The 56,322-nt window shown below is 72.8% G+C and carries 51 protein-coding genes and 1 other annotated feature (2 of these 52 running past the window's edge); of the genes, 21 read left to right on the top strand and 30 right to left on the bottom strand.

Annotated elements, in window-relative coordinates; genetic code table 11:
* The 6 genes from SH587_RS08510 to SH587_RS08485 form a co-directional block, all read left to right on the top strand.
* Positions 1–258, top strand: the 3' portion of a protein-coding gene (locus SH587_RS08510; RefSeq protein ID WP_375341742.1) for an MlaD family protein. It extends 999 nt beyond the left edge of the window; the window shows 258 of its 1,257 coding nt (coding positions 1,000–1,257); its start codon lies off the left edge, out of view; its stop codon occupies positions 256–258.
* 14 nt (positions 259–272) lie between these two features.
* Positions 273–1,637 carry an MlaD family protein gene (locus SH587_RS08505; protein WP_320670162.1) on the top strand — a complete coding sequence of 455 codons (1,365 nt, stop codon included), beginning with the start codon at positions 273–275 and terminating at the stop codon, positions 1,635–1,637.
* Positions 1,638–3,363: 1,726 nt separating this feature from the next.
* Positions 3,364–4,632: an MlaD family protein gene (locus tag SH587_RS08500; RefSeq protein ID WP_320670161.1), complete on the top strand. Its 1,269-nt coding sequence runs from the start codon at positions 3,364–3,366 to the stop codon at positions 4,630–4,632.
* A complete protein-coding gene (locus SH587_RS08495) occupies positions 4,629–6,086 on the top strand; it encodes an MlaD family protein (protein WP_320670160.1) in 1,458 nt (485 codons plus the stop codon). The genes SH587_RS08500 and SH587_RS08495 overlap by 4 nt, the downstream gene beginning before the upstream one ends.
* 48 nt (positions 6,087–6,134) lie before the next feature.
* Positions 6,135–6,566: a MaoC family dehydratase N-terminal domain-containing protein gene (locus SH587_RS08490; protein WP_320670159.1), complete on the top strand. Its 432-nt coding sequence runs from the start codon at positions 6,135–6,137 to the stop codon at positions 6,564–6,566.
* Positions 6,563–6,988 (top strand): MaoC/PaaZ C-terminal domain-containing protein, encoded by a 426-nt coding sequence (locus SH587_RS08485; protein ID WP_320670158.1) that lies wholly within the window; start codon positions 6,563–6,565, stop codon positions 6,986–6,988. The genes SH587_RS08490 and SH587_RS08485 overlap by 4 nt, the downstream gene beginning before the upstream one ends.
* Before the next feature lie 122 nt (positions 6,989–7,110).
* Here the strand turns inward: SH587_RS08485 and SH587_RS08480 are convergent, their stop codons facing one another.
* Positions 7,111–8,049, bottom strand: a complete 939-nt coding sequence (locus tag SH587_RS08480) for an MBL fold metallo-hydrolase (protein WP_320670157.1) — start codon at positions 8,047–8,049, stop codon at positions 7,111–7,113.
* Between the two features lie 24 nt (positions 8,050–8,073).
* Complete coding sequence (locus SH587_RS08475) at positions 8,074–9,234, bottom strand: thiolase family protein (protein WP_320670156.1); 1,161 nt, start codon at positions 9,232–9,234, stop codon at positions 8,074–8,076.
* Positions 9,235–9,295: 61 nt separating this feature from the next.
* Here SH587_RS08475 and SH587_RS08470 point away from each other — a divergent pair, with 61 nt between their 5' ends.
* Complete coding sequence (locus SH587_RS08470; protein ID WP_320670155.1) at positions 9,296–9,718, top strand: Zn-ribbon domain-containing OB-fold protein; 423 nt, start codon at positions 9,296–9,298, stop codon at positions 9,716–9,718.
* Positions 9,719–9,828: 110 nt separating this feature from the next.
* Here the strand turns inward: SH587_RS08470 and SH587_RS08465 are convergent, their stop codons facing one another.
* From SH587_RS08465 to SH587_RS08440, 6 genes are all read right to left on the bottom strand, one after another.
* On the bottom strand, positions 9,829–10,377 hold the full coding sequence (locus tag SH587_RS08465) for a TetR/AcrR family transcriptional regulator (protein ID WP_320670154.1): 549 nt from the start codon (positions 10,375–10,377) through the stop codon (positions 9,829–9,831).
* Between the two features lie 45 nt (positions 10,378–10,422).
* Positions 10,423–12,201, bottom strand: coding sequence for an AMP-dependent synthetase/ligase (locus SH587_RS08460; RefSeq protein ID WP_320670153.1), 1,779 nt, complete (start codon positions 12,199–12,201; stop codon positions 10,423–10,425).
* A complete protein-coding gene (locus tag SH587_RS08455; protein ID WP_320670152.1) occupies positions 12,198–13,361 on the bottom strand; it encodes an acyl-CoA dehydrogenase family protein in 1,164 nt (387 codons plus the stop codon). The genes SH587_RS08460 and SH587_RS08455 overlap by 4 nt, the downstream gene beginning before the upstream one ends.
* Positions 13,358–14,575 (bottom strand): acyl-CoA dehydrogenase family protein, encoded by a 1,218-nt coding sequence (locus SH587_RS08450; protein ID WP_320670151.1) that lies wholly within the window; start codon positions 14,573–14,575, stop codon positions 13,358–13,360. The genes SH587_RS08455 and SH587_RS08450 overlap by 4 nt, the downstream gene beginning before the upstream one ends.
* A 574-nt stretch (positions 14,576–15,149) precedes the next feature.
* Positions 15,150–15,632, bottom strand: a complete 483-nt coding sequence (locus SH587_RS08445) for a PaaI family thioesterase (protein ID WP_320670150.1) — start codon at positions 15,630–15,632, stop codon at positions 15,150–15,152.
* A 396-nt stretch (positions 15,633–16,028) separates the two neighbouring features.
* Positions 16,029–16,646 carry a TetR/AcrR family transcriptional regulator gene (locus SH587_RS08440; RefSeq protein ID WP_320670149.1) on the bottom strand — a complete coding sequence of 206 codons (618 nt, stop codon included), beginning with the start codon at positions 16,644–16,646 and terminating at the stop codon, positions 16,029–16,031.
* A gap of 311 nt (positions 16,647–16,957) precedes the next feature.
* On the opposite strand from SH587_RS08440, the gene SH587_RS08435 reads away from it, so the two are divergent.
* Genes SH587_RS08435 through SH587_RS08415 form a run of 5 tightly spaced genes read left to right on the top strand, consistent with a single transcriptional unit; the run spans position 16,958 to position 21,603 of the window.
* Positions 16,958–17,278, top strand: a complete 321-nt coding sequence (locus SH587_RS08435; RefSeq protein WP_320670278.1) for a 2Fe-2S iron-sulfur cluster-binding protein — start codon at positions 16,958–16,960, stop codon at positions 17,276–17,278.
* A 44-nt stretch (positions 17,279–17,322) separates the two neighbouring features.
* Positions 17,323–18,768: a cytochrome P450 gene (locus tag SH587_RS08430; RefSeq protein WP_320670148.1), complete on the top strand. Its 1,446-nt coding sequence runs from the start codon at positions 17,323–17,325 to the stop codon at positions 18,766–18,768.
* 33 nt (positions 18,769–18,801) lie between these two features.
* Complete coding sequence (locus tag SH587_RS08425) at positions 18,802–20,043, top strand: NAD(P)/FAD-dependent oxidoreductase (protein WP_320670147.1); 1,242 nt, start codon at positions 18,802–18,804, stop codon at positions 20,041–20,043.
* A 22-nt stretch (positions 20,044–20,065) separates the two neighbouring features.
* Positions 20,066–21,085, top strand: a complete 1,020-nt coding sequence (locus SH587_RS08420; RefSeq protein ID WP_320670146.1) for a BtrH N-terminal domain-containing protein — start codon at positions 20,066–20,068, stop codon at positions 21,083–21,085.
* A complete protein-coding gene (locus SH587_RS08415; protein ID WP_320670145.1) occupies positions 21,082–21,603 on the top strand; it encodes a PaaI family thioesterase in 522 nt (173 codons plus the stop codon). The genes SH587_RS08420 and SH587_RS08415 overlap by 4 nt, the downstream gene beginning before the upstream one ends.
* Positions 21,604–21,821: 218 nt before the next feature.
* Here SH587_RS08415 and istB read toward each other — a convergent pair whose 3' ends face one another.
* From istB to SH587_RS08375, 8 genes are all read right to left on the bottom strand, one after another.
* Positions 21,822–22,589: an IS21-like element helper ATPase IstB gene (gene istB / locus SH587_RS08410; protein WP_320670144.1), complete on the bottom strand. Its 768-nt coding sequence runs from the start codon at positions 22,587–22,589 to the stop codon at positions 21,822–21,824.
* Complete coding sequence (locus tag SH587_RS08405; protein ID WP_320670143.1) at positions 22,586–22,933, bottom strand: Mu transposase domain-containing protein; 348 nt, start codon at positions 22,931–22,933, stop codon at positions 22,586–22,588. The genes istB and SH587_RS08405 overlap by 4 nt, the downstream gene beginning before the upstream one ends.
* 139 nt (positions 22,934–23,072) lie before the next feature.
* Entirely contained in the window at positions 23,073–23,999 is a 927-nt protein-coding gene (locus SH587_RS08400) for an IS3 family transposase (protein ID WP_320670142.1), read from the bottom strand.
* Positions 23,921–24,038, bottom strand: a sequence feature (AL1L pseudoknot). It overlaps the preceding gene by 79 nt.
* Complete coding sequence (locus SH587_RS08395) at positions 23,996–24,301, bottom strand: transposase (protein WP_320670141.1); 306 nt, start codon at positions 24,299–24,301, stop codon at positions 23,996–23,998. Its footprint overlaps the feature before it by 43 nt. Before SH587_RS08395 ends, SH587_RS08400 begins: the two co-directional genes overlap by 4 nt.
* Before the next feature lie 658 nt (positions 24,302–24,959).
* On the bottom strand, positions 24,960–26,063 hold the full coding sequence (locus SH587_RS08390) for a PDDEXK nuclease domain-containing protein (protein WP_320670140.1): 1,104 nt from the start codon (positions 26,061–26,063) through the stop codon (positions 24,960–24,962).
* A 112-nt stretch (positions 26,064–26,175) separates the two neighbouring features.
* A complete protein-coding gene (locus SH587_RS08385; protein ID WP_320670139.1) occupies positions 26,176–26,937 on the bottom strand; it encodes a cytochrome c oxidase assembly protein in 762 nt (253 codons plus the stop codon).
* A gap of 260 nt (positions 26,938–27,197) precedes the next feature.
* The gene (locus tag SH587_RS08380) at positions 27,198–27,530 is read right to left on the bottom strand and encodes a hypothetical protein (RefSeq protein ID WP_320670138.1); all 333 of its coding nucleotides are present in this window, start codon (positions 27,528–27,530) and stop codon (positions 27,198–27,200) included.
* Positions 27,531–27,540: 10 nt separating this feature from the next.
* Positions 27,541–28,719 carry a sensor histidine kinase gene (locus tag SH587_RS08375; protein ID WP_320670137.1) on the bottom strand — a complete coding sequence of 393 codons (1,179 nt, stop codon included), beginning with the start codon at positions 28,717–28,719 and terminating at the stop codon, positions 27,541–27,543.
* 406 nt (positions 28,720–29,125) lie between these two features.
* Here SH587_RS08375 and SH587_RS08370 point away from each other — a divergent pair, with 406 nt between their 5' ends.
* Complete coding sequence (locus SH587_RS08370) at positions 29,126–31,297, top strand: sensor histidine kinase (protein WP_320670136.1); 2,172 nt, start codon at positions 29,126–29,128, stop codon at positions 31,295–31,297.
* On the opposite strand, the gene SH587_RS08365 is transcribed toward SH587_RS08370, so the two are convergent.
* The 5 genes from SH587_RS08365 to SH587_RS08345 form a co-directional block, all read right to left on the bottom strand.
* Entirely contained in the window at positions 31,288–32,502 is a 1,215-nt protein-coding gene (locus tag SH587_RS08365; RefSeq protein WP_320670135.1) for an oxygenase MpaB family protein, read from the bottom strand. The genes SH587_RS08370 and SH587_RS08365 overlap by 10 nt on opposite strands.
* Before the next feature lie 263 nt (positions 32,503–32,765).
* On the bottom strand, positions 32,766–33,725 hold the full coding sequence (locus tag SH587_RS08360) for an amidohydrolase family protein (protein ID WP_320670134.1): 960 nt from the start codon (positions 33,723–33,725) through the stop codon (positions 32,766–32,768).
* Positions 33,722–35,098: a M20/M25/M40 family metallo-hydrolase gene (locus SH587_RS08355; protein WP_320670133.1), complete on the bottom strand. Its 1,377-nt coding sequence runs from the start codon at positions 35,096–35,098 to the stop codon at positions 33,722–33,724. Before SH587_RS08355 ends, SH587_RS08360 begins: the two co-directional genes overlap by 4 nt.
* A gap of 94 nt (positions 35,099–35,192) precedes the next feature.
* Positions 35,193–36,374: a sugar ABC transporter substrate-binding protein gene (locus SH587_RS08350; protein ID WP_320670132.1), complete on the bottom strand. Its 1,182-nt coding sequence runs from the start codon at positions 36,372–36,374 to the stop codon at positions 35,193–35,195.
* A gap of 166 nt (positions 36,375–36,540) precedes the next feature.
* Entirely contained in the window at positions 36,541–38,070 is a 1,530-nt protein-coding gene (locus SH587_RS08345) for a hypothetical protein (protein ID WP_320670131.1), read from the bottom strand.
* 83 nt (positions 38,071–38,153) lie between these two features.
* On the opposite strand from SH587_RS08345, the gene SH587_RS08340 reads away from it, so the two are divergent.
* The gene (locus SH587_RS08340) at positions 38,154–39,422 is read left to right on the top strand and encodes an aminotransferase family protein (protein ID WP_320670130.1); all 1,269 of its coding nucleotides are present in this window, start codon (positions 38,154–38,156) and stop codon (positions 39,420–39,422) included.
* A 41-nt stretch (positions 39,423–39,463) separates the two neighbouring features.
* Here SH587_RS08340 and hydA read toward each other — a convergent pair whose 3' ends face one another.
* The gene (gene hydA, locus SH587_RS08335; RefSeq protein ID WP_320670129.1) at positions 39,464–40,864 is read right to left on the bottom strand and encodes a dihydropyrimidinase; all 1,401 of its coding nucleotides are present in this window, start codon (positions 40,862–40,864) and stop codon (positions 39,464–39,466) included.
* A gap of 41 nt (positions 40,865–40,905) precedes the next feature.
* On the opposite strand from hydA, the gene allE reads away from it, so the two are divergent.
* Positions 40,906–41,679 (top strand): (S)-ureidoglycine aminohydrolase, encoded by a 774-nt coding sequence (gene allE / locus SH587_RS08330; RefSeq protein ID WP_320670128.1) that lies wholly within the window; start codon positions 40,906–40,908, stop codon positions 41,677–41,679.
* On the opposite strand, the gene SH587_RS08325 is transcribed toward allE, so the two are convergent.
* The 6 genes from SH587_RS08325 to SH587_RS08300 are packed head-to-tail and all read right to left on the bottom strand — an operon-like array spanning position 41,649 to position 49,031.
* Entirely contained in the window at positions 41,649–42,854 is a 1,206-nt protein-coding gene (locus SH587_RS08325) for a M20 family metallopeptidase (RefSeq protein WP_320670127.1), read from the bottom strand. The genes allE and SH587_RS08325 overlap by 31 nt on opposite strands.
* Before the next feature lie 4 nt (positions 42,855–42,858).
* On the bottom strand, positions 42,859–44,358 hold the full coding sequence (locus SH587_RS08320; protein ID WP_320670126.1) for an aldehyde dehydrogenase: 1,500 nt from the start codon (positions 44,356–44,358) through the stop codon (positions 42,859–42,861).
* Between the two features lie 20 nt (positions 44,359–44,378).
* Positions 44,379–45,662, bottom strand: coding sequence for an amidohydrolase family protein (locus tag SH587_RS08315; protein ID WP_320670125.1), 1,284 nt, complete (start codon positions 45,660–45,662; stop codon positions 44,379–44,381).
* Positions 45,659–46,429 (bottom strand): aspartate/glutamate racemase family protein, encoded by a 771-nt coding sequence (locus tag SH587_RS08310; RefSeq protein WP_320670124.1) that lies wholly within the window; start codon positions 46,427–46,429, stop codon positions 45,659–45,661. The genes SH587_RS08315 and SH587_RS08310 overlap by 4 nt, the downstream gene beginning before the upstream one ends.
* A complete protein-coding gene (locus SH587_RS08305) occupies positions 46,426–47,982 on the bottom strand; it encodes a sugar ABC transporter ATP-binding protein (protein WP_320670123.1) in 1,557 nt (518 codons plus the stop codon). Before SH587_RS08305 ends, SH587_RS08310 begins: the two co-directional genes overlap by 4 nt.
* Positions 47,982–49,031 (bottom strand): ABC transporter permease, encoded by a 1,050-nt coding sequence (locus SH587_RS08300; RefSeq protein ID WP_320670122.1) that lies wholly within the window; start codon positions 49,029–49,031, stop codon positions 47,982–47,984. Before SH587_RS08300 ends, SH587_RS08305 begins: the two co-directional genes overlap by 1 nt.
* Positions 49,032–49,180: 149 nt before the next feature.
* Here SH587_RS08300 and SH587_RS08295 point away from each other — a divergent pair, with 149 nt between their 5' ends.
* On the top strand, positions 49,181–49,969 hold the full coding sequence (locus tag SH587_RS08295; protein WP_320670121.1) for an IclR family transcriptional regulator: 789 nt from the start codon (positions 49,181–49,183) through the stop codon (positions 49,967–49,969).
* 44 nt (positions 49,970–50,013) lie between these two features.
* On the opposite strand, the gene SH587_RS08290 is transcribed toward SH587_RS08295, so the two are convergent.
* Complete coding sequence (locus SH587_RS08290; protein ID WP_320670120.1) at positions 50,014–50,691, bottom strand: GntR family transcriptional regulator; 678 nt, start codon at positions 50,689–50,691, stop codon at positions 50,014–50,016.
* 151 nt (positions 50,692–50,842) lie between these two features.
* On the opposite strand from SH587_RS08290, the gene aceB reads away from it, so the two are divergent.
* The 3 genes from aceB to SH587_RS08275 are packed head-to-tail and all read left to right on the top strand — an operon-like array spanning position 50,843 to position 53,318.
* Entirely contained in the window at positions 50,843–52,423 is a 1,581-nt protein-coding gene (aceB, locus tag SH587_RS08285; protein WP_320670119.1) for a malate synthase A, read from the top strand.
* 45 nt (positions 52,424–52,468) lie between these two features.
* Positions 52,469–52,819 (top strand): ArsR/SmtB family transcription factor, encoded by a 351-nt coding sequence (locus SH587_RS08280; RefSeq protein WP_320670118.1) that lies wholly within the window; start codon positions 52,469–52,471, stop codon positions 52,817–52,819.
* A complete protein-coding gene (locus SH587_RS08275) occupies positions 52,803–53,318 on the top strand; it encodes an SRPBCC family protein (RefSeq protein WP_320670117.1) in 516 nt (171 codons plus the stop codon). Before SH587_RS08280 ends, SH587_RS08275 begins: the two co-directional genes overlap by 17 nt.
* 3 nt (positions 53,319–53,321) lie before the next feature.
* Here the strand turns inward: SH587_RS08275 and SH587_RS08270 are convergent, their stop codons facing one another.
* Positions 53,322–54,551: a PucR family transcriptional regulator gene (locus SH587_RS08270; protein ID WP_320670116.1), complete on the bottom strand. Its 1,230-nt coding sequence runs from the start codon at positions 54,549–54,551 to the stop codon at positions 53,322–53,324.
* Positions 54,552–54,723: 172 nt separating this feature from the next.
* Here SH587_RS08270 and SH587_RS08265 point away from each other — a divergent pair, with 172 nt between their 5' ends.
* Positions 54,724–56,217 (top strand): class I adenylate-forming enzyme family protein, encoded by a 1,494-nt coding sequence (locus tag SH587_RS08265; protein WP_320670115.1) that lies wholly within the window; start codon positions 54,724–54,726, stop codon positions 56,215–56,217.
* Positions 56,218–56,232: 15 nt separating this feature from the next.
* Positions 56,233–56,322: the 5' portion of a DUF3556 domain-containing protein gene (locus tag SH587_RS08260; protein WP_320670114.1), read on the top strand. The gene runs 1,755 nt beyond the window's last position; only the first 90 of its 1,845 coding nucleotides appear in the window; it begins with the start codon at positions 56,233–56,235; its stop codon lies beyond the right edge, outside the window.

The raw sequence follows: 56,322 nt of genomic DNA, 5'->3' as shown, positions 1-56,322 counted from the left end.
ATCGACCTCGCCGGACAGCTGACGCCGAGCCTCCGCTCCAACGCCGTGCCCGAGTCGCTCCTGAGGTTCTTCCACAACGGCGGCCTCGCCATCTCCCGGTACAACAGCAAGGGCCACATCGTGGGAGCCAACGTCATCGCCCCGCTGGCCTGCTTTCCGCTGGCGCTGGCGGGCACGCAACCCGGATGCTCCGCCCGCTTCGCCGACGACGCCAACGGGCAGACGGAGGCGCGCGAGCGCGGAGGGGCGGGACGATGAGGCGGCGATCGTCCTTGGCCGGCAGCCCCGTCCTGATCGGCGCCGCCACCGCGTTGATCGCTCTGGTGGTCGTCGTCCTGGCCTACAACGCGAACTCCGGTCTGCCGTTCGTGGAGACCTATGACATCACCGCAGACGTCGCCGACGCGGAGCAGCTCACGACCGGCGTCGACGTCCGCATCGGGGGCAAGCGGGTCGGTCAGGTCAACGGGATCACCGCCGAGCGGCGCCGGACGGCACCCAGGCGCCCTTTCGCCTCGTTGGAGCTCAAGCTGGATCGCGCCGTCGGCCCGATCCCGGTCGACTCGACGATCCGGATCCGGCCCAAGAGCGTGATCGGCGCGAAGTTCGTCGAGCTCGAGCTCGGTCGCAGCCGGCGGACCATCCCCGCCGGCGGGGTGCTGCCGGTGTCGCAGTCCAGCGCGTCGGTCGACGTCCAGGACGTCTTCAACGTCTTCGACGCGGGACGCCGTCGTGCCGTCCGTCGCGTGGTGGGCGAGTTCTCCACCGCCGCCGCCGGCCGCGGCGCCCAATTCAACGCGGGGTTGTCGATCCTGCCGTCGGTCCTGCTCGACGGCGGCCGCGTCCTGCGGAACCTCGCAGCACCCGGGACGGATCTGCGCGGGTTGGTATCGGGCCTCGATCGCGCCTCCTCGGCGATCGCCCCGGTCGCTCCGCAGCTGCGGTCGGCCGTCCCCGGCGCCCGAGACACGTTGGCCGCGTTCGCGCGCTCGGACGAGGCCTTCGGCGAGACGATCGATCGGACCCCGGCGTTCGAGCGCGCGGTCCAGCGCGCCGCGCCCGTGGTCTCGCCCGTCCTGCGCGAGGCGGCAGTGCTGGCACGGGAACTGCGTCCGGGAGTCCGCGCACTTCCCCGGACGGTCTCCGCGCTCGGGGACGCGGTCGACGTCGGGGTCCCCGTGCTGCGGCGCGCCAGGACCCTGGGCCCCCAGATCCGGGCGACCGCCGCGTCCCTGGACGACCTCGCGCGTCGCGACACGACCACCGCTGCCCTGACCCGCCTGGACCCGATCGGACAGAACGTCCTATCCGTCCTGCAGCACAACGTGCCGCTGGAGATCCGCTGCAACTACCTCGGCCTCTTCGGCCGCAACTCCGCGGACATGCTTGGGGACGGCGACGCCTACGGCAATTGGTTCCGCGCCCCGCTGCAGGTGCTCGGCATCCAGAACTTCAAGAGCCCCGATGTCGCCCCCGACTTCCGCTACCAGGTCTACCCGGACAACGTCCCGGGCGGCTGCGCCATCGGCAACGAGGTGTTCCGCCGGGGCTCGCTCATCGGACGCGATCCCGCTCAGGGCGCGATCCGCAATCCGAGGACCCCGAGGCCGGCCGGCATCCCGGAGGGCCCCCGATGAGCCCGCTGATCGGCTCCCGCGCCCGACGCCGGCGCACGACCTCGTCGCCCGAGCGCCGTCGACGGCAGAACCTGCTCTGGGGCGCCGTGACGATCCTCGTCTCGGTCGTGGTCGTCTCGGTCGTGTTCGGCGGCGTTCCTGGCTCGGGTGGCCCGAAGGTCACGATCATCACGGCGGACTCCTTCGCCCTGCGCGCCGCGACGGCGACGAAGGCCCGTGTCGCGGGCATGGACGCCGGCCGCGTCACGAAGATCGAGCCGGCTCCCGGCCGACCGGGGTTCTCGGCCGTGACCGTGGAGCTGACGTCCGACGCGCCCGCGATCCGCCAGGACGCGACGGTGAAGATCCGGCCGCGACTCTTCCTCGAGGGCAACTTCTTCCTCGACATCGCCCCCGGGACTCCCGGGGCCCCGCCGCTGGGCGACCGTGCGATCCCGCCGGGTGCGACCACGGTCGCGGTCGCGGCGGACGAGGTCTTCTCAGTCTTCAACTCCGACACCCGCGGGGACCTGCGGACGACGCTGCGCAACCTCGGACGGACCCTCGACGGCGGCGGGGCGGGCGAGCTGGGCGCCGTCCTGCGCGCGTTGCCGGCGCCGACCCGGGACCTCTCCGTCGTCGCCCGGGCGGCGCGGGGCCAACGCGACGGCGACCTCGCTGACACGGTGCGCGAGACCTCCAGGGTCATGGACACCTTCGACCGCCACCGTGCCCAGCTGGCCGGCGCCCTGCGCGAGGGCAACCGCACGTTCCAGGCCACGGCCGCCCAGGAGCAGGGCCTCCGCGGCACGCTCGCCGGACTGGACCGCGTCAGCCTGACGGCCGGCCCCGTCCTCCAGCGCGTCGACGGCGCGATCGACCCCGCGGAGCGGCTCATCGCCACCGCCACGCCGCTCGTGCGACGGCTCCCGACAACGCTGGACCTCGCGATCCCGGCCCTCCGGACCACTTCGGACGTCGCCCGGCGCGGGCAGGTGCAGCGCCTCCTCGGCGAGGTCCGGCCGACGGCCAGGAGCGTCGCCGACGCCACCGGACCCGCTGTCGAGGCGCTGGATGCGGTCCGGCCGATCTCGCGGTGCCTGAGCCGGAACATCATCCCGATCCTCAAGAGCGAGGTCCCCGACGGCCGGCTCAGCACCGGCATGCCGATCTACCGGGAGATCCTCTCGGCGTCGGTCGCTTTCGGCGGGCAGATCCAGAACTTCGACGCAAACGGACCCTACGAGCGGTTCCTCGTCACGATCGGCGACTACCTCGTCTCGTCCGGCACCGGCGCCGCACGGCAGGAGACGCGAATGGCCGAGCCGATCCTCGGCTCGAGCCCGCCGAAGCGCGACACCCCGCCGCCCTACCGTCCGGACGTGCCCTGCGAGACGCAGGACCTGCCGAAGCTCGCGGTCGCACCGACCCCCTTCGGCGGCATCGTGCGGAGGAAGCCGATCAACGCTCCCCGGGTCCGTGCGGCGGTGAAGACCTTCGTCGAGCAGAACGCCGACGTCACGTCGACCGGCAAGGCCGGCATCAAGCCGCTCCAGGACGCCCTGAACCGCATGCTCGGCACGGACGTGAAGACCACGGCGGCCCGGTCCGGCGACGTCCGGTCCGACCGGGTCGACGACCCCACCTCGATCATCTCCGGAATCGACGAGATGCTCTCGCGGATCTTCCGCAGCTCCGTGCCGCGCCCGACGACCACGACAGGAGCGCGCCGATGAGAGCGTTGCGCATGGCCCTGAGGCAGTACTGGTGGGCGGTCGGCGTCATCATCGGCGCGGCGGCACTGTCCGCGGTCGTGGGCGGCTACATCCTCGTCCAGCAGCGCTTCCCGGTCCCGGGAGAGGAGACCTACACGTTCGAGGCCGACTTCGCCTCCGCCCAGGCCGTCACGCCCGGGCAGGGCCAGCAGGTGCAGGTGGCCGGGGTCGACGTCGGCGAGATCGCCGGCGTGCGGCGCAAGGACGGCCGCGCGATCGTCAAGGTCCGGATCAAGCGCGACCAGCTCGACAGCGTCCACCGCGGGGCCCGGCTCACGCTGCGGCCCCGGACGGGGCTCCAGGACATGACGATCGACCTCGACCCGGGTGACCCCCGCGCGCCGGAGATCGACACCGACCAGATCGTTCCCGCCGCGCAGACGGTCTCGCAGGTCCAGATCGACGAGGTCCTGCAGTCGCTCGACGCCGACACGCGGGCCTACTTCCAGGGCGCGCTGCAGGCCACCGCCAAGGGCCTCGGGTCCCGCCCCGACACGCTCCGGCGGGCCCTGCGGGTCGCGACCCCGGCCCTGCAGAGCACCGGCGGCGTCCTGCGCGCCGTCCGCGACCGCCGGACGGCCGTTCGCAGCCTCATCAGCGGCCTCGGGCGGCTCACCACCGAGCTCGCCGACCACCAAGAGGCCGTCGGCGACACGATCGACCGCGCCTCGGACACCTTCCGGACGATCGGCAACCGCGGACCCGAGCTGCAGCGCGCGCTCGCGCAGCTCCCGTCGACCCTCGACACCGCCGACCGGGCGCTCCGCGACACCGGCGCGTTCGCCGGGGAGCTCCGCCGCACGTCCACGCCGTTGCGGCCGGCGCTCGACGACGTCCGTGCGGCCCTGCCGACGGTCGATCCGCTGCTGCGCGAGCTCCCGGGCGACCTGAGGCCGCTCGCGGCGCTCAGCTCCAGCGCGGTCGCGCCGCTCGCCTCGGTGCGGCGCAGCGTCGACCGGCTGCGTCCGCAGCTCCCGGCCCTGCGGACGGTGGGCAAGGACGGCCAGTACCTCCTCAACGAGGCGGCATACAACCCGCCGGGCCCGGAGGAGGGATACGGCTTCAGCCTCGCGTGGGTCCTCCATAACGCCAACTCGATCCTCTCCCGCCAGGACGCCAACGGCAACGCGTACTTCGGGCAGGTCACGCTGTCCTGCGAATCGGTGCGCGCGACCCTGAACGCCGACGCCCAGCTGCAGAGCGTCATCGGCCTGATCACCTCGCTCGGAGTCTGCAAGTGAACAAGAACCGGCCGCACGTCGCGCAGATCCTGGTGATGGTCGTCTTCGCGCTGACGTCCTTCGCGCTGCTGCTCTTCTTCTGGTCGAGCTTCGGCGGCTCGGTCCCGCTGCGGGCCAAGCAGTACCAGGTGACCGTCGACTTCCGGCAGGGCGCGCAGCTAGCCGGGTACGCCGACGTGCGGATCAGCGGGGTCAGCGTCGGCAAGGCCATCAAGGTCGCCCGCCCGTCCGGGCGCAGCGGCGTGACGCGCGTCACGCTGGCGATCAAGCCGAAATACGCGCCGCTGCCCGCCGACACCCGCGCAACGCTGCGGACGAAGACCCTTATCGGCGAGACGTTCATCGCCCTCTCGTACGGTCGGCGCGGCGGTCCGCGGATCGCCGACGGCGGCAGGATCCCTGGCCGCCAGGTCGTGGAGAGCGTCGAGATCGACCGGCTCGTCGACGCGTTCGACGCACCGACCCGCGAGAACCTCCGCCGCGTCCTCAGTTCCTCCGCATCCGCTCTGCGCGGCAACGGCCCCGACATGAACGCGGCCGCGGGCGAGTTCGGCCCGACGCTCGAGAGCGCGGACGGCCTCCTCCGGGTCCTGGACCGTCAGTCGCGCGAGGTGGCCTCAGGGACACGCGACCTCGGCACCGCATTCTCGACGCTCGGCGAGCGCACGGGCGCGACGCAGGAGCTGATCCGCAGCGCCGACGCTGCGTTGCGCGCCACGGGACGCGTGGGTCGCAGCCTCAGCGCGACCCTCGACGCCCTCCCGGAGTTCATGGTCCAGGCCCGGCAGACGGTCAACCAGGTGCGGGCCACCTCGAAGGTTGCCCGTCCAGTCGTGGCCGACCTCCGGCCGGTGACGCCCCTCGTCCGCCCTGCGCTCAACGACGTTCGCGAGATCGCTCCGCAGCTGCGCGACACGCTGCGCGACGTCCGACCGGCACTTCCACGGGTGGACCGCGGACTCCCCCGACTGCGCCAGATCGTCAACACCCTCGGTCCGACGATGGACGTGCTGGATCCGGTGACCGCAGACCTGCAGCCGGTGTCGGCGTACCTGAAGGCTTACCGCCGGGAGCTCCTGGTCACCTTCGCCAACACGGCAGCGGCGGAGCAGGCCTCCGCGCGGGACTCCAACGGCAAACAGCGCAAGTACCTGCGGTTCCTGCCGGTGGTTTCCGACGACGCGCTCGTCTCGAGCACGACCCGCCTGCCCACCACGCGGTCGAACCCCTACCAGCGACCCGGCGCGCTCGAGGACTTCCCGCTGAAGTCGTTCTCGTGCGACCACCTCCAGAACACCGCGGCGCCGCTCTCGGCGGCGCTGGGCCTCCGCGGGAACGTGCCGTGCCGCGTCCAGTCCCCGTACGTGGTCGACGGGCGTCCGATGCAGTTTCCGCGGTTGGAAGAGGCGCCGCCGGTGACCGGCACGAACACCAGGACACGAGACGGACGATGACGACGACCCACCCCGGAGACGATCGTGCAACGACAGCGATACATCGGCATGAGCACCGGCAGCTTCGAGACCACCGCCGAACGTGGACGGCTACGGTTCTTCGCCGAGGTGATCGGTGACACGGACCCGGTCCGGACCGATCTGCAGGCCGCCCGCGATGCCGGGTATGACGACCTGCCGGTCCCACCGACCTTCCTGATGGGTCTCGACGCCGAACGGCCGGACGGGTTCGCGTACCTGTCGATCATGGGGGTCGACCTCCGGAACGTCCTGCACGGCAGTCAGGCCTTCGCGTACCACCGTGTGGCCGTGGCCAACGAGCCGCTCCGGTACGCCTCGCGCATCGAGGACGTCTACGAGAAGAGCGCGGGCGCGCTGCAATTCATCGTCCGCTCGGTGCAGATCAGCGACGGCGCAGGCGCGCCGGTCGCCGACCTGCGGTCCACCATCATCGAACGTCGTCCCGGGGGTGCGTCGTGAGCGCCGGCCTGCAGGACGTGGCGGTGGGGACGGTGCTCCCCGACTTGGAGCTCCCGCCGATCTCGCGGGCGACGCTGGCCCTGTTCGCCGGCGCCAGCGGTGATCACAACCCGATACACATCGACAGCGACGTCGCCCGGTCTGCGGGGATGGACGACGTCTTTGCCCACGGGATGCTGTCGATGGCCTATCTTGGCCGGCTGCTGACGGCCTGGGCCCCGCAGGACCTGCTGCGGTCCTTCGAGGTGCGCTTCGCGGCGATCACGCCCGTACGCGCGCGACCGGTCTGCGCGGGAACCGTGACGGCGGTCGAGGAACAAGACGGCGAGCGTCTCGCGACCATCGAGCTCCGGGTGACGCTCGAGGACGGGACCGTGACCCTCGCGGGCACCGCGCAGATCGCGGTCCCCACCGCGTCCTGACCACGGCACCACGAGTCGGGTGTCCGTCCTCCCCTGCGGTTTGCGTAGGGGAGGACGGACGCGCCGCTCGCGGGGCTGGAGCGTCGGGGAGAGAGGACGGAGACCCCCGAAGGGCAGCGGGATCAGACGGAAACCACGGCGCGCCAGACCTCGTCGTCGTCGGCATCCGCCTCGCCCCGGCGGCGCAGATGGTCGAGGTGTGCCCACGTCTCCATCTGCGCGAGCATGCGGTCCGCGGCCGTCGTCGCCCGCGCGCCGAAGATCCGATCGCTGAGCTCGGCGAGCGGCACGGCATCGTGCTCCACGGCCGACCGCAGGCGGTCCAGGCGGACCTCGTGGTGCCGGATGAGCTCGGCAGCACGGGCGTGCCCGTCGGAGTAGGGGGGGCCGTGCGACGGCAGCACGAGGGCCGGGTGCAGATCACCCGCGCGGAGCAGCGACGCGAGGAAGTCCGCCAACGCATCGGAGCCGTCGAACGCTGGCTGCACGTTTGGCGTGAAATCAGGGAGCAGGAGGTCGCCGCAGAGCAGCACCCTGTCGGACGGCCGCCACAGACAGAGGTGGGCGGGCTCGTGGCCCGGGGTCGAGAGGACCTCCCAGTCCCCGAGGCGGTCGCCGTCGGCGAGCTCTTGGACGGCCGGGACCCCGGAGATCAGCTTTCGGAAGCCACGGAACGCGTTCTCGGAACCGTCCCCCGCCGCGGGTCGCGGCCCCGTCGGAGTCCCGTCCCCCGTCGGAGCACTACCGGTGAAGTCCATGGCGACCGCGAAGCTCTGGCGGCAGGCGGCGTGGGCCAACACCGTGTCGGTCAGCTCCGAGGCGCCGCCCCAGTGGTCGACGTGGCCGTGGGTGATGAGCACGTGCTCCGGTTCGATGCCGGCGTCCGCGAGCGTCGCCGCGACGACGCCCTCGCGGTCCACCGGGCCGGGGTCGACGAGCACCCACCGACCGTCGACATCAATGAGGTGCACGTTGAGATGGTCGGGCGACAAGATCGGCAATGCGATCGTGAAGCGGAGGACGCCCGGGGCGGGCGCGTCGACGGACGGGAGGTCGGGCATGGTCGTCACGATTCGGGGGTGGAACTAGTCTCGGGCGAGGACGTGGATGGCGCAGACGCTGCCGCCCCCGACCATGTGGCAGAGACCGATCCGGGCTCCATCGATCTGCCGGTCGCCCGCCTCGCCCCGCAGCTGCAGGGTCGTCTCCCAGATCTGCGCGAGGCCGGTCGGCCCGCCGGGGTGACCGCGGCCGATCAGTCCCCCGTCGGTGGAGAACGGGATCCGACCCCCGAGCTTGGTGGCACCGGTCCGGACGAGCTCGTCGCCGTCGCCGTCCGCGCAGAGGCCCAGGAGCTCGTAGTACTCCAGCTCTTCGATCGGGAACGCGTCGTGGACCTGGACGAGGTCGAGGTCCGCGGGGCCCACGCCAGCCTGCTCGTACGCCTCGCCGGCGGTGTGCCGGGTCATCTCCGACGCCCCGGTCACAGGGCCGACGAAGACGTGATCGGGTTGGTAGCGCTCCGTCTGCAACGCCGACGCGGCGATCCGGACGAACGGCTGATCGGGGCGCAGCCGCTCGGCGACCTCGCGGGTGCAGACCACCGCGGCCGCAGCCCCGGCACCGACGGCCGCGCTCATCTTTGACGTGAGCGGGTCGGCCACCATGCGTGAGGCGAGGATCTCCTCGCTCGTCACGACGTGCGAGGCGCGGCGCTGGGCCATCGGGCTGAGTGCCGCGTGGTTCCAGTTCTTGGCGGCGATCTCGGCGAAGACGTCGGCCGAGGTGCCGCGGTCCTCCATGCGGCGGCGGGCCCACAGGGCGAAGAAGGCCGCGGGCAGCACGACCCCGTCGACGCTGGCCTCGCGGTTGCCGGGAGGAGGCATGGCCTCCATGTCGTCGAACGCGAGCGCGAGCGCGACGTCGCAGTGACCGCCGAGGACCGCGTGGTACGCCTCGCGGAAGGTCGTCGACCCCGTCGCGGACGCGTTGACGATGTGCTGCACCGGAACGCCCGTGAGGCCGAATTCCTTGACGGTGATCACGCCGGTCATCAACGGCTGGGTGATGTGGCCAACGTAGACGGCCCCGACCTGGTCGAAGGTGACGCCCGCGTCGCGCATCGCAGCGGCGCCGGCGCGATAGGCCATCTCGCGGAGCGAGACGTCGCCCATGCGACCGAACGGGTACATGCCGACGCCGGCCACGCCGACGTCGTACTGGGTTCGAGGAGTGCCGACGGTCATGCGGTTAATGTACATTAACAAGCGTCCCGCACACCTGCCGACAACGCGAAGGGGCCCCATCGTGGCACCAGAGAGCCCGAGCTACACCTCCACCGATCCCGAGCTGTTTCGCGTCGAAGGGACGACGCCCGTCCTCATGGGCAGCCGGTGCTCGAGCTGTGAGATCTCGTTCTATCCCCGAAGGTGGGTCTGCGCGGTCTGCATGCGCGAGGTCGCCGACGTCGACTTCGCCGGCACGGGCACGCTCGCGGCCTACACCTACGTCGCGACGCCGGTCTACGGCAGGAAGGCCGTCTCGGGCGACGGGTACGGGATCGGCCAGATCGACCTGGACGAGGGCGTCCGGGTCCAGGCCGTCATCGGCGGCACGTCGGAGGACTGGCGTGTCGGCCAGCGCTTTGCCGCGCGGGTGGCGCCGATCGGCGACGCGGTTGACGGTCGCCGGACCGCGCTCTACGAGTTCTGGCCCGATCCGTCGTCCTGAGCACCCGATGCCGACCCCGCGGAGCGTCGGAAAGATCCTGCGTCTCTGGCGCCGCCCCTCGGTCGCGTAGGGGCCTCCCGCGGTCGCGGGCCTGCCGGCTGCGCCCGTGCTCAGCGAACCAGGCGGGCGGTCGCACCGTCGACGAGTTCGACGAGCAACGTCGCGTGGCGCGCGTCCTCCCGCACCGACGCCGGCCAATGCGCCGCGGAGAGCAGCATGCCGATCAGGGCATGCGCGGACGCTTCAAGTTCGCGGGCTGGACGGCCCGGAGCACAGCGGGTCACCGCTTGCACCCAGCGCTCGGCGAAGGCACGTTGACGTCGCCGTAGGCGCGCCCGGTCCGCGTCGGCGAGCGCGCGTTCCTCGCGCATGTACACGCTCACCAGTGCGCGGTCGGCCAGCGCGAACTCCGCGTGGCTGCGCGCGAGGGCCAAGAGATTCTCGTGCGGATCGTCGAGTGGTGGTCCGGCCAGCTCCAGCAGCCGGTCCATGGCCTCGTCGAACAACGCGGTCAGGATCTCCGCCTTGCTGGTGAAGTGGCGATAGATCGCCGGGCCGCTCGTCCCGACGGCGGCACCGATGTCGTTGACGCCTACCGCCGAAAAACCCCGGTCGTAGAACAAGTCCTTCGCGGCGTCCAGAATCATTCGCTCGCGCATCGCCCGGGATCCTATCGGCAGATGCGCGAGCGGAATGTCCTCAACTCACTCCGTGTACAGCCCGTCCAGGACATCGGCATACTTCTCGTAGACCACGTTGCGCTTGATCTTCGAGGTCGGCGTGAGCTCGCCCGTCTCCTGGGACATCTCGTGGTCGAGGATTGCGAACCTTTTGACCTGCTCGACGCGGGCGTAGGACGCATTAGCGCCGTCGATCGCCTCCTGCACGTGTGCGAGAATCTCCGGGTCCTCCCGGGCCGCGCTCGCGGAGGCGTCGGTACGCCCCTTCTCCGCGGCCCACGCCGCCAAGCGCTCGGCATCCAGCGACACGAGCGCGACGGGATAGGGACGACGGTCGGCGTACATCACCGCGTTGCTGATCCACGGAGAGCGCTTGAGGTCGTTCTCGAGGTTCGCCGGGGCGATGTTCTTGCCGCCGGCCGTGATGATGATGTCCTTCTTGCGGCCGATGATGTAGAGGTACCCGTCGTCGTCGATACGACCGAGGTCGCCCGTGTGCAGCCACCCGTCGACGAGCGACTCCGCCGTCGCCTCCGGGTTCCCGTGGTAGCGGCCGAACACGTTCGGGCCACGGACGAGCAGTTCGCCGTCCTCGGCGATCCGCAGGTCGACCCGGGGCAACGCCCGGCCGACCGATCCCCAGCGATGATGTTCGGGTGTTGACAGCGTCGCCGCGGTCGACGTCTCGGTCATCCCGAAGCCCTCGAGCACCGGGACACCCGCGGCCCAGAAGAACTGCAGGACCTCCGCCGCGATCGGGGCGGCACCCGAGACCGCCCGACGGACCCGCCCTCCGAACACGTTGCGGACGTTGGAGAACAGCTTCTCGTCGAACGCGTCGTAGGCGCGTTGCAGGTCCTCGGGGACGGGCTCGCCGGCGAGTCGCAGATCCTCGACCTGCCCGCCGACCTCGACCGCTCGCGCCAGCGTCGGCGCATCGACGGCGGAGGTCACCATGCCGTAGATCTTCTCGAAGATCCGCGGGACCGACGGGAGCATCGTGGGACGGACCTCGGAGAGCTCCGGGATGATCTGCGTGGTGTCGCCCCCGAAATACGCCACGGTGACGCCCCGGTCCAGCGCGGAGAGCTGGATCAGGAGCGCCATGGCGTGCGCCAGCGGCAGGAACAGGTAGACGACGTCCTCGGACTCGATCAACTCCGCTTCCCGGACGATCTCCAGCATCGCCCGGTAGTTCCCCTGCGAGAGCACGCAGCCCTTCGGCGGGCCGGTGGTGCCCGACGTGTAGATGATCGTGTAGTCGTCCTTAGGCGTCACGGCGTCGACCCGCCGGCGCAGCTCATCCGGCGACGTCGACGTCCCACGCGAGATTACGTCGGCGAGCGTCAGGTCCGCGTCGTGCCCGGCCTCGCCGTCGATGACGACGACGTGCTCGAGCTGCGTCAGGCGATCCCGGACCTGCCGGACCTTCGCGGCCTGCTGAGCGTTCTCGACGACCACGACGCGCGACGCGGCGTCGCCGAGCACCCAGGCGCACTCCTCCGGCGAGTTGCTGGGGTAGATCGGCACGACCACCAGGCCGGCGGCGGTGACCGCGAGAGAGGTCACCGTCCACTCCGGGCGGGTCTCGGCCAGGATCGAGACGCGATCCCCGCGCTCCAGGCCGAGCGCGAGGAAGCCCCGGGCGATCGCGTCGATGCGGTCGTGCAGGTCGCCGTAGGTGGACTCCGTCCACGCACCCTCCCGCTTGTGGCGCAGCGCGACGTCGCCGCTCCGGCCGTCGGCGAGCGTCGCGGCGAAGGCCGCGACCGTGGTGCCGGCCTGCGCCGTGACGTCGCTCATCGCACGGCCGCCGTCTCCGGCCGCGCGACAGTGCGGCGCGCTCGGGCGAGACACTCGTCCGCGAGCCGATCACCCGCGACGCCGAGACCGCCGACGAGCCGGCGCGAGAGCTGTGCCCGCCGGAAGTAGAGCGGCGCGTCGTGCTCCCAGGTCGCGCCGATGCCTCCGTGCACGTTGATCAGGCTGCGCGCAGCGAAGTCCAGCGCGTGGCCCGCGGAGTAGCGGGCGGCGCTGGCCGCCATCGGCAGATCGTCGGGGCTCGCGCCGGCGGCCCAGCCGACGTTCAACAGCAGGGCCCGGGCGTTCTGCAACCGGCGTAGGATCTCGACGAGCTCGTGCTTGATCGCTTGGTACGAGCCGATCGCTCGTCCGAACGTGTAGCGTTCCTTCGCGTACGCGCCGGCGAGCTCCAGGGCTCGGTCCACGGTTCCGACGCCCTCGGCGGCCAACAGCGCCTGGGCGGTGTGCCACGCACCCGCGATCTCCTCCTCGGAGCAGGCCAGGACGACCGCGGCCGCTCCGTCGAGGGTGATGTTCGCCATCGAGCGGGTGGCGTCGTACCGGGTCTCGCTCGTGACGGTGACACCGTCCGCCGAGGCGTCGACGACCAGGGCCGTCGGGCGCCCGTCGTCGGTGGCGACGACCACGAGCAGGTCGGCCCCGGGCGCGTCGGGGACCCATGCGACCGTGCCGGTGACGGTCACGTCGGATCCGGAGCGGTCCAGCACCGGCGCAGGGGTGCGCTCGCCGTCGATGCCGTCCACGGTCCACACGCCGTCGTCCGACCGCGGCGAGGGCGGGCACGCGGGGAGGTAGACCGGCCGGGTCTCACCCTCCGCCGTGGGCCCGGCGGCGTCGTGATCGGCGGCGCTCAGGAGCGCGGCGGCGGGGACGAGCCCGATGAACGGGACTGAGGCGAGGGTCCGTCCGAGCTCCTCGGCCACGAGCATCGCTTCGAAGACCCCCAGCTCGATGCCGCCGTGGCGCTCGGCGACGACGAGTCCCGGCCACCCGGCGTCGACCGCCGCGGGCCAGATGTCGGGCAGCGCGCCGGGTGTCTCCAACGCCTCGCGGGCGGCGGCGACGCTGTCGAAGCGGGACAAGGTCCCCCGTGCGGCGTCCCGGAGCGCGATCTGCTCGTCGGTCAGTTCCAGATTCATGCTGCGAGTCCTTCCCGCTGGCGCGCGACGAGGTCGTCGAACGTGATGTTCTTGTCCAAGCGCGGCTCGGGCGGCATGCCCAGGACGCGCTCCCCCACGGTGTTACGCAGAATCGGCTCCGCTCCGCCCGCCGACTTCAGGCCGGGCAGGAAGGAGATGTGGTACGCCCACTCTCCCGGCTCGACGAGCGCGTCCGGGCCATTGACATCGACGATGAGGTCGCCCGCGGTGATGGCCGCGTTGACCGTGGTGATCTTCGCGAGGCCGAACTCCGGTCCGGGCACGCGACCGTCCTCGAGCTGCGAGAGCGACTGGAAGCCGCGGAACCGGACGGCGAGCAACTCGGCGGCGACGTCCGCGAGCTTGGCACGGAGGCCGCTCTCGCGATCCATGCGCGAGCTGCCGGCCACGGCACCGGCGAAGCGCTCCGGGCTGTAACCGAAGCCCTCGGTACCCAGGCCGATCATCATCCGCTCGTACATGAGCACCGTGAGCGCGGCACCCCAGCCCCCGCCGACCTCACCCATGACCATCTCGTCGCCCCCGACGACGACGTCGTCGAGGAAGACCTCGTTGAACTCCGCCTCGCCGGAGATCTGACGCAGGCCGCGGACCGTGACGCCGTCGGCGTCCATCGGCACGACGAACATGGTCAGGCCCTTGTGCTTGGGCTGGTCGCCGTCGGTCCTCGCGAGGCACATCCCGAAACGCGCGAACTGCGCGTTCGTGGTCCAGACCTTCTGGCCGGTCAGACGCCAGGCACCGTCGTCGTCCCGTCGAGCGCGACACTGGACCGCGGCGAGGTCGGAGCCGGCCGCCGGCTCGGAGAACAGCTGACACCACACCTCGTCGCCGTGCAGGAGCGGCGCGAGGTAGCGCTCCTTCTGCGCGGGGGTTCCATGGACCATGATGCACGGGCCCATCAGCCCCAAGCCGATCACGTCGATCCCGCCCGGAACTCCGGCGGCGACCAGCTCCTGGTTGACGATGAGCTGCTCGACCGGTCCTCGGCCCGGTCCGCCGAACTCACTGGGCCAGGTCACGCCCACGAGCTGGCGCTCGGAGAGCAGACGCTGCCACGTCCGGCGCGCCTCGATGTACTCCGAGTCCTCCATGTCGCCCATGGGTGCCGGCGCCTCGTCACGGTGCTCCGACAGCCACTCGCGCACCTCGGCGCGGTAGGCCGCCTGTTCGGGAGAGTCGTCCAGATCCATCTCTTCGCTCCTTCGTGCCGAAGTCGGCACATCTCGGGTTCTCGTTCGTGGGCTGCGTCCCAGACGCTCCGCTTCGGCATCGACGCCGCCAGCGGCTCGTGCGCGATCGCGATGCGTTTCGTCCCGCGTGGCACCACGGTCCGTTTCCGGAGCGGTGATGCGCCCCCGCAGACCAGTTGCCACGACGCCGCGTCCCGTCCGGCAGGTTAGCGAGAATTAACTGGGCCGCCAAGGGTGGATCCATCATTCGCAGGCCATCGGTCCATCCTCCCGGGGCGGCCGACCGAGGGCGGGCCGTGGTCGGCGGCGCGGGGCCGGTCGATCGGTCGCCGACGAGGTTCACGACCGGACCGAGAAGGTGTTCGCGACCGGTGGAAGCACGCTACCGGCCGCATTCCGTCGATGCCTGTCGCGCGACCGAAGTCATCGGTGCGGCGGCGTACTCGTCGCGGGCGACCCACCGCAGGCAGGACTCGACGGCGGCGTCGGGCCCTGACCTCGTGGCACCGGTCGCCCCCGCTCGTCGGGCGCGGTCGGGCGGGGCCGCACGCGCGGCCACACCCGACCCGGTGTATCAGGTCGTCGTGCTGCCCCAGGTGCTCCACGCCTCTGGGAGGACCTCGCCGCCCTGGGTGAAGTGGACCACGTCGACGGCGAGGAAGAGCGCGGTCGCCTCGGCGAGGGTCGTGTCCTGCTCGTCCATCAGGCGCGCCGACAGGTGCAGCTTGCGGCCGTCGCGTTCGACCACTCGAGCCTCGACGTGCAGGGGCTGGTGCAGCAGTGTCGGAGCCCGGAAGCTGACGTTGAGGTTGGCGGTGACCGCCGGCGTCTCGAGGACAACGAGGACCGACCCGAGCGCATCGTCCAGGACAGTGGCGACGGCGCCCCCGTGCGCGATGCCCGGAGCCCCCTGTTGGCGCCGGTCGAACGTGACCTCGCCTCGAACGACCTCCCCGTCCAGACGGGTGCGCAGGTGCATGCCGGCTGGGTTCTCCGACCCGCAACCCAGGCAGTGGGGGTGGTGCTCGGGAATCGAGCCATCGCTCATCATCTTCATGCGGTGAAATCCCCGGCCGCAACCGCGTCGTGTTCCGGGCACCGAACCTCCTGCAGGGTCGCGCGAGAGCGCCCGGCGCGGCGGCGCAGGAGCGTCCGCGTTCGTGTTGCAGGGGGGACCGGACCGGTGAGGTCGTCGTGCTGGACCACGGCTTCAGCGTACATGGACTTCCCCGATCGGAGAAGCCTTCGGACGTGCGCGCCGCGGCACCCCTGCCGCGGCCTCGTGGTCCCCGGGCCCGCGCCGCGGACAGCTCGGTTGTCGCGACTCGGAGATCGCGTCGCTCGGCCGTCGATACCCTGGGTCTCGGTCATCGCCGCGTCGCCCGAGCCGATCGGACGGTCCACGCTCCCGCGTGCTCTGCGACCGCCGGTCCGCCGACTCGATGTCCGTTCCCTACAGACGGCTCGGCGGGTGCGCCGCCGCCTTCAGCCACGCGCGGAAGGCGTCGATGGCGTCTTCGAGCGCCGGCGTGGACCCCGTGCTGGCCCATTCCAGCGCGAGCCCCTGGAGCCAGGCAAGCGTCGTGATCTGCACGGTCTGCTGCGGGAACATGAGCTGGCCACCGCGGGCTCGGTGAGCGTCGATCAGGGCGTCGATCATCCGACGTAGCTGGTCCGACGCGGCAACCGCGGCCGGGGCAAGCGATGGGTTGGTGATCGCCTCCGTCTGCAGACCGAGCCACGCGACGAGCAGTGCCCGGTCCCGGGTCAGTCCGTCCCACGAGGCACTGAGACCGATGTCGATGATGCTGTCCGCATCGTCGAGCGCCTCGACCGCTTGCATGATCTGCCCGACGAGACGCGCGATCAGGTGGTCGGCCGCCTTGATCAGCAGGCCGTCCCGAGACACGAAGTAGTACGAGATCGCGCGCTTCGGAACCCCTGCCTCCTCTGCTACCCGTTGCAGGGACGTGTCCGCGTACCCATCACGGGCGAGACACCGCAGCGTCGCTTCGAGGATCTGCTCGGCGCGCTCGGCGCCCTTGCGGGTCAGGTGCGTCGGCCGGCTCATGGGTGGCGCTGGATCGGGGCTGAGCCTGGGTCGGATGGGCGGGGCACGGATGAAGAAGGGCCTGGCGAATCGCGGCCTCCGCCCGGGGGAGCAGAATCCGATCGCGCCCCGAGCAACCTCAGTATCGCGGAACGACGGGACCTCGGCGCTGCCGCCCTCCGGTCGGCTGCGGCGCCTGCCGCGGCCGAAGCCCGCGATCTGAATTGTTCGCCGATCGGCGCAGAAAAGTGGTACGTTCGAGACGTATCGAAGTGCCGTAGGCGCGAACACAGCGGCAGCGGCCATCATCATCATCCGGAGAGGTGAACACCATGGGCACTATCACGTTCGTCGAGCACGACGGCACCGCGCACGAGGTCGAGCTGGTGGAGGGCGTCTCGTTGATGGAGCTCGCCACGAACAACGGGGTCCCGGGGATCGACGGCGACTGCGGCGGGGAGGCGTCGTGCGGCACGTGCCACGTGATCGTCGACGACGCGTGGATCGGGACCACGGGGACGCGCTCGGACGTGGAGAGCGCGATGGTGGAGATGTCGGCGGAGTGCGTTCCGAACTCCCGCCTCGGGTGCCAGTTGCGAGCATCGTCCGACGTCGACGGACTCGTCGTGCACCTGCCCGAGTTCCAGATGTAAGCGCGTCAAGACACCACGGACCACGAACAGGGGAGCGAACCACCATGCCGAAGACCGAGAGCAACCTCATCGAGCGGACGAAGGTCCGTGCGAGCGACGTCCTGCAGGCGACCGTGCCCGCCGAACGCGTCATTCAGGGAGTCGGCCTCGCTCTGCGGGCCAAGCGCCTGGTCGGGGGCGACAAGCCCCTGGTGTTCGACGAGCAGCCGATCCCGGACCCGGCGGATGTGCCGCTGGAGGAGATCGACGTCAGCAACCCGTTCATGAACCGGCAGGGCCAGTGGTACCCGTACTTCAAGCGGCTGCGTGAGGAGGCCCCGGTCCACTACCAGGGCGACAGTCCGTTCGGGCCGTTCTGGTCGATCACGCGATACGCCGACATCCAGGCCGTCGATTCCAATCCGGACGACTTCTCGGCCGAGCCGTTCATCGTCCTGGGGCCGCCGCCGTTCAACGCCGAGATGTTCATCGCGATGGACCCGCCCAAGCACGACGTGCAACGTCGGGCCGTCCAGGGCGTGGTGGCGCCGAAGAACCTCAAGGAGATGGAGTCGCTGATCCGCGAGCGTGTGCAGGACGTGCTCGACAACCTGCCGACCGACCGGCCCTTCGACTGGGTCGAGCGCGTCTCGAAGGAGATCACGGGGCGCATGCTCGCGACGCTGTTGGACTTCCCCTACGAGCAGCGGCGCAAGCTCACGTATTGGTCCGACACGATCAGCGGTTCCGCGGACGCCACCGGCGGCACGACCCACCAGGACGACGTCTTCCCTGCGGCGCAGGAGCTGGCGCGGAGCTTCACGGCGTTGTGGCACGACAAGGCGGCGCGGCGCGCCGCGGGCGAGCCCGACGGCTTCGATCTGATCACGCTGATGCAGACGTCGGAGGACACGAAGGACCTCATCAAGAAGCCGTTTGAGTTCCTCGGCAACCTCACGCTGCTGATCGTCGGCGGCAACGACACCACCCGCAACTCGATGTCCGGCGGCGTCCTGGCGCTCAATCGGTTCCCGGACGAGTTCGAGAAGCTCAAGGCCGACCCGAAGCTGATCCCGAACATGGTCTCGGAGATCATCCGCTGGCAGACCCCGCTGGCCTACATGCGCCGCGTCGCGACCCGCGACCTGCACTTCCGCGGCCAGTTCATCCGCAAAGGCGACCCGATCCTCATGTGGTACGCGTCGGGCAACCGCGACGAGTCCAAGTTCGAGGAGCCGGACCGACTGATAATCGATCGCAAGAACGCCCGCAACCACATGTCGTTCGGGTTCGGCGTGCACCGCTGCATGGGCAACCGCCTGGCCGAGATGCAGCTGCGGATCCTGTGGGAGGAGCTGCTCGAGCGGTTCGACCGCATCGAGGTCGTCGGGGAGCCCGGCTATGTGCAGTCGAACTTCGTCAAGGGCTACAGCGACATGCAGGTGCAGCTGACGCCGAAGCCCGCGCGCGAGCAGACGCCGGTCCGCGTCGAGGCGACCTCGGGCGCCTGAGCCGCGACGGCCGCGACGGACGAGGGGACGGGGATGGGACGCGACCGGGTGATCGTCGTCGGGGCCGGACACGCGAGCGCGCAGCTTTGCGTGAGCCTGCGCCAGGGCGGCTGGGAGGGCGAGGTCCTGCTCGTCGGCGACGAGCCGTCGCTGCCCTACCAGCGGCCGCCGCTGTCCAAGACGTTCCTCCACGGGACGACGACGCTCGACGACCTCCTGATCCGGGGGCCGGAGTTCTACGAGAAGGAGGACGTGGGCTTCCGGCACGCCCGCGTCACCGGGATCGACCGCGACGCGTCGACCGTCGCCCTCGACGACGGCGATGCGCTGTCCTACGACCGGCTCGTCCTCTGCACCGGCGCGCGGCCCCGCCCGCTGGACGTGCCCGGGGCCGACCTGGACGGCGTGCACGCCCTGCGCGACGCCGCCGACATCGCGGCCATCCGCGGCACCCTGAAGGCCGCCCGTCGGGCCGTCATCGTCGGCGCCGGCTACATCGGCCTGGAGGCCGCCGCGTCACTGCGCAAGCTGGGGATCGAGGTCGCGGTCCTCGAGGTCGCCGAGCGCGTCCTGCAGCGCGTCACCGCCCCCGAGGTCTCGGCCTTCTACGACCGCGTGCACCGCGAGGAGGGCGTCGACCTGCGCACCGGCGTCGGCGTCGCGGGGTTTCAAGGCAACGGGCACGTCCGGGCCGTCCGCCTCACCGACGGCACCGAGATCCCCGCCGACCTCGTGATCGTCGGCGTCGGCGTCCTGCCCAACGTCGAGCTCGCCCGCGACGCCGGGCTGACGGTCCAGGACGGGATCGTCGTCGACGAGCACGGCCGCACCGACGACCCGCGCATCTTCGCCGCCGGCGACTGCGCCAACCACCCCGACGCCCGCTACGGCACGCGGATGCGACTGGAGTGCGTGGCCAACGCGCTCGAGCACGCCAAGGCCGTCGCGGGAGCGATCTGCGGACGGGAGAAGCCGATCTCCGCCCTGCCGTGGTTCTGGTCCGACCAGTACGACCTCAAGCTCCAGATCGCCGGCCTGAGCACCGGTCACGATCAGGTCGTACTACGCGGGGACCCCGCCCATGGCCGCAGCTTCGCGTGCTTCTACCTCATCGACGGCCGGCTGATCGCCGCAGATTGCGTGAACCGACCCAAGGAGTTCATGTTCAGCAAGCGCGCGATCACCGAGCGTCTGCAGCCCGACCTCGACCAACTGGCCGACCCCGACACCTCGCTGGTGTCCCTGTTGAACGCCCCCGCCAAGACTGCCCGATGATCCCTGCCCCGGAGCCCGCCTCATGAGCGTCCCCGCCGCACCGTCGATCCCGCGACCGTTCCCGCACCGCCGAGCCGGGCACTGTGCATCCGGTGCGCTGCGCGACCTGCTCGAGTTCCACCGGCTGGACTACGGCACCGGGCCGCTCAACGAGTCGCTGGTGTTCGGACTCTCCGGCGGCTACGGGTTCTTCTACGCCGACCAACTGCCCGGCGTTCCGTTCTACCTCGTCGGCCGGGTCGGGTCGATGGAGCACGACGTCGCCGCGCACCTCGGTGCCACCGCGCACGTCCAGAGCACCGATGATCCCGACGAGGGCTGGCAAGCCATCAAGCACGCGATCGACCAGGGCGACCCGCCGCTGGTCTGGGCCGACATCGCGCACCTGGAGTACCTGCGGGTGCGGATGGTCAACACCCGCCACGCGATCGTCATCTGCGGATACGACGACGACCAGCAGATCGCGTGGATCGCCGACAACGACCGCGACGAGCTGCAGCCCTGCTCCTACACCAGTCTGCGCCGGGCGCTCAACTCCGACGGGTTCCCCAGCCCCAACCGCAGCACCCGCTTCCGGTACGACTGGCCGACCGCGCTCCCAGCCCTACAAGACGCCGTCAGGGCCGCCGCCGCGACGACGTCGCACAACATGCGCAACGAGCCCGACGTCGTCGGCGGGCTGCGGGGCACCTCCGGCCTGGCCGGCGTGTCGCACTTCGCCCGCGCCTTCCCCGACTGGCCCGAGACGTTCGAAGACACCCTGCCCCAAGCGCTCGGCCTCCTGGCCGTCCTGATCGTCAAAGCCGGCACCGGCGGGGCGATGTTCCGCTCGCTGCAAGCCGACTACCTCCAGCAGGCCGCAGACACACTCCGCGACCCGACCATCGCCGACGCAGCGACGGTCGCCACCACGCTAGCCGAGCGGTGGAAGGCGCTGGCCGTCAGTGCCGCCGCCCACGATCTCGGTGCAGCCCGCGAGCACGTCCAGCACATCGACGACCTCGAGCACGAGGCCCTGCAGGCCCTGGAGGCGCTGCTGTGAGAGTCGCTGCCGACGGCTCGATCCCCGAGCACCACCCCAACTGCCTGGGCTGCGGATCGCAGAACCCCTGCAGCATGGGACTGCGCCTCCATGTCGACGGTGACCGCGTCCGCGGCGACGTTACGTTCGACCACCGCCACGAAGGTGCTCCCGGCATCGCTCACGGCGGCGCGATTGCCACCGTCCTGGACGACACCTTCGGGCTGCTCCTGGTCGTACTGGGCACCCCGGCCGTCACCGCGAACCTTTCGGTCAACTACAAGGCATCCGTGCTGCTGGGCCGGCCGCTGCACGTGGTCGGCTGGTGCGTCGAGCGCCGCGGACGCAAGCTCTTCCTGCAAGCGCGCCTGGAGGACCAGGGCACCACCATCGCCGACGCGACCGCTCTCTTCCTCGTCGTCGACACCAGTCACTTCCACCAAGGCGGCCAGCAACTCCCGCCCGACTGGGCCGACTGGTCGCCCGCGACCGCCCCCGACCCCCAGCAGATCCCATCGCCACCCAACCGAACCCCGTGAACCCGCAGGTACCCCCGGACTCGTCCTCGGACGACGATCGACGCGACGCGGAAGGCCACGGCAACCGGTACGAGGTCGTTCGGTGTCAAGGCCGTTCGAAAAGTGACCCCCTAACGCCGGTTGAAAACTGACCCCCTCGGGTTGCGGGATCGGGTGGTGGGCGACGCGGAGGCGAAGCCCGGAGGGCGAGCCGCAGCGTCGCCCACCACCCTGCGCGGTCAGGCGCGCGGGGCGGCCGGGGGCCGGGCGAGGTCGCGGTCCTTCAGCCGGTAGCTGTCGCCTTTGAGGCCGAGGATCTCGGCGTGGTGCACGAGCCGGTCGATCATCGCCGCGGCGGTCACGTCGTCGCCGAAGATCTCGCCCCACGCGGATAACGGCTTGTTGCTTGTCACGATCAGTGAGGCGCGTTCGTAGCGGCGGGAGACGAGCATGAACATCAGGTTCGCGGCCTCGGGATCGAACGGGATGTAACCGACCTCGTCCACGATCAAGAGCGGAATCCGCTGCAACCGATCGAGCTCCTTGTCGAGGCGGCCGTGGCGTTGGGCGTCAGCCAGCAGCGCAACCCACTCGGTCGCGGTCTTGAACATCACGCGGTTGCCGGCGAGGCAGGCACGGATCCCGAGCGCGATCGAGAGGTGCGTCTTGCCGGTGCCGGGCGGCCCGAGCAGCACGATGTTCTCCCGGCCCGCCAAGAAGTCGAGCTGCCCGAGGTGCAGCACAGTGTCGCGTCGCAACGAGCTCTGGAACGCGAAGTCGAACTCCTCCAACGTCTTGCGGGCCGGGAACCGGGCGGCCTTGATCCGCGCCTGGCCGCCGTGGCTGTCGCGGCTGTCGGTCTCCGTCTTCAAGAGCGCCGCGGCGAACTGCTCGTAGGTCCAGTCCTCGCTGCGGGCGCGGTCGGCGAGCTTCGGGAGCGCGGCCGCGGCGGCGGGCGCTTTGAGCTGCCGGAAGAGGTGCGCCAGCTCCGTCGTCGGCCTGGTCATGCGATCAACTGGTCGTAGCGCTCCAGCAGCCGCTGCTGCACCGGCGTGTCGACCGGTCGGCGACTCTGCCGCTGCGTGCGGGCGTGCTCCAACGCGATCATCGTGCGGTGCTTGGCGAACGTCCGCTGGTGCTCGCACGCGACCTCACCGGTGTCCAGCGCCGCTGCGCGCACGGTCCGCTGGTCGACCTGCACCTCGACCCGGCGGCCCACCAACGCCGGGTCCAGCGAGTAGTCGTTGGTGTCGATCCGCAAGAACGGATCGGGCGGCACCCGCATCACCCACCGCGGCGTCGTTTCCGGCATCTCCGCCGGCAACGCGGTCATCACCGCGTGCTCCTCCACGAGCCGATCCACTGGGCGGGCGCGGAGCGTCTTGTGCATCCGCGCGTTGACCTTGTCGAACCATCCGTCGAGCTGGTCCTGGAAGTCGAGTGAGCCGTGCTGGGTTTGAGGGACAGCGTTTGGTCTGGTTTGGGTGAATCTAGTCTGCGGCGATCGGGGCTGCTGGCGGGGCGGGCTGGGCGAGCCCGTAGGGCGAGTCCAGCCCGCCCCGCCACGCCGTCTCGTACTCGGCCGGCGCCACGTCGCCGAGCTCTCCGTGGAGGCGGCGGTGGTTGTACCAGCCGACCCATTCCACGATCGCGAGCTCGAGCTGGGTGCGGGTCCGCCACACGCGGTCGGCGATCAGCTCGGTCTTGAAGGTGTCGACGAACGACTCCGCCATCGCGTTGTCGTAGGCGTCGCCGACGGACCCGATCGACGCAAGGACGTGGTGCTCCTGCAGCTCCTGCGTGAAGTCAAAGGACGTGTACTGCGATCCGGCGTCCGAGTGGTGGATGAGGTCGACGTCGGCGCCGCGCTCGCTGCCCGCGAGCGCCATTCTGAGCGCGTCGAGGACGAGATCGGTGCGCATGTGCGACGCGAACTGCCAGCCGACGATCCGGCGCGAGTAGACGTCGAGCACGAAGCTGAAGAACACCGGCCCCTGCCAGCACTTCAGATACGTGAAGTCCGCCACCCACAACCGATCCGGCGCGTCGGCTGCGAACTGCCGATCGACGCGGTCGGGCGCCCGCTGCGCGGCCGGATCAGACGTCGTCGTGCGCCACGGCTTCCCGCGCCGCTTCGCGCCCTGCAGGCTGGCCTGACGCATCAGCCGACGCACCCGATCACGCCCGACGACAGTGCCCTCGCGCAGCAGCGCCTTCCAGATCCGGCGGGATCCGTAGGCGGCGTAGTTCTTCGCGTGCACCACTCGGATCCGCTCGAGCAGCAGCTCGTCCTCGATCGCGCGCGTCGAGCGCTCGCCGGTCGCCCGGCGGTAGTACGCGGCCCGCGATGCCGAGAGCTCTCGACAGATCGGCTCGACCCCGAAGCGGTCCCGGTGCTCATCGATGAACCGGGTCACTTCGTGCGGGGCTGGTCGAGCTCCTTGGCGAAAAACACCGACGCCGCCTTCAGAATCTCGTTGGACCGTTTGAGGTCTTTGTTCTCGCGCCGGAGGCGGGCCAGCTCCTCGCGCTCCGCGCTCGTCACCGCCCCGCCTGCACCGCCGGCCTGGTCGGCCTGCTCCTGCCGCACCCACGTCCGCAACGTCTCCTTGTTGATGTCGAGCTCGCCGGCGATCTGCGCGATCGGCCGCTCGCTCTCCAGACACAGCCGGATCGCTCGGTCCTTCAGCTCCTGCGGGTACTGCCGTCCTCGTCCCATTGCTGGACATCCTCCTGCTGGCGCGCTCCGCGCGCCACGCACTCAGCTGTCCGTCAAACCCAGCATGGCTCAAATCGCTGGACGGCTTGCGCGGTTGCCGGGTGGTCCCATGCGGCCTGGCGGCTCCATGCGTGCCAGCCGTCGGGCAGATCGGGGGCTGCTGCGTCAGTCACTTGGCCTCGTCGAACGATCCTACGTCCGTGGTCCCCGGTCCGGTCGCTTCGGCCACGGTCAGGCGTTCATCTCCCGGAGGCCCCCGGGTTTTCGCGCTCACCGATTTGGTTGCTCGTGCGCCCAGCGAACGACTCGCGCAAGAGGTCCCGAGCCGTTGTGCAGCCAGTAGCTGCAGAATCTGGAGACCTGATCAGGTGGGAGCAGGAAGCGGGCTTGCCGAGATCGGCCCGGCCCGGCTGCGAGACCGTTCGAGCGACCGACTCTTGTTCCCCATCTTGTTCCCCAGCGGTCGATTTGTTCAAGTTCTTGTTCCAGTTTCGTCCGAGTCGAACCCGCAGAATCGCCGTATAGATCGGCGTTACTCGAGCTGGTGCGAGCTGGCGCGAGGGCCGTGACCTGTTTCCTAAACCGTGTGCGCAGGTTCGAATCCTGCTGGGGGCATCGATCGAGACTCGACGCGAGGAGACGCTGAGGCCTATCGCGTTCAGCGTTCGCTGGTCCGACGGGAAACGCGCTCGAGGAGTCGCGCCCGAACGTCCTCCAGCTCAGCGAGGCTGGCGAGATCACGCGGGACCTCGTCGCCGACCTCGACGGCTGGAAGCTCCGGCGGAACATCGGCGCGCCAGGTGGAGACGGCGATCGGGGCGTAGACGCGGTGCAGTGCGAGCTTGGCGACGGTCTCGTCGCGGCTGGTGCAGAGGATGATTCCGACGGACTCCTGGTCGTCACCGTGGCGGAGTTGCTCGTCGACGGCGTTGAGGTAGAGGTTCATCTTGCTGACGTGCTCGGGCTGGAACGGCCCGATCTTCAGGTCGATGACCACGAAGCGCCGCAACACCTGGTGATAGAAGAGGAGATCGAGGAAGAACTCGCGTTCGCCGACTTGAAGCGCCTTCTGGCGGCCGTAGAACGCGAATCCGGTACCGAGCTCCAGGAGGAAGCGCTGGATGTCGTCGATCAGGGCCTGCTCGAGCTCTCGCTCTTGGGCGGTCTCGGTGAGGTCGAGGAAGTCGAAGACGTACGGGTCCTTCGTCGCGGCGAGCGTCCGATCAGCTGCATCGGCCGGGAGAGCCGCGGGGAAGTTCGAGATGGCCGTGCCGGTCCGTTCGTGGAGACGCAGGTCGATCTGGGCCTTGAGGTGACGTACCGACCAACCTTGCTCACGGGCCTTGGTGACGTACCAGGCGTACGGTTCCGGCTCGTCGGAGAACGCGTCCAGCAGAACCTGGTGATGCGACCAGCCCAATTGTGCAGACAGCGTCTGCACTTTCTCAGCTTCGGGCCACAGCGCCGCAAAGCGGCGCATGTAGAAGAGGTTTCGCCGGGAGAACCCGCGGACGCCCCCGGTGTCGGTGCGCAGATCCTCGCTGAGCCGGCCGACGACGTCGTCGCCCCAACCGAGTTGCTCCTGGCGATCGAGGATCTCGCGGCCGATCGACCAGTAGAGCAGCACGAGCTCGGTGTTCACTGCGCGCGCGGCGCGGTTCCGGGAGCTGCGAATCCGCTCTGAGAGCGTGGCGAGCAGGGCGCGGTACGCAGGCGACGTGGCGACCTCGGCGGCGGTCCGTCGAGCGGGGGAACCGGTCACCTGGCTCACGGTAGCCGACGAGCAGGCCCCGCCAAAACACGAGCGATGGAGGGCGCTGGTCGGCCTTCCTAAACCATGTGCGCAGGTTCGAATCCTGCTGGGGGCATCGAGGTCAGGCCTCGTCGGCGTCCGCGTCGGCCGCCTCCGCGTCGTCGAGCGCGCGGAAGAACAGCAGCACCACCTCGACCGCCAGGAACGGCTCGGCGACGACCAGCAGGATCCCGCCGGCGAGCGCCTGGTCGTTGGGCGGGTCGATCCCGAGCGCGCCGGGGCCTTCGGCGTAGAACGGATAGACCACCTCCGGGTACCAGGCGAGCCAGAGGCCGAGGACCCCGATCAGCAGGTCGGTGACGGCCAGGTAGCCGAGCGCCCGCAGGCCGGTCAGCCGCGAGGGGCCGAGCAGCGGCCAGAGCAGCACGACGCCGACCGCGATCAGGGCCAGGTGGCCGAGGTCGGTCAGCGGCGGGTTCTCCAACGCTCCGCCGAGCACCGCGGGGACGTGGGCCGCCCAGACCGCGCCGACGCCGAGGACCGCCGCCAGCGGCGCCGCGGCCGGTCCGGCCAGCCAGCGGGTCGGGCCGGCCGTCTCGATCCGTTCGAGCAGCGGCGTCGGCGCGACGGCGAACAGCAGCGCCGGGATCGCCGAGACCAGCAGCAGGTGCTGGACCATGTGGGCGGCCATCAGCCGCTCCTCGGCCAGCCACTCCAGCGGGCCGGCAAACGTCGCGAGCAGCACCGCCGGCAGGGCCAGCCGCGCCAGTCGGCGACCGCCTCCGGGGCCGTCGCGAGGAGCCCGCCAGGTCCATGCGGCGACGGCGGCAACCAGCACGAGGACCGGCAGCAGCGTGCCGTCGTCGCTGCCGAGCCACTGCATCAGACCGCTCCTCGGCGGCCGGCGGGCGGGCTCATCGGGCGCGGCCGCCGAGGACGACGACGAGCACGACGAAGGCGATGGTCACGACGACGAGGGTGACCGCGAACAGCACGGTCACGACCTGGAGCGAGCTGGGCTTGCGCACGAACGGATCCGTTCCAACGGGGATGACGAAGGACGCGCCGGCACCGGCAGGCGGGCTGCGGCGAGCGGAGGCGTCGAGCGGAGGAGGCGCCCGGCGGCGCGGCCGGGCGGGGCGATCAGGCGGCGGCCGCGGGCGGCGGACGGACCGCCAGCGAGGCACCCAGCAGCCGGCTGCCGCGCACCACCGGCGCGGGCCGGCGACGCCGCGGGCGGGCGACGATCCGGACCGGGTGCCAGCGGACCGAGGAACGGCCGGCTCCCCGCAGCCACTGCGCGAGGTCGATCAGCGGGCGACTGAGGACGACCGGCACCAGCAGCACCAGCGCCGGCAGCAGGTGGGCCTGCTCGACGCAGCGGCCGAGCACGTCGGTCAGCAGCAGCAGCGCCGACAGCGCGAGCACGGCGGCGAGGGCGCCGAGGAGCACCCGCCGGTTCGGCCCGCCGCTCATCGCCGCCATTCTAGGCCGCGCGTCCGGAGGGGGAGCACGCGCGCGACGACCGGTCGCCGTCGGCCCCGGCGCGGCGCCCGGCCACCCGCGACGGCGCCGCGCGACCGCGCTCGGCGGCCCGCCGCGGCAGGGCGACGGTGACCAGCGTGCCGCGACCGTCGGCGACCGGGCTCTCGATCAGCAGCGTGCCGCCGACGGCGACCACCCGCCGCTCGAGCGAGGCCAGGCCCCGGCGCTGCCCGCGTCCGCTCTCGCGCCGGACCCGGCTGCGGTGGCGCGCGTAGCCCTCGCCGTCGTCGACGACCGCCAGCCGGACGGCGTCGGGACCGGTGCCGACCGAGACGGCCGCGGCGGTCGCCGACGCGTGCTTGCCGACGTTGGCCAGCAGCTCGCGGACCGCCGAGGCGACCAGGTCGTCGTAGCCGGTGCTGGCGACGGCGACGGTCAGGTCGACCCGCAGCCGCCCGCCGCGCTCGTGCATCGCCGCGATCGCCGCCAGCCGCTCGTCGAGGGCGGTGACGCCGATCGGGTCGAGCCCGTGCGACAGCGCCCGCAGCTCGTCGATCGTCTCGTCGATCGCCGACCGCGCCAGGTCGAGCGAGCCGTCGCGCAGGTAGGGGTCGGCGCCCAGCTCGCCCCGGACCCAGAGCGCGTTCTGCAGCGGACCGTCGTGCAGCAGGTCGGCCAGTCGCATCCGCTCGCGGCCCTCGCCGGCCAGCGCCTCGATGGTCGCGCCGCGGGCCGCGGCCGCCTGCCAGCTCCCGCGGCGGCGGGCGAGCAGCTGTCCGACGACGGCCGACGCGGCGACGGCCGCGGTGACCCCGACGACGCGGGCCGGATCGCCGCCGACGGCGACGGTGACGGCGATGCCCGCGCCGAGGATCAGCGGCAGGGTCAGGATCGCGTGCGTCCGCGGCACGGCGAAGAGGCTCCAGGCGAGCGGCAGGAACGCGAGCGCCAGCAGCGCGGGCTCGGGCGCGGCGCCGTCCGGGGCCAGCGCGACCAGCAGCACCACCAGCAGCGCGTCGACGGCCGCGACCGCGACGAACGCCCGCCCCGGCCGCCGCGCCGACCACAGCAGCGCCGACGAGGCCACGGTCCACGCGACCCCGACCACCACCACCGCGACGCCCGCCCGCGGCGGGACGCTCAACCAGAAGGTCAGCCAGGCCAGGCCCAGCGCCCCCACGATCCGCGCGAGCCGGAAGGCCGAGGCCAGACTCGGCGCCCGCGGCGACGGTCGTCCGCTGCCCGCGCCCGCCCGGCGGAAGGGCTCCAGATCACGTCGAAGACCGCGGGCCGCGTACGCCAGGCGCCGCCCGTGGGACCGCGACGACGCCGTACGCTTCCGCACTGCGGCCGAGTATCCCAGACGACCGGCCGAAGGTCGGCGGTCGCTGGGGCGCCGGCAGCGACCTCGTCCGGACCGTCCGCGTTGTACGCTGTCCGCTCGCGAATCGTGATCGGAGGCCTGCGCCGCCCCGGCGGCCCGCCGCCCATCCACGGTCGCGACGTAGGGGGGACGAGGGACCGACGTGGCGAGGACGACCGAGACTTTCGCGGGGGCGGCGAGCGACGCGCGCATGCGCGGCGCCATGACCCTGCGCCGGTTGACGGTCGTGGGGGCGCTCGTGCTGGCGCTGATCGGACCGGGCGATCCGCTGCCGACCGTCGCCGTCGGCGTCCTCGCCCTCGCGTGGCTGGCGGTCGGCGACCGGTGGCGGGGGGCCGAGCGCGACGTCACCCCCCTGCGGCTGCTGCTGGTGGGCGCCGACATGGCCCTGGTGCTGGCCTTCGCCGCGCTCTCCGGCCAGGACGCCAGCCCCGTGCTGTGGCTGCTGATCGCGCTGCCGATGATCGGCGGCGTGGTCGTCGACCCGCTCTCGATCATCGTCGCCGGCGCGCTGACGGCGGTCGTGCGGGTGGCGTTCGGGGGCGACGACCCGGCCCTCCTCGGGTTCCTCGTCGCCGAGGCCTGGTCGGTGGCGATCGGGATCGCGATCGCCACCGGCACCGGCGGCCTGCGGCGGCGCTTCGACCGGCTCGACGCGATGCAGCGGGCGCTCGCCGGCCAGCGGATGGACGACGCCACCCGCCACCTGGTCGGCGAACGGCTGCGGAGCGAGGTCGCCCTGCGGCTGGCCGACGTGCGACGGCTGGTGGTCGCCGGCGCCCTGCCGCGGGCGACGGCCGGGGTGCCCGACGTCTCGCAGCGGCTGCGGACGCTGATGGCCGAGCTGCGCAGCATGCCCGACGACGACGAGAGCCTGGACGCCGCCCTCGCCGCGCTGGTCGCCCGCGAGCTGCCGGCCGCGCTGGTCGAGGTCGAGGTCGACGAGCGGGTGCCGACCGAGCTGTCGCAGACGCTGCTCTCGTTCGTCCGCGACGCGATCGTGACCGCCGCCGCCGTCGCGCCCGGCGTCCACCGGACGACGATCGCCGTCCGCGCGACCGAGGACGGGGTCGCGATCGAGCTGCGCGTCGGCCCGATCGGCCCGATCGACCTCGGCGAGCCGCGCTGGATCGCCCTCCGCGGCCGCGCCGACGCCCGCGGCGGGCGGCTGCAGCTGACCCGCGACGTCCGCGAGGCGGTGCTGCGGGTGGCCGTCACGCTGCCGACCGTGACGGCGGTCGCGCCGACCCGGGCCTGGGTCTCGCTCGGGGTGCGCTTCCGCGAGACGATCCCGTCGCTGCAGGTGGTCTGGGGCGGCGCCGCGGCGACGGTGCTGGCGCTCGGCCTGGTGCACTCCGCCGACCACGGGTACTGGTGGGTCGCGCTGCCGTTCGCCGTCGTGCTCGCGGCCGAGGCGCTGGCCGGCCGGCAGCTGCGTCGCGCCCGCTGGTACGCGGCCGTCGTCGGCGTCAACTCGCTCTTCTGCCTCGGCCTCTTCTTCGTCGAGCCGGGGATGCAGCTGGCCCTGGTGCCGGTCCTGCAGCTGCTGGCGCTGGCCTGTGGGCTGGTGCTGCGCCCGGTCTACGTCCTCGCCGTCAACGGGCCCTCGCTGGCCCTGGCCGCGACCGCCACCGACCAGCTGCCGCAACCGGAGATCTCGGCCCTGATCGTCTGGGTCACGCTGGTCACGATCGTCCTGATCGCGATCCGCGAACGGATCGCCGACGTCTACCAGCAGGCGATCGAGGCCCGCCACCGCGGCGTGGTCGCGATCGTCCGCCGCGAGCAGGAGGAGCGCGACCGGATCGCCGCCGACCTCCACGACGACGCGCTCCAGCTGCTGCTCGTGGTCGGCCACGAGCTGGCCGAGGACGAACCCGAGCGGGCGCTGGAGCTGCTCGACCTGGCCGACACCGCGCTGGTCCGGGCGGTCGGGGCGATCGAGGTCGACGAGGGCGCGGCGGCGGTCGGCGGCGGCCTGCGGGCGATGATCGAGCGGGTGCTGGAGCGCCCCGGCCCGCCGGTCGACCTGGCGCTGGGACCGGGGACCGACGGCGTCCACGACGCGCTCGTGGTCCAGGTGGTGCGCGAGGCGTACGCCAACGCGGCCAAGCACGCGCGAGCCCGGCGGGTCGACGTGCGCGTCGAGCGGCGGGGCCCGCGGCTGACGATCGAGGTCCGCGACGACGGCGTCGGCGTCGATCCGCGCGCCGCCGCCAACGCCCCCGACCGCGGGCACGTCGGCCTGGTGATCATGCGCGAGCGCGTCGCGCAGGCCGGCGGCGAGCTGCTGATGCGCCCGGCCAGCGAGGGCGGCACGGTGACCCGCGCCGAGCTGCCGGTGGCGGTCGACGGCGACCCCGGTCAGGAGTAGTTGGGGTTGTTGCCGTCGGGGATCTCGATGTCGAGCGGCCGGCCCTCGCCCAGGTACCAGAGCGCGCCCTGGCGCAGGAACTCGTCGAACAGCCAGTAGAGCTCGTCGACGCCGGGCAGCAGCAGGCCCAGCTCCTTCAGCAGCACGAACGGCGGCCAGCCGGCGGCGATCGCCTCGTCCCAGCCCGGATTGCGCGGCAGCTCCAGCCAGCCAGCGATCCGGTCGCCGAGGAAGTAGCGCGTCATCGCCTCGAGCAGCGGACGGGTGAGCACGCCCCCGTCCGTCTCCGCCGCGAGGTTGACCAGGAAGTGCGCCAGCTTCACGCCCTCCGGCGTCGGCGCCATCACCGGGTCGAGGATCTGCGGCGCCTGCGCGTTGGCGGCCTCCCAGGTGGCGGGGATGTACTCGTCGCGGACGCCGAGCAGGTGGGCCGCGACCTGCCAGGTGTGGAGGAAGGCGTCGGCCTCGGAGGCGGAGATCCGCACGCCCCACGACCGCATCGCCCGCATCACCGAGGTCGGCAGGCTGTGCCAGGTGACGAGGATGTCGCGCTGGCTGATCGGGACGCCCTCGTCGGCCACCCCGGTCCAGTGCGGCGAGCGCGGCAGCAGGTGGCGGACGCCGGCGTGGGCCAGCCGGGTCTTGACCGCGGTGACGATCATCGAACCGTCGGGGCGGAAGGCGTTGCGGGCGCCGATGTCGTAGCCGAACTTGGCGGTGCGGGAGATCCGCCGCTTCATGTCGGCGCCGCCCTTGGAGTAGTAGACGGCCCGCGCCTCGTGCGGGATGACCGTGCTCATCATGCCGCTGACGAAGCCGTAGGTGATCCCCAGGTAGGTGCCGCGCTTGTTGTTGAACGCGGTCGCGGCGGCGAGCTTGGCCCCGTCGGTCCACCGCGGCAGCTGGCGCACGTGCTCGATCAGGTCCCGCAGGTCGGCGGGCAGGCCGGCGGGCAGCGGCTGGTCGTTGCGGGTCCAGCCGCGCAGCAGGGCGTTGACCGACGCGACCTGGCCGCGATCGATCACCGCCGCCACCACCGGGTCGACCTCGTCGTCCCAGACCAGCCACGGCGGCGTCTGCCCCCCGAGCCCCGCCACCGACTGCGACGCGGCCCAGGCCCACGAGGGAGCGGCGCCGCCGAGCACGCCCGCGGCGCCGAGCGCGCCGCCGGCCCTGAGCAACTGCCGCCTGCTGAGCTGTCCCACGATCCACGTCCTCCCGCCGGGTCTCCTCCGGGACGACCATATCCGAGACGACTGGGCTTGTGTTGTATCTCTGTATCGAGTTGCGAGCAGCGGACCCTAGCTTGGAGCCAGAGACGTCTCGGGCTAGGCTTCGCGATCCGTGCGAGTCGGGTGGCTGTCGAGGCCGGATGGTTGGGTAGGAGCGAGACGGCAGTGCTACAGGTCTACGCACTCACCCAGCCCCTGCGGGGGCTGGGTTTCTTTTGCCGTCCGACGTGGTGGCCTCACCCGATCCCGAAGACCCGCGCCGCCGTCGCGCCGAGGGCGTCCGGGTCGCAGCCGGCGGCGGCCACGAAGGCGACCGGGTCCTGCTCTCCGGTCAGGTAGGGGGCGTCGGTGCCGAGCAGGATCCGCTCCTGTCCGGCCAGCTCGACGAGGAAGCGGAGGGCCAGCGGGTCGTGGAGGACGCTGTCGAAGAGGAAGCGGTCCAGGTAGTGGCTCGGTGGGTGGGCGGCGGCGCCGCGGCGGTCGGGCTTGATCCGCCAGCCGTTGTCGAGCCGGCCGAGCTGGAAGGGCAGGTGCCCGCCACCGTGGGGCAGCACCAGCCGCACCTCCGGGTAGGCGTCGAGCAGGCCCGAGTAGATGATCGCCACCGTCCCCAGGAGGGTGTCGAGGGGCACGCCGATCGAGTTCGAGAGGAAGCGCGACTCGTCGCGGATCGGTCCCGCGTAGAACGGGTGCAGCATCAGCGGCACGCCCAGGGCCTGCGCGGCGGCGAAGAGCGGCTCCAGGTCCTCCCGCGCGTAGTCGCGGCCGTCGGGGTGGCTGGTGCCGAGGATCGCTCCCCGCAGGCCCAGCTCGGCGACCGCGCGCTCCAGCTCGCGTCCCGCCGCCGCCGGCCGGTCCACCGGCACCGTCGCCAGGCCCACCAGCCGCTCGCTCTCCGCCACGAAGGCGGCCAGGTCGTCGTTGGCGTCGCGGGCGAACCGCTCCCCCGCCTCGCCCGCGTGGACGAACAGGTGGGGCGTGATCGAGACGACCGCGGCGTCCAGCCGCTGCCCGTCCAGCACCCGCAGCTTCGCCGCCGGGTCGTGCAGCTCGTCGTAGCCGACCGGCAGCACGGGGCCGGCGGGGTGGACGATCGCCCCCGCCGGTCCCCGGTCGTAGCCGAACGGCCGCCCGCCGGCCTCCAGCGCGCGCGTGAACGAGCGCGGGACGAAATGGGTGTGGCAGTCGACGATCACGCCGTCGCCGTCGCCGTCGCCGCCACCGCCGCGGGCAGCCGGCTGAGGATCTCGGCGGTCACGTGGATGCCCTGGCGGAACCACTCGATCGACATGTGCTCCTGGGCCGAGTGCTCTTGCAGGTCGTGCTGGCCGTAGGGCACGATCAGGCACGGCATCCCCAGATCATCGACGAAGACGCCGAAGATCCCGCCGCCGCCGATCGAGGGGAAGACCACCGGTGGCCGCCCCCAGACCTGCTCCAGGGCCGCGATCGCGGTCGCCGCCAGCGGGTGGTCGGGCGAGATCTCCGACCCCGGGCACTTCGACATCACGATCACCTCGATGTCGTCGAAGCCCTCGGCGTCGAGCCGCTCGCGGAACCACCGCTCGGCCTGGTCGGGGTGCTGGCCGGCCGCCAGCTTGACGTCGAACTTGGCCGTCGCCGAGGTCGGCACCGCCGCGTGCGGGCCCTCGCCGCCGTACCCGCCGGTGATCCCCGTCAGGCAGATCCGGGGCTCGAAGAACATCACCCCGCGCGGGTCGCCGGTCACGAAGCGGTCGACGCCGAAGTCGACCGGGTCGTCGAGGAACCCGGCCGGCAGCGCCCGCGCGTACTCGCGCAGCCGCTCGTCGACCGGCACCCGCGGAGCGTGGAAGGCCGGATCGGCCACCGCGCCCTCGCCGTCGCCGAGCGCCGCCACCGCCGCCACCATCCGCTGGGCCGGGTTCGACAGCACGCCGGCGTAGCTGGCCGAGTGCCACTCGAACTCCGGCCCGCGCGCCCGCAGCTCGATCGCGATCGCGCCGCGGCAGCCGAGGAACAGCGCCGGGGCGTCGACGCCGAGCGTCGAGGCGTCGGCGCAGAGCAGGAAGTCGCCCCGGAACGGCTCCGGGTTGGCCGCGATGTAGGCCCGCGTGGCGACGCCGCCGATCTCGTCCTCGCCGTCGCAGATCACCGTCAGCGTGAACGGCGGCGGCTCGCCGTGGACGTCCTGCCAGGCGGCCAGCGCGCAGAGGTGCGCCCACCACTGGCCCTTGTTGTCGCCCGCGCCGCGGGCCCAGATCGCCCCGTCGCGGATGTCCGGCTCGAAGGGCGGCGTCCGCCACTCGGCGAGGTCGCCGACCGGCTGCACGTCGTAGTGGCCGTAGAGGACGAAGTGCGGGGCGCCGCTGCCGATCCGGCCGACGACGATCGGATGGTGACCGGTGTCGTGCAGCTCGGTCTCCAGGCCGAGGGCGCGCATCTTGCCGGCGAACAGCTCGGCGCACTCGGCGATGCCCTCGCCGGTGGCGCTGACGCTCGGCTGGCGGATCAGCTCCAGCAGCGTCTCGAGGTCCTGGTCGAAGCGCTCGTCGATGCGAGCGTGGACGGCGGCGATGTCGATGGTCATGTCGGGGTCCTCTGCGGTCAGGGGGAGCGGCCGTTCCCGGGCCGCGCCGCCCCGCCGACGAACGGCGGGGCGGCGCTGGGGACGGCCCGGTCGTCTACTTCCAGAGCTTGCGGTACTCGCCCCGGTAGTCGACGTCGTCGAAGACGGCGTCCTCGTCGGCGACGTCCTTGCCGTCCAGGTTCTCCTTCACGAGCGCCTTGACCGGGACCTCGCTGATCGCCGGCTGCTCGCCGTTGATCGCCCGCAGGGTCCGGTCGACCATCGCCCAGCCGAACCACTGGTTGTTGTTGCCGACGTCGACCGTCTGCACGTCGCCCTTCTGGATCAGCGCGAGGTTGCCGGCGACGGCGTTGATGCTGCCGACCTGGACCTTGTCGCCCTTGCCGGCGGCCTTGATCGCCGGGACCGCGAACTGGGCCATGCCGTCGATCGCCGGGATGATCCAGTTGACCTTCGGGTCGCGGGCCAGGGTCGACGGGGTCTGGGTCGCCTCGGCGGTCTTGAAGTCGCCGGTGAAGTCGACGGTCTTCAGCTTGCACTCGGGGCACTCGGCGAAGCCGCGCTCGACGCCCGCCTTCATCGCGGCGAAGGTGTCGATCCCCGGCAGGTTCTGGTAGACGGCGTTGGCCGGCTGCTCGGTGTTGGCGATCGCGTAGGCGGCGATCAGCTCGCCCGACTTGCCGTAGTCGATCGAGACCTCGCCGGCGGCGTCCTTCTCCAGGTCGGCCTTGACGTCGACGTTGAGCGCGCCGACGACCGGGATCCCGGCGGCCTTCGCGTCGCTGACCGCCTGCTGCACGTACTTGAAGGTGATGCCGAAGACGACGATCGCCGAGGCCTTGGCGGCGACGGCCTGCTGGATGCCGCGGGCCGCGGTCGAGGTCTCGCCCTTGGCGTTGAACAGGCGCGCCTTCGTGCCGGCCACGCCGGCCGCCTCGTTGAAGCCCTTGACGACCTGCTGCACGAACGGCAGCGAGGTGTCGTTGCAGACGATCCAGATCTCCTTGCCCTTCGCCTTCGAGATGTCGAAGGCCGGGCCCGGGGCCAGGAACTTCACCGGCGCGGTGCCGGCGTCGATCTTCTTCTGCGCGGCGGCCTTGACGGCGGCCATGTCGCCTCCGCCGCCGCCCGACCCGCCGCCGGTCGACGCCGAGCCGCCGCCGTCCGAGCTGCTGCCGCAGGCGGCGAGCACCGCCGCCGCGCCGACGCTGAGCGCTGTCGCCGTCAACCGGCGCGTGATCCGGCGGACGTTGGCCCGCCTGCTGTCGATGGTCATCGTTGTCCTCTCCGTCCGACGTCCCTCGAGCGACCCGAGTTCGTCATTGTTGAACCTGACTTCCTGATTACAGAACGTACTGCCCTGTCGGGACGCCCCTCACGCACGCTCGTCCAACGTCGGGTGGCCCCGTTTGTCCCGCTGGCCGAACCCTCGGCGACGACCGTCATCGCCCTCGCCCTCCCGGCCGGCGGTCGTCCGCCAGCAAGTCGGTCAGGTACTCCGTCGGCTCGTCCGTGAGGACCAGCCGCCGCGCCAGCTCGCGCGCCTGCCCCGCCCGCCCGTGGGCGCTGCCGACCGCGACCGCGTCGATCGCCCGCGCGACGGCACGGCGGTCGACCACCCCGCCGTCGGCCCGCGCCACCCCGTGCCGGATCCACGTCCACAGCTGGATCCGGGCCAGCTCGGCGGTGGCGACCTCCTGGGCGTCGCCGCCGATCACGATCGGGGCCTCCCCCGCGCACCAGCGCTCGAGGAACGAGACGAGCAGGCCGACCCGGGACGTGAGCCCGCCGTCGGTGACGGCGAAGCCGCCGGGACGCGCGTCGAGGAACCCCAGCGGCGGGGTCGGCGGCCGCCGCTCGGCCGCGGCGGCACCGCCGGCGAGGCCCGCGCGCGCTGCGGCGGCCAGCTCGGGGTGGGCGATCGTCGAGCCGTCGAAGCCCATCCCGGCCTCGAGCGCCTTGGCCCGGCGGACGTGCTCGCACTCGGCCGCGGTCGGGGCCGCGCCGGCCGGCCAGCAGGGGGTCATCCCGCCGATCGCCCGCAGGCCGCGGCGGCGCGCGACGTCGACGATCCGGCGGGTGTAGGCGGCGACCAGCGGGTGCTCGACCGTCAGCGCGGCCGGCTCCGGCAGGCAGCGCTCGGCGTCCTCGGCGAACAGCAGCGCGTAGCTGAAGAGGAAGTCCCAGCGCCCGGCGTTGACCGCGGTCACCCGCTCGCGCAGCTCGTAGAGCATGCCCTCGGCGGCGACCGCGGCGCCGACGGTCTCGACCAGCAGGCTGACGTCGGTGACGCCGGCGGGCAGGTCGACCAGCCGCTCGGCCTCGTTCAGCAGCTCGCGCCAGAGCGCGGCCTCGGCCCGGGTCTCGACCTTCGGCAGGTACAGGTGCGGGACCGCGCCGTCGTCGTGGGCGCGGTGGGCCAGGTGGACCGCGACGTCGAAGAGCGTCGCCGAGACCGGCGCGCCGTCGACCTCGACCGCCGGCTCGTCGGCGTGCCAGGCCCGCGGACGAACGACCACCGTCGGCCCGTCGGCGGCCCGGCAGGCGTCGAGGATCGCCGCGTGGGCGGCCAGCACGCGGCCCCACCCGGGCGGCAGCTGGTCCTCGAGGTCGGCCATGAACAGATCGACGTCGGAGGCGACGACCGCCCGCGCCATCGCCGGCGTCGCGGGGCCGCTCAGCTCGACCACCCGTCGCGCCCCGCCCGGCCGCGGCGCGATCCGCCAGTCGCCGTCGCGAACGTCGTCGTCGGCCCGCAGCAGCTCGGCGACCCGCCCCTGCTGGATCAGCCGGCGGGTGTCGTGGCGCTGGGCCAGCAGCGCCGTCCGCCGCGGCTCGAACCGCCGGTGGAGCGCGGCCACGACGGCCAGCACGCCGTCGTCGAGCAGCGCCGCGGCCCGCCGGTCGCCCCGCCGCAGGACGCCACGCGCGGCCGGGCCGCCGTCGAGCAGCGCCTCGGGGATCGGGCTCATCGAGCGGGCCCGTGGTTGGCGACCGGAGAGGACATCTGGTTCACTACTATAGAAGACACGTTCTGTATTGAGGAAAGATCGTCATGACCGCTGCGCCCACCGGCACCCGCCTCTGGCATCCCTTCGCCGACATGTCCGCCGTCGACGGCCACGAGTTCGTGGTCGCCCGCGGCGAGGGCGCGTGGATCTGGGATCGCGACGGCCGCCGCTATCTCGACGGCACCGCGGCCCTCTGGTACGCGAACGTCGGCCACGGCCGGCCGGAGATCGCCGACGCGGTCGCCGCCCAGCTGCGCACGCTCGACGCCTACGGCGCCTTCGGCGACTTCGCCAACCAGCCGGCGATCGCCGTCGCCGAGCGGCTGGCCGAGCTGGCCCCGGTCGACGACGCGCGCGTCTTCCTGACCACCGGCGGCGGCGAGGCGATCGACACCGCGGTCAAGCTCGCGCGGCGCTGGTGGCACGCGGTCGGCGAGCCGCAGCGGACCTGGGTCATCAGCCGCGAGAACGGCTACCACGGCACCAACGGCTACGGCACCAGCATCGGCGGCCTGGCCCCCAACCGGGCCGAGCTCGGGCCGCTGATCGAGGACACCGCCCGGGTCTCCCACGACGACGTCTCCGCGCTGGCGGCGACGATCGAGCGGCTCGGCGCCGACCGGGTCGCGGCCTTCGTCTGCGAGCCGGTGATCGGGGCCGGCGGCGTCCACCTGCCCGCCCCCGGGTACCTGGAGGAGGCCGCCGCGCTCTGCCGCCGCCACGGGATCCTGTTCGTCGCCGACAGCGTGATCAGCGCCTTCGGCCGGCTCGGCAGCTGGTTCGGCGTCGAGCGCTGGAACCTGCGGCCGGACATGATCACCTTCGCCAAGGGCGTCACCAGCGGCACGCTGCCGCTCGGCGGGGTCGTCGTCAGCGGCCGGATCGCCGAGCCGTTCTGGACCACGCCCGGGCTGATCTTCCGCCACGGCGCCACCTACGCCGCGCACCCGACCTGCTGCGCCGCCGCGCTCGCCAACCTCGACCTGCTGGAGAGCGAGGGGCTGATCGCCCGCGGCCAGGAGCTGGAGGGCCCGCTGGCCGACGTCCTCGCGCCGCTGGCCGAGCATCCGGCCGTCGGCGAGATCCGCAGCGGGATCGGCCTGATCGCCGCCGTCGAGCTGGACGGCGAGCTGCGCCGGCGCGATCCGGGCGTGGTCGGCCGGGCCGCCGCGCTGGCCCGCGACGCGGGGCTGATCACCCGCGCGCTGCCGACCGCCCTGGCGCTCTCGCCGCCGCTGGTCGTGACCGCCGAGGAGCTGGCCGAGGCCGCCGCGATGCTGACCCAGGCCCTCGACCGGCTGGTCGCCGCCTGAGGCCGATGCGGTCGCCGTCGACCACGCCCGCGGGCCGCGCGTCATCGGCCCGCCCCCGGGCGCTCGCGGGGCAGGAAGGCGCCGTCGCCGGGGGCGGCCAGCACGCGGCCGCCGTCGACGGCCAGCCGGCCGCCGCGGTAGACGCGCTCGACCGTGCCGGTCACCGTCGTGCCCTCGTAGGGGCTGTAGTCGACCCGCGAGCGCTGGGCGGCGGCGGTGATCGTCCAGCGGCGCTCGGGATCGAAGACGACCACGTCGGCGTCGGCGCCGACGGTCAGCTCGCCCTTGCGCCCAGCCAGGCCGAAAGCCCGCGCCGGCGCGGTCGCGCACAACTCGACCCAGCGCTCGAGGCTGATCCGCCCGCGGCGGACGCCGTGCTCGTGCAGCAGCACCAGCCGCTGCTCGACCCCCGGCGCGCCGTTGAGGATCGTGGTGAAGTCGCCGCCCTCGACGGTCCGCTTCTGGCCATCGGCGTCGAACGGGCAGTGGTCGGTGGAGACGACCGCCAGCTCGTCGTCGGCCAGCGCCCGCCACAGCCGCGCGCGGTCGCCGGCGGTCCGCGGCGGCGGGGTGAAGACGAACTTGGCGGCCTCCTCGACCGGGCCGTCGAGCGCCGACTCGTCGAGCAGCAGGTACTGCGGGCAGGTCTCGCCGCGGACGGCGGCGCCGCGCTCGCGGGCCGCGACCAGCGCCTCGACCCCGAGCGCGCTCGACACGTGAACGACGTAGAGCGCGGCCCCGGCCCGCTCGGCCAGCTCGGCGATCCGCGCGATCGCCGCCGCCTCGGTCTCGGGCGGGCGGGTGCGGGCGTGGAACCGCGGCGCGACCTGGCCGGCGGCCAGCGCGCGGGCGATCAGCGCCTCGATCGCGTGCCCGTCCTCGGCGTGGACCAGGACCGTGGCGCCGGTCCGCGCGGCGACGTCCAGCACCTGCCGCTGACCGTCGTCCTCGAGCATCGTCCGGCCCGGGTAGGCCATGTAGGTCTTGAAGCTGGGGATCCCGCGGTCGGGCAGCGCGGCCAGGTCGGCCAGCGCGCCCGGCACCGTCAGGTCGGTGACGGCGAAGTGGCAGCCGATGTCGCAGGCCGGGCGGTGGACGTCGAGCCGCGCGTGCCAGCGCTCCAGCGCCTCGCCGACGCGGACGCCGCGCGGCTGGATGCAGAAGTCGATCAGGGTCGTGGTGCCGCCGGCCAGCGCGGCCGCGGTCCCGTCGCTGAAGTCGTCGGCCGTCCGCTGGTCGCGGAAGACCGTGTCGAGGTGCGTATGGGGATCCACGCCCCCGGGGATGACGTAGCGTCCTCCCACCTCGACCACGTCGGCGCCCGGGGCCTCGATCGCCTCGTCGATCCGGGCGATCCGGCCCTCCCGCAGCTCCACGTCGGCCCGGCGCACGCCCTCCGGCGTCACCACCGTTCCCCCGCGCAGCACCGTCAGCGCGTGCATCGCGACTGCTTCCGTTCCAGTTCACCGAGAGAGGTCACCCCATGAGCGACGCCCTTCCCCTGCCGGCGACCGTGGTCAGCACGTCGCGCGGCCACCGCGCGAGCAGCCACCACGTGATGACACCGGCCAACCACTTCCCCAGTCGGCTGCCGCACCTGGCGCGGACGCTGGTGCGCAAGCTGGTGACCCCGCGCAACGGGCAGGCCCGCTTCGGCCAGTACCTGCTGGAGCTGGAGGACGACGGGGCCGGCAGCGAGCGGCCGCTGGCGACCGGCCTGGAGCAGTTCCTCTACGTGCTCGACGGGCGCGTGCGGCTGACCCGCGACGACGCCGCCGACGAGCTGACCGCCGGCGGCCACGCCTACCTGCCCGACGACGTCGCGGTCTCCCTCAACGCGGTCGGCGGCGGCGCGCGGGTGCTCTGGATCAAGCGCCCCTACGAGCCGGCCGACGGCGTCGCCCGCCCCGGCGCGGTGATCGGCCACCGCGACCAGGGCACGTTCGGCGAGACCTCGGTCCCCGGGCTCGTGCGGATGGAGCTGATCGACCCGACCGACGCCGGCTTCGACTTCAACGTCAGCCTGATGCGGTTCGCCCCCGGGACGATCTTCCGCGTCAACGAGATCCACGACGAGGAGCACGGGCTCTACGTCACGGCCGGGCTCGGGATCCAGTTCCTCGACGGCGTCTTCCACGAGGTCGCCAAGGACGACTTCGCGTACATCGCGCCGTACTGCCCGCAGTACTTCTACGCCGTCGGGTGGGAGCACGCCGAGTACCTGCTCTACAAGGACGTGTTCCGCGACGGCTTCTGATCGCCCCGCAGGCCGACCGCCGTCGCCGCGTAGATCCGCGCGGCGGCGGCCAGGTCGTCGAGGGCGACCGACTCGTCGGGCTCGAAGCGCCAGTCGCCGGGACCGAAGACGACGCTGGGGATCCCGAACGCGGCCATGTCGGCCGCCTCGGTGCAGTAGCGCTGGCCGGGCAGCGGCGCGCCGACGACCGGCTCGCGTCCGCGGATCTCGCGGCTGGCGGCGACCAGCGCGTCGGCCAGCGGCGCGACGCCGACGTCGACCAGCGGCCGCTGGTCGAAGAGCGAGCGGACCTGGCAGCCGATCCCCGCCGGGACGACCTCGGCCACGCGCCGCTCGACGTCGGCCAGGACGCCGGCCGGGGTCATGCCCGGCAGCGTGCGGACGTCGCCGCGGACGACCGCCGAGGGCGCCACGACGCCGGGACCGATCCCCGCGTGCAGCTCGCCGACGACGACGCAGGGCAGCGCGTCGAGCCGCGGGTGGGCCGCCGGATCGGCCTGCGACCAGGTGGTGCCGGGCAGCGCCTGGACGACGGCCGCGGCGGCGGCCAGGGCGTCGGCCCCGTCCTCGCGGCGGGTCACGTGGACCGCGTGGCCGGTCAGCTCGAGCTCGAACTTGACGCAGCCGCCGTGGGCGGTGACGACCTGCAGGTCGGTCGGGTCGCCGCAGATGCCGAAGCCGGGCCAGCCGTCGCGGCTGGCCAGCGCGGCCTTGGTGCCGAGGCCGATCGTGTCCTCGTGCATCCCGGCCAGCAGCACCACGTCGCCGGGCGGCGGGCCGTGGTCGGCGACCGCCCGCAGCGCCAGCGCCATCGCGGCCAGCCCGCCGAGCATGTCGACGACCGCGCCGCCGAAGAGGCGCCCGTCGGCGACCCACGGCTCGCGCGGGTCGCCGCTCCACGGTCCCGGGTGGAAGCCGGCGTTGAAGTGGCCGTCGAGCAGCAGCCCGGGCCCCTCGCCGGTCCCCCGCACCCGCGCGATCACGTTCGGCCGGCCGCGGACGATCGTCTGCGTCTCGACCTCGATCGCCGGGTGCCGGAGCAGGCCGGCCAGGGCCCGTGCCCGCTCGGACTCGTGGCCGTCGGGGGCGTCGGCCCGCCGCAGCGCGCCGACCACCTCCGGCAGCCGCTCGACCGCGACCGCGTCGGCGACCGACCCGACCGTGGAGCTCGCCATCGTCCTAGACCTCCAGGTTCAGCCAGGTGGTCTTCAGCTGGGTGTACTTCTCCAGCGCGTGCAGCGACTTGTCGCGCCCGAACCCGGACTGCTTGTAGCCGCCGAAGGGGACCGCCATGTTGGCCTGGTTGTAGGTGTTGATCCAGACCGTGCCGGAGCGGATCGCGCGCGCCATCTGGTGCGCCTTGGTCACGTCGCGGGTCCAGACCGCGGCGGCCAGCCCGTACATCGAGTCGTTGGCGATCTCGACCGCGTGGTCGGCGTCGCGGGCGCTGATCACCGACAGCACCGGCCCGAAGATCTCCTCCTGGGCGATCTGCATCCCGTTGTCGACCTGGTCGAAGACGGTCGGGCCGACGTAGTAGCCGCCGCTCTCCTCGGCCAGCCGCTCGCCACCGGTGGCCAGCTGCGCGCCGGCGGTGCGGCCGATGTCGATGTAGTTCAGGACCCGGTCGAGCTGCGCCTGGTCGATCAGCGCGCCCGACTTCGTGTCCGGGTCGAACGGATCGCCGACGGCCCAGTCGGCGCTGTGGGCGACGACCCGCTCGACCAGCTCCTCGCGGATCGACTCCTCGACCACCAGCCGCGAGCCGGACGAGCACATCTCGCCCTGGTTGACGAACGCGCCGAGGGCGGCGAAGCGGGCCACCCGGTCGAGGTCGCCGGCGTCGGCCAGGACCACGTTCGGCGACTTGCCGCCGCACTCCAGCGAGACGGCCTTCATGTTCGACTGGCCGCTGTAGATCAGGAACAGCTTCCCGACCTCGGTCGAGCCGGTGAACGCGACCGCGTCGACGTCGGGGTGGCGCCCGAGCGCCTGGCCGGCCTCCTCGCCGAGGCCCGGCAGCGCCTGCTGGACGCCGGCCGGCACGCCGGCCTCGTCGAGCAGCGCCGCCAGCCGGGTGACGACCAGCGAGGCCTGCTCGGCCGGCTTGACGATGATCGAGTTGCCGGCGGCCAGCGCCGGGGCGATCTTCCACATCGCCATCCCGATCGGGAAGTTCCACGGCACGACCGCGGCGACCACGCCGAGCGGCTCGCGGGTGACGAGCGCGAGCGCGGTCGACGGGCTCGGGGCGACCTCGTCGAAGACCTTGTCGAGCGCCTCGCCGTAGTACTGCAGGCACTCGGCGGCGCCGTCGACCTCGCCGAGCGCGGCGCTGATCGGCCGGCCCGCGTCGAGGGTGATGATCGCGGCCAGCTCCTCGCGCCGCTCGCGGACCAGCTCGGCGGCGCGCAGCAGCACGCGCTTGCGCTCGGCCGGCGCGGCCCGCGACCAGACGCCGGCCTCGAAGGCGCGGCGGGCGGCGGCCACGGCGACGTCGACGTCGGCCTCGGCGCAGGCGGCCAGCTCGGCGATCCGCTCGCCGGTCAGCGGGGTGACCGTCTCGAGCGTGGCGCCGGAGAGCGCGTCGACGTAGGCGCCGTCGACGAACGCCTGGCCGGTCAGGGCGACGCCGTCGGCGCGCGTCCGCCAGTCGCCGATGGTGGGGGTGGTGCTCATGTGGTTCTCCTTCCCCGGGCTCAGGCTCGCTCGAGCCAGACCTCGGGCTGACGGTCGGACAGGGGCTGGGGCTCGGCGATCGCGGCCCAGTGGCGCTCGGCCGCGGCGCGGTCGTCGAGCAGGTCGATCAGCGGCTGGCCGTCCTTGACGACCAGCACCGGACGGGCGAGCGCCCGCAGGTCGGACGCGGGGTCGCCGTCGACCACCAGCACGTCGCCGCGGCAGCCGGGCTCCAGGGCGCCCAGCTCGTCCTCGCGGCCGAGCGCGATCGCGCCGTTGCGGGTGACCGCGCGCAGCACGTCGGGACGGCCCATGCCGGCGGCGGTCAGCGTCTCCGCCTCGCGCACCATCAGGTCCATCGCCGGGACCCAGTGGATCGGGTCGGTGCCGGCGGCGATCGTGACGCCGGCGGCCATCGCCCGCTGGACCGACGCGCGGTGGACGTCGCTCATCCGCTCGGCGAAGTCGGGCAGCTGGGCGTCGCTGATCGTGCCGTTGTAGCCGTGGTGGGTGGCGGCCGAGAAGGCCCACAGGGTCGGCACCAGCACGGTCCCCTGCTCGGCCATCCGGGCGACCAGCGCCTCGTCGAGCCAGGTGCCGTGGTCGATCACGTCCATCCCGGCCTCGACCGCGGCCCGGGCCGCCTCCAGCCCCTCGCAGTGGCAGCCGGTGCGGACCCCGAGCGCGTGCGCCTCGGAGACGGCGACGGCGATCTCCTCGTCGGTCATGTACCGCAGGCAGGTCCGCCAGCGGGAAGCGCCGGTGGTGTGGCTGAGGACGAGCTTGACGAAGTCGGCGCCGGCCAGGACCTCCTTGCGGACGACCTTGCGGACCTCGTCGGGACCGTCGGCGAAGACGTTGCGCCAGTCGACCGGGGCGCCGCTGCCGACCACGTTCGGGCCGGCGGCGAAGGTCCGCGGGCCGAGCACCCGGCCGGCGGCGATCTCGCGCCGCAGCTCGTAGATCCCGCGGTGCTTGCAGCCGGGGTCGCGGACGGTGGTGACGCCGGCCTCGATCGCGCGGCGGGCGACGAGCACGCCGTCGACGACGCTCTTCGTCACCAGCTCGGCGTCGGCCTCGACGCCGGAGCGGCTCATCAGGTGGCAGTGGGCGTCGATCAGGCCCGGCAGCACGTGGCGGCCGGCGACGTCGATCACGCGCGCGTCGCCGTCGCCGCCCGGCACCGCGCCGTCGCGCAGCAGCTCGACCACCCGCCCCTGCTCGATCACGACGGCCACGCCGTCGTGGAAGCTGCCGGTGCGGGCGTCGAGGACCGGTCCGCCGTGGACGATGGTGCGGGTCACGTGAGGACTCCCGGGGTCGGGACGGAGCCCGTCGCCCCGTCGAGGTCGAGGGGCGCCGTGCGCCGCGCGTAGCTGTGGACCGGGCTGGTCGTCAGGCCCAGGTCGACGAGCATCTCGGCGCTGCGGAGGGCGGCGGCGAGCCCGCAGACCACCGGCATCCCGAGCGCCTCGGCGAGCGGTCGCTCGTTGCCGGCCATCGCCGCGCCGGGCAGCACGATCGCCTCGGCGCCGTCGTGGTCGCGGGCGTGGGCGCAGGCCGTGGTCAGCCGCTCGAGGCCGCTGGTCGGCGCGGCGAAGAGGGCGCGCGCGTCGGTCGCCATCGCGACGATCGAGGCCAGCCGCTCGCCGTGGCCGTAGCCGTGGGCCAGCCGCCGCATCGCCGTCGCCTTGGCCGGCGACAGCACGACGATCGAGAACGACGCGGCGACCAGCGCCGCCGCCTGCATCCCGGCCTCGGCGATCCCGACCACCGGCCGGTCGGAGACCTGGCGGCAGGCGTCGAGCCCGGGGTCGTTGCCGCAGGCGAGCACGAACGCGTCGATCCGCGGCGCCAGCTCGGCGATCGTCCGCGCGGCCTCGACGGCGGCGATCGCGCCGTCGAGCGGGCCGTCGATCCCGGCCGGGCCGCGCTCGGCGCCGACCACGGTCAGGGCGCTGTCGGCCAGCGCCCGCGGCCGCAGGTAGCCGTCGATCAGCGCGGTCGCCCTCGGCGACGAGTTCGGGTTGACGACGCCGATCCGCCGCCGGATGCGGGGCCCCTCGCTCACGAGAGGAAGCACTGCTCGGAGATCGCCGCCGCGCTCGGCTGGTGCAGCTCGGCCCGGATCCGGCCGTTGCGCATCACCAGCACGCGGTCGCAGAGCGCGCTCAGCTCCTCCGGCTCGCTGGAGACCAGCAGCACGCCGATCCCGCGCTCGGTCAGGTCGGCGACCCGCTCGAGGATGAACCGCTTGGCGCCGACGTCGACGCCCTGGGTCGGCTCGTGGAGGATCACGCAGCGCAGCCCCTCGCGGGCCATCCACTTGGCGAGCAGGACCTTCTGCTGGTTGCCGCCGGAGAGCGAGCCGAGCAGCCGCTCGCTGTCGCCGGACGGGCGGACGTCGTAGCGCTCCATCGCCGCCTCCACCGAGGCCCGCTCCTCGCGGTGGCGGATCCGCCCGTGCCGGACGTGCTTGTCGAGCGAGACGAGGGTCATGTTCTCGCGGATCGACGCCTCCAGCAGGCCGGAGTTGCGCTTGCGGTCGGGGGGCAGGAAGCCGATCCCGGCCGCCACAGCCCGCCGCGGCGAGGGCCGCTTCAGCGGCTCGCCGCGCACCAGCACCTCGCCGGCGGCCGCCCGCAGGTCACCGACCAGCAGCCGCGGGACGTCGTCCTGGCCGCTGCCGGCGAGGCCAGTCAGGCCCAGGACCTCGCCCCGGTGGAGCGCGAACGAGATCTCGTGGGCGCCGCCGCCGGTCAGCTCGCGGGCCTCCAGCGCGACCTCGCGGCCGGCCTGGTCGGGACGCTCGGGGTAGAAGCTCTCCAGCGCGCGGCCGAGGATCGACTGGACCAGGTCCTCTTGGCCCTCCAGCTCGGCGGTCCGGCACTCGCGGACGACGGCGCCGTCGCGGAGGACGGTGACCGCGTCGGTGATCGCCAGCACCTCGTCGAGCCGGTGGGTGCAGAAGACGATCGCGGTGCCGCGGGCGGCGGCCGAGCGCATCGCGGCGAACAGCCGGTCGCGCTCGTGGACGGTCAGGTTGGCGGTCGGCTCGTCGAGCACCAGCAGCCGCGCCTGCTCGCGGCCGCGGGCGTAGACGCCGCGGGCGATCGCGACCACCGCGCGCTCGGCCAGGGTCAGCTGCTCGACCGGGGTCGAGGCGGGCCGGTCGACGCCCAGGTCGCAGAGGATCCGCTCGACGATCCGGGCCTGCTCGCGCCAGCGGATCCGCCCAAGCCGGCTGGTGACCATCGCGCCGGCGCAGACGTTGTCCATGATCGTCAGCGACGTCGCCAGGCCGAGGTCCTGGTGGACGAAGCCGAAGCCGAGCGCCGCGGCCGAGGTCGGGGTCAGCGGCAGCGCGTGCGGCTCGCCGTCGACCAGCAGCCGGCCGCCGTCGTCGGGCTCGTGGTAGCCGGCGAGGATCTTGAACAGCGTCGACTTGCCGGCGCCGTTCTCCCCCACCAGCCCGTGGATCTCGCCGAAGCGGAACCCGATCGAGACGTCGCGCAGCGCGCGGTGGCCGCCGAAGGTCTTCGAGACGTGCTCGAGCCGGACCTCGTCACGGCTGCCGCTGGTGGCCATCTCGCCCGGCTCCCTCGTGGCGGTGGCGGTCGGCATCAGTGGCTCGCTTCCCGCTCGCGCATCAGGTGGGCGAAGGTGATCGCCAGCACCAGCGCGCTGCCGTTGAAGACGTTCTCCAGCCAACCGGCGCCGCCGAGCAGCTGCAGGCCGGTGACGCCGACGACCAGCACGTAGACCGCGATCACCGTGCCCCAGGCGTTGAAGCGGCCGGGCTTGATCGCCGCCGCGCCGAGGAAGACCGCCGCCGCGCCGGGCAGCAGGTACGACATCCCCAGGTTCGGGTCGGCGCTGCCGAGGCGGCCGAAGTTGATGACGCCGGCGAGCCCGGCCAGCGCCGAGGCGGCCATCAGCGAGCCGCCGCGGATCCAGTCGACCGGCAGGCCGCTGAGGCGGGCGACGGCGCGGCCCTCGCCGGCGAAGTAGACGTAGCGGCCGATCGGGGTGTGCTCGAGCACGAACCAGAGCACGCCGGCCAGCAGCAGCCCGAAGTAGACCGGATAGGGCAGGCCGAAGAGGTCGTTGGTGGTGAGCTTGGTCAGCAGCTCGGGCGGGCCGGTCAGCACCTGCGACTTGGAGACCGCGAGCGTGAAGCCGATGATCACCGTGCCCGAGCCGAGGGTGGCGATCAGCGAGCTGATCCCGATCACGACGATGAAGAAGGCGTTGATCGCCCCGATCAGCACGCAGCTGAGCAGAACCACGACGAGCGCCGGGCCGAGCGCCCAGCCGTGGCTGACGGTCAGCACCGCGGTCAGCGTCGTCGCCCAGGCCAGCGTGGCCCCGAACGACATGTCGTACTCGCCGGCCGCGAACGGCAGCACCAGGCCGAGCACGGCGACCATCAGCACCGCCTGGGTCGAGGTGACGACCTTGAGGTTGTCGAAGGTGAAGAAGGTGTCCGGGGCCAGCGCCGAGTAGATGGCGATCATCCCCAGCAGCACGAGCACCAGCGCGTACTGGGCCAGCAGCTTTCGGGGCGACCAGCGGCGGGCGCTGGTCACGGTCGGGGTGGGCGTGGGCGCGCCGTTTGCGGCGCCGCCGGCCGCGGCCGCGGCCGCGGGTGTGGTGTCGATCTTGGTGGTCATCGCTCGCCCCTCCCACGGAGCGCTGCTCGGGGTGTCGCGCGGGGCGCACCCGGTCGTCCGTCGTGCCGTCGGCGGCGGGCGCGGGCCCGCGGCGGTCGACGGTCTGCTCGTCCCCCGGCGGCGTTTCCGCCATCCGGTACCCTCGTTCCGTGCCGTCGGAGAAGCGCGAGGGTGTCCAGTCGCTGAGCCGGGCCCTCGATCTGCTCGAGGCGCTCGCCGCCAGCGACGAGCGGCCGCTCTCGGAGCTGGCCGAGGAGACCGGGATGATCCCCTCGACCGCCCACCGGCTGCTCGCCTCGCTCGGCCAGCGCGGCTACGTCTCCCAGAACCCGGAGAGCGGGCGCTACCGGATCGGCTTCAAGCTGCTGGAGCTGGCGACCGCGATCACCTCGCGCCGCGACCGGCTGCGGGCCGCGGCCCGGCCGCACCTGGAGGCGCTCCGCGACCGCACCGGCGAGAGCGTCAACCTGGTCGTGCTCGACCGGCTCGACGTGGTCTACCTGGACCAGGTCGAGGGCAACCGCAGCGTCCGGATGTTCACCCAGGTCGGTCGCACGGTCCCCGCCCACACCACCGGCGCCGGCAAGGCGATCCTCGCCGGCCGCCCGGCCGACGAGGTCGCGCGGCTGTACGCCGACGACGCCGTCTTCGCCCCGCTGACGGCGCGCACGATCACCAACGCGATCGACCTCGACCGGGCCCTCGAGCGCGTCCGCCGCGACGGCTTCGCCGTCGACGACGAGGAGCACGAGGAGGGCGTCGGCTGCGTCGCCAGCGCGATCCGTGACGGCGACGGGCAGGCGATCGCGGCGATCAGCGTCTCCGGCCCGTCGAGCCGGATGATCACCGGCTCGACGGCCGAGCTGGGCCGCGAGGTCGAGCGCCACGCCGCCGAGGTCACCGCCGCGCTCGCCGAGCGGGCGCCGGCGACCGCCTGACGTCGGCGGCGCGCCGCCGGATCGGGTGCGGGGCAGCGGCTCCATCAGGCCAGGAAGGTCGACGCCAGCGCGCCCGACACCAGGCGGCTGATGTTCGCCCGGGTCACGTCGATGTGGGTCCGCATCAGCTCGACGGCGCGCTCGGCGTCGCGGTCGGCGATCGCCTCGAGGATCGCGTTGTGCTCGAGCTGGGTGACCTCGATCCGGCCGGCGTCGAGGAAGTCGGTCTTGCGGACGATCGCGATCCGGTCGCTGATCCGCTCGAGGGTCGAGATCAGCATCTCGTTCTGCGACAGCTGGGCGATCCCCATGTGGACGCGGGCCTCGATCTCCAACCGCGACTCGGCCAGCTCGTAGGCGTCCTCCTCGCGCTCGGCGTCGGCCGCGTACCAGCTGTCCCACGAGGCGCGCAGCATCTCCAGCGCCGGGTCGGTCGCCCGCTCGCAGGCCTGCTCGACGGCCAGGCACTCGATCGAGCTGCGCAGCCGGTACATGTCCTCGAACTCGCGCAGGTCGAAGGGGCGGGTGACGCGGCCGCCGGGCATCGCGACGACCAGCCCCTCCTGCTCCAGCCGCTGCAGCGCCTCGCGGATCGGCGTCCGGCTGACCCCGAACCGCTCGCAGAGCTCGGTCTCCAGCAGCCGCGCACCCGGCTTGATCAGGAAGTGGGTGATGTCGCGCTTGAGCGCGTCGTAGGCCTCGTTGTCCTTGGTGCGTGCCATGCGTCGCTCTCGGGGTCGAACGCGGATTGCGCCTGGTGCATCCGCGATGTATACAAACCGTATCCGCGCATCTTCGGCGCTGTCAAGACCGAATCCACGAACGGTCCGCCACGCCCGCGCAGCCCACCCGAGACCGGAGCACCACCGCCCCATGTCCACCACCGACCCCGGCCTGCGAGCCGCCCCGATCGACGACCAGGGCGGCCGCGAGGTCCTGTCCCGCGAGGCGCTCGAGTTCCTGGCCGCGCTCCACCGCCGCTTCGGCGCCCGCCGCGACGAGCTGCTGGCCGCCCGCCGCGGCCGCGGACGCCCGCGCGGCCTGCCGGAGGAGACCCGCGCCCAGCGCGAGGGCGGCTGGACGGTCGCCCCGCCGCGCCCCGACTACGGCGACCGGCGGGTCGAGATCACCGGCCCGGTCGACCGCAAGCTGGTCGTCTCGGCGCTCCGCTCCGGCGCCCGCGGGTTCATGGCCGACTTCGAGGACGCCACCTCCCCCACCTGGGCGGCGCTGATCCGGGGCCAGGCGAACGTGGCCGACGCCGCCGACGGCACGATCGCCCACGTCGGCGCCGACGGCGAGCGGCGGACGCCCGACGGCCGCACGACGCTGATCGTCCGCCCCCGCGGGCTGCACCTGCCGGAGCGGCACCTGACGGCCGACGGCGCCCCGGTCGCCGGCGCGCTGGTCGACGCCGGGCTGTTCCTCTTCCACGGCGCCCGCGCGCTGCTCGACCGCGGGCACGGGGTCTACCTGTACCTGCCGAAGCTGGAGCACCACCTGGAGGCCCGCTGGTGGAACAACGTGCTCGGCTGGTGCGAGCGCGAGCTGGGCCTGCCGGAGGGCTGCGTGCGCCCGACCGTCCTGATCGAGACGCTGCCGGCCGCGTTCCAGATGGACGAGATCCTGTGGGAGCTGCAGGAGCGGTCGTACGGGCTCAACGCCGGCCGCTGGGACTACCTGTTCTCGGCGATCAAGACCCTCGCCGACGATCCGGCGGCGGTCCTGCCCGACCGCGGCGACGTGACGATGACGGCGCCGTTCATGCGCGCCTACTGCGAGCGGCTGGTGGCCACCTGCCACCGCCGCGGCGCGTTCGCGATCGGCGGGATGTCGGCCCTGATCCCGTCGCGGACCGACGCCGCGGCGAACGCCCGCGCGCTGGCCGCGGTCGCCGCCGACAAGCGCCGCGAGGCCGGCGACGGCTTCGACGGCTCGTGGGTCGCCCATCCCGACCTGGTGCCCGTCGCCCAGGCCGCGTTCGACGAGGTGCTGGGCGCTCGGCCGCACCAGATCGACCGCCGCCGCGACGACGTGACCGCGGCGCCCGCGGCGCTGCTCGAGGTCGGCAGCGCCCGCGGAGCGATCACCGCCGCCGGGCTTCGCAACGACGTCAGCGTCGCGGTCCGCTACCTGTCGGCCTGGCTGACCGGCCGCGGGGCGGTGGCGATCGACGGGCTGATGGAGGACGCCGCCACCGCCGAGATCTGCCGCGCGCAGCTGTGGCAGTGGATCCGCCACGGGGTCCGGCTCGACGACGGCCGGGTGGTGACGCGGGCGCTGGTCACCCGCGTGCTCGACGACGTGCTGGCCGAGCAGCGGGCGGCGCTCGGGCCCGACGGCTGGCGCGACGGGCGGATGGACGAGGTCCGGGCGCTGGTCGAGCGGCTGGCGCTGGCCGACGAGCTGGAGCCGTTCCTGACGTCCGTCGCCTACGACCAGCTGGAGCCGTAGCCGCCGCGGCTTGCATTCATTCCCATATCGGTATATGTTGCCCGCATGGCCCGAGCGGCGACCACCACCGACGCGTTCAACGCCGTCGCCGAGCCCCGGCGGCGGCAGATCCTCGACCTGCTGGCCGAGGGCGAGCGCCCGGTGAGCGACCTGGTCGAGCGGCTCGGGCTGGCGCAGCCGCAGGTGTCCAAGCACCTGCGGGTCCTGCGCGAGGTCGGGGCGGTGCGGGTGCGCGAGCAGGGCCGCCAGCGGCTCTACCGCGTCGACGCCGCCGCGCTGAAGCCGATCCACGACTGGGTCAGCGGCTACGAGCGGCTGTGGCAGCAGCGCTTCGACCGCCTCGACGACGTCCTCACCACCCTCGAGCAGGAGCAGGCAGATGAGCACCACCGGTAGCCGACGGGTCGAGCTGACCCTGCCGGCCGACGACCAGATCCTGATGACCCGCGAGCTGACGGCCGCGCCGCCGCTCGTCTACCGCGCGTGGACCGAGCCCGAGCTGGTGGCCCAGTGGTGGCCGTCGAGCCGCGGCACGATGCTGGTGGCCGAGATCGACCTGCGGGTCGGTGGCCGCTGGCGGTGGGTGATGCGGGCCGGCGAGGGCTTCGAGGTCGGCTTCCACGGCGAGTACCTGGAGATCGTCCCCGACCAGCGGCTGGTCCACACGGAGGTCTTCGAGGGCGCGCCCGGGACGCCCGAGGAGGCGGAGGCGAACGCCACCGACAACACGATCGAGTTCCTGCCGCTCGACGGCGGCGGCACGCTCGTGCGGATGCTGACCGTCTGCCCCAGCCGCGAGATCCGCGACATCATCGTCCAGTCCGGCATGGAGGCCGGCGTCCAGGACGGGATGGCGCTGCTCGACGAGCTGACCCAGCGGCTGGCCGAGGCCTGAGCCCTAGCGCGCCGCCGGCATCCAGCGCTCCAGCTCCAGCGCCAGCCGCACCTCCAGCCCGTGGCCGGCGAGGCCCGCCGGCAGCAGGCCGTCGGCGCGGGCGATCCGCTTCAGGATCGTGTTGCGGTGGGTGTGCAGGACGGCGGCGGCGCGGGGCGCGCTCGAGTCCTCGCGCAGGTAGGTGCGGACCGTCTCGCGCAGCTCGCCGTCGGCGTCCTGGAGCGCACCGAGGGTGGCGGCGACGAAGGCCCGCGCGCGGGCCTCGTCCTGCATCGCCAGCGAGACGACCCGGACCTCGGAGTAGGTGACGATCCGCGGCCCGCCGGGGTCGCGGAGCAGCAGCCGCTGGGCGTCGCGGGCCTCGCGGTGGCTGTCGCGGAAGCCGCCGATCCCGGGCAGCGTCGAGCCGGCGGTGACGGTGATCCCCGGCGGCAGCTCCTCGACCGTCGCCCGCAGCCGGCCGAGGTCGGGGTCGGGGCCGGCGGTCCAGGCCCAGAGGCCGCTGTTGCCCGACGGCAGCACGAACGGGCGGCTGGTGCCCATCGCGCTCGCCAGCCCGCCGGCCGCCCGCTCCAGCTCGCCCAGCTCGATCGCCCGCGGGTCGCCCCACAGCAGCAGCGCGGTGTGGCGGCGCTCCAGGTCGTAGCCGATCCGGGCACTGGCGCGGGCGGCGTGGATCGGCGCCCCGTCCAGGATCAGCATCACCGTCTCGCGCCAGCGCGCCGGCGCCCCGCCGACCAGCTCCTCGCGCTCGGCCTCCATCTGCCGCGCCAGCGCGTCGAGGATCCCGTCGACGTAGGCGAACAGCGAGCGCGAGCCGAAGTCGAGCACCGCCTCCAGCGCGTCGCCGTCGAGGCCCTCCTCGCGGGCCCGCCGCATCCAGGTCCGCCAGGCCACGTTCTGGCCCTGGCGGTAGGCGGTCGAGAGCGCGTCGCGCTCGATCCCGCGGCGGACCAGGTCGCGGGCCAGGTCGAGCGCCTCGGGCGGCGGGTCGACCCCGACCGGCTCCTCGGGACGGGCGATCGTGACGGTGATCCAGCGGGTGATGTTGGCGTGGGTGCTGGCGCGGGTGTTCTCGGCCAGCAGCGGATCGGCGGCCAGCGGCGGCGTCGCCTCGAGGATCGCGGCGACCATGCTCCGCACCAGCGGCTCGACCTGGGCCAGCATCCGCTCCCCCACCGCGCGGATCTGCCGGGAGGTCTCGGCCGACGGCGCTTCCCACACGACCTGCATCACGGTGACGGCCAGCCTAGCCCCTCCGCGGGGGCATCTGCCTACCTGCGCGGTCCAGGACGGGGCGAATGCACTCCGTCGGGCCCTCCCGCCGCTGCCACTGTGAGCTACCGCACGCAGTGTCGAACACCGCGTCGAGTCGAGCGAGAAGCGAGTGGAGGCCACGGGTCGCATGGCAGAACGAGCAGCAACCGCGTCGATCGTCGAGCTCCCCGATCGGCGGGCGGCCGCCAACCCCGACGGCGGCTGCGTGGCCGACGATCGCGGGGCCGCCGCCAACGGCGAGTTCCTCGACCGCGTCAAGCGCGCGGCGGGGGCCCTGCGGGGCGCCGGCGTCGGTCCCGGCGACGTGGTCGCGGTGGCGCTGCCGAACCGCAGCGAGCTGCTGGTGACGCTCTTCGCCGCCTGGCGGCTGGGCGCGGCGATGACCCCGATCAACCCCGCGCTGACCGCGGCCGAGCGCCAGTACCAGGTCGACGACGCCGGGGCGACCGTGGTCGTCAGCGACGGGCTCGACGTCGACGCGGCGGTGATCGACGTCACCGACCTCTGCGCCGGCCCGCCGCTGGAGGAGCCGGCCGAGTCGGTGCCCGAGCACGCGCTGGCGCTGCTGATCTACACCAGCGGCACCACCGGCAAGCCGAAGGGCGTGATGCTCGACCACCGCAACGTCGCGGTGATGTGCGCGATGGTCGGCGAGGCGATCGCGGTCGACGAGCGCGACCACTGCCTGCTGATCCTGCCGCTCTTCCACGTCAACGCGATCGTGGTCAGCGCGCTGACGCCGCTGCTGGCCGGCGGCCGGGTGACCGTCGTCGAGCGCTTCAGCCCCAGCGCCTTCATCCCGCTGGTCGAGCAGCTGCGCCCGACCTACTTCTCGGCCGTGCCGGCGATCTACGCGATGCTGACCGCGCGCGAGGAGAGCCACAGCGCCGACTTCTCGTCGCTGCGGCTGGTGGTCTGCGGCGCCGCCCCGATGCCGGCCGAGGAGATCGCCCGGGTCGAGGAGCGGTTCGGGGTCGTCCTCGTCGAGGGCTACGGGCTCTCCGAGGGCACCTGCGCCTCGACGATCAACCCGATCGACGGGGTCCGCAAGCCCGGCACCGTCGGCCTGCCGCTGCCCGGCCAGGAGGTGATCGTCGTCGACCCCGAGGGCCGGCCGGTCCCCCAGGGCGAGCGCGGCGAGGTGGTGATCCGCGGCGAGAACGTGATGCGCGGGTACCTCAACCGGCCCGAGGCGACGGCCGACACGGTCGACGGCGACGGCTGGCTGCACACCGGCGACGTCGGGATCCTCGACGAGGACGGCTACCTGCGGATCGTCGACCGGATCAAGGACATGATCATCCGCGGCGGGGAGAACATCTACCCCAAGGAGATCGAGAACGTCCTCTACGGCCACGACGACGTGCTCGAGGCCGCGGTCATCGGCCGGCCCGACGACGTCCTCGGCGAGGTCGTCGTCGCCTACGTCTCGCTGCGGCCCGACGCCACCGTCGACGCCGATCAGCTGCACGACCTCTGCAACGAACGGCTCGCGAAGTACAAGCGGCCGGTCGCCATCCACCTGCTCGACGAGCTGCCGAAGAACCCCGTCGGCAAGCTCGACAAGCCGACGCTGCGTACCCAGGACGCAGCGGCCATCAGCCCCCAGCCCAGCGTCTGAGGAGAGAGAAGCACCATGGGCCTCACCACCGGGAACTTCCCGCCCGTCGACCCACCGACGTTCATGAACATGCCCTACCTCGAGCGCATCAAGACGCTCTCGAGG

This window comes from Patulibacter defluvii, from assembly GCF_034096925.1.
GTDB classification, from domain to species: domain Bacteria; phylum Actinomycetota; class Thermoleophilia; order Solirubrobacterales; family Solirubrobacteraceae; genus Patulibacter; species Patulibacter defluvii.
The sequence above is the reverse complement of the archived record's forward strand: the minus strand, read 5'-3'. Positions and strand labels throughout refer to the sequence as shown.

What these genes read in the sequence shown, in the direction of transcription:
- SH587_RS08270 (WP_320670116.1), bottom strand. Translation starts at nt 54,551, where the DNA reads ATGCAGGTCGTGTGGGAAGCGCCGTCGGCCGAGACCTCCCGGCAGATC.
- SH587_RS08280 (WP_320670118.1), top strand. Translation starts at nt 52,469, where the DNA reads ATGGCCCGAGCGGCGACCACCACCGACGCGTTCAACGCCGTCGCCGAG.
- SH587_RS08305 (WP_320670123.1), bottom strand. Translation starts at nt 47,982, where the DNA reads ATGCCGACCGCCACCGCCACGAGGGAGCCGGGCGAGATGGCCACCAGC.
- aceB (WP_320670119.1), top strand. Translation starts at nt 50,843, where the DNA reads ATGTCCACCACCGACCCCGGCCTGCGAGCCGCCCCGATCGACGACCAG.
- SH587_RS08445 (WP_320670150.1), bottom strand. Translation starts at nt 15,632, where the DNA reads ATGAAGATGATGAGCGATGGCTCGATTCCCGAGCACCACCCCCACTGC.
- SH587_RS08385 (WP_320670139.1), bottom strand. Translation starts at nt 26,937, where the DNA reads ATGCAGTGGCTCGGCAGCGACGACGGCACGCTGCTGCCGGTCCTCGTG.
- SH587_RS08320 (WP_320670126.1), bottom strand. Translation starts at nt 44,358, where the DNA reads ATGAGCACCACCCCCACCATCGGCGACTGGCGGACGCGCGCCGACGGC.
- SH587_RS08355 (WP_320670133.1), bottom strand. Translation starts at nt 35,098, where the DNA reads ATGACCATCGACATCGCCGCCGTCCACGCTCGCATCGACGAGCGCTTC.
- SH587_RS08465 (WP_320670154.1), bottom strand. Translation starts at nt 10,377, where the DNA reads ATGCGCGAGCGAATGATTCTGGACGCCGCGAAGGACTTGTTCTACGAC.
- SH587_RS08455 (WP_320670152.1), bottom strand. Translation starts at nt 13,361, where the DNA reads ATGAATCTGGAACTGACCGACGAGCAGATCGCGCTCCGGGACGCCGCA.
- SH587_RS08475 (WP_320670156.1), bottom strand. Translation starts at nt 9,234, where the DNA reads ATGACCGTCGGCACTCCTCGAACCCAGTACGACGTCGGCGTGGCCGGC.
- SH587_RS08380 (WP_320670138.1), bottom strand. Translation starts at nt 27,530, where the DNA reads ATGAGCGGCGGGCCGAACCGGCGGGTGCTCCTCGGCGCCCTCGCCGCC.
- SH587_RS08460 (WP_320670153.1), bottom strand. Translation starts at nt 12,201, where the DNA reads ATGAGCGACGTCACGGCGCAGGCCGGCACCACGGTCGCGGCCTTCGCC.
- SH587_RS08340 (WP_320670130.1), top strand. Translation starts at nt 38,154, where the DNA reads ATGACCGCTGCGCCCACCGGCACCCGCCTCTGGCATCCCTTCGCCGAC.
- SH587_RS08290 (WP_320670120.1), bottom strand. Translation starts at nt 50,691, where the DNA reads ATGGCACGCACCAAGGACAACGAGGCCTACGACGCGCTCAAGCGCGAC.
- allE (WP_320670128.1), top strand. Translation starts at nt 40,906, where the DNA reads ATGAGCGACGCCCTTCCCCTGCCGGCGACCGTGGTCAGCACGTCGCGC.
- SH587_RS08430 (WP_320670148.1), top strand. Translation starts at nt 17,323, where the DNA reads ATGCCGAAGACCGAGAGCAACCTCATCGAGCGGACGAAGGTCCGTGCG.
- SH587_RS08500 (WP_320670161.1), top strand. Translation starts at nt 3,364, where the DNA reads ATGGCCCTGAGGCAGTACTGGTGGGCGGTCGGCGTCATCATCGGCGCG.
- SH587_RS08480 (WP_320670157.1), bottom strand. Translation starts at nt 8,049, where the DNA reads ATGCCCGACCTCCCGTCCGTCGACGCGCCCGCCCCGGGCGTCCTCCGC.
- hydA (WP_320670129.1), bottom strand. Translation starts at nt 40,864, where the DNA reads ATGCACGCGCTGACGGTGCTGCGCGGGGGAACGGTGGTGACGCCGGAG.
- SH587_RS08370 (WP_320670136.1), top strand. Translation starts at nt 29,126, where the DNA reads ATGACCCTGCGCCGGTTGACGGTCGTGGGGGCGCTCGTGCTGGCGCTG.
- SH587_RS08435 (WP_320670278.1), top strand. Translation starts at nt 16,958, where the DNA reads ATGGGCACTATCACGTTCGTCGAGCACGACGGCACCGCGCACGAGGTC.
- SH587_RS08350 (WP_320670132.1), bottom strand. Translation starts at nt 36,374, where the DNA reads ATGACCATCGACAGCAGGCGGGCCAACGTCCGCCGGATCACGCGCCGG.
- SH587_RS08425 (WP_320670147.1), top strand. Translation starts at nt 18,802, where the DNA reads ATGGGACGCGACCGGGTGATCGTCGTCGGGGCCGGACACGCGAGCGCG.
- SH587_RS08450 (WP_320670151.1), bottom strand. Translation starts at nt 14,575, where the DNA reads ATGGATCTGGACGACTCTCCCGAACAGGCGGCCTACCGCGCCGAGGTG.
- SH587_RS08440 (WP_320670149.1), bottom strand. Translation starts at nt 16,646, where the DNA reads ATGAGCCGGCCGACGCACCTGACCCGCAAGGGCGCCGAGCGCGCCGAG.
- SH587_RS08300 (WP_320670122.1), bottom strand. Translation starts at nt 49,031, where the DNA reads ATGACCACCAAGATCGACACCACACCCGCGGCCGCGGCCGCGGCCGGC.
- SH587_RS08265 (WP_320670115.1), top strand. Translation starts at nt 54,724, where the DNA reads ATGGCAGAACGAGCAGCAACCGCGTCGATCGTCGAGCTCCCCGATCGG.
- SH587_RS08325 (WP_320670127.1), bottom strand. Translation starts at nt 42,854, where the DNA reads ATGGCGAGCTCCACGGTCGGGTCGGTCGCCGACGCGGTCGCGGTCGAG.
- SH587_RS08490 (WP_320670159.1), top strand. Translation starts at nt 6,135, where the DNA reads ATGAGCACCGGCAGCTTCGAGACCACCGCCGAACGTGGACGGCTACGG.
- SH587_RS08395 (WP_320670141.1), bottom strand. Translation starts at nt 24,301, where the DNA reads ATGGGACGAGGACGGCAGTACCCGCAGGAGCTGAAGGACCGAGCGATC.
- SH587_RS08420 (WP_320670146.1), top strand. Translation starts at nt 20,066, where the DNA reads ATGAGCGTCCCCGCCGCACCGTCGATCCCGCGACCGTTCCCGCACCGC.
- SH587_RS08275 (WP_320670117.1), top strand. Translation starts at nt 52,803, where the DNA reads ATGAGCACCACCGGTAGCCGACGGGTCGAGCTGACCCTGCCGGCCGAC.
- SH587_RS08345 (WP_320670131.1), bottom strand. Translation starts at nt 38,070, where the DNA reads ATGAGCCCGATCCCCGAGGCGCTGCTCGACGGCGGCCCGGCCGCGCGT.
- istB (WP_320670144.1), bottom strand. Translation starts at nt 22,589, where the DNA reads ATGACCAGGCCGACGACGGAGCTGGCGCACCTCTTCCGGCAGCTCAAA.